Genomic DNA, 55,748 nt, shown 5'->3' with positions numbered 1-55,748 from the left:
GTCCGGCGGGGCCGTGACCCTGCTCGTGAACCCCGCGTACACGACATGGGCCCGGGAGCGGCTCGGCGGCGGTGCCACGCTCGTGGCCGACCAGCTGGTCGTCCTCGACGAGGACGCCGACGCGGCCCGCGCTGCCGCGCGGGAGCCGCTGCGCTTCCTCACCACCGTGCCCGGCTACGCGGCGGCCTTCTCCCGGATGGGCTTCGCCGACGCCGAGATCCGCGACCTCTCCGACGGTCTCGTCGACGCGGCGGTCGCGTGGGGCGGCGTCGACCGGGTGGTCGCGCGGCTGCGCGAGCAGGAGGCGGCGGGCGCCGACCACGTGGTGATCGCCCCCCTCGGCGGCCCGGGCGAGCAGAAGACGCTGGAACGCCTGGCCGCGCCCCTGATGTCGTGAGCCCCGGATGTCAGCAAAGCCACTTTCCTGACGCGTGGTGTCGTGGAAGTGGCTTTGCTGACACGAGCACTCAGCCCGCCGCGGCGGTGAGCGAGACCGTGCGGAAGTCCGGGCGGGCGTTCACCGGCAGCTCGAAGCCCTTCACGCGGGAGCGCACGGCGTAGTTGTTGCGCAGGTCGGCGGGGAAGATGCCGACGGCGTCGTCCCAGATCAGCTGTGCCGCCCGGGCGTACAGGCGTTCGCGCTCACCCTGGTCGAGCGAGGAGCGGGCGCCGAGCAGCAGCCGGTCGAGCTCGGGGTTGCAGTAGCCGGTGCGGCCGGCCGCGCACGTGTAGAGCCGGCCGAGGGTGAAGTCGGCGTCGCCGGTTCCGGTGGTGTTGGTCTGCAGGTTCAGGTCGAAGTTCTTCGCGTTGAGGTCCTGCAGCCACTGCGGGCGCTCCTTCTCCAGCGGCTCCACCCTCACGCCCACCGCGGCCCACGCCGACACCATCGCCTGGGCGAGCGCGCGGATGTTGGGCCCGCCCTCGCGCGGCCACTGCATCGACACCTTCAGGCCGTCCGGGTGCCCGGCCTCGGCGAGCAGCGACTTCGCCAGCGCCGGGTCGTAGGGGTAGGGCGGCAGTTCCGGGGCCCCGAAGACGTCCTGGGTGATCGGGGCCTTCGCCACGCTCGCGCTGTCGCCGAACAGGTCGCCGACGATCGCGTCCAGGTCGAGGGCGTGCCACAGCGCCTGCCGGACCCGCACGTCGTCGAACGGCGGGCGGGAGGAGTTGAACCAGGTGAAGTAGTACTGGAAGCTCGGCCCGCTGCCGTAGGTGATGTCCGGCTGCCCGTCCACCTCGGGCACCTGGTCCGGTGGGATGGACTGCAGCACGTCGACCTCGCCGGTGCGCAGCGCGGTGATCCGCCCGGCGGTCTCCGGGATGTTCACGATCTCGACGCGGTCCAGCGTGGCCTTCTCGCCCCGGTAGGCGTCGTTGCGCGTCAGCACCACCTTGTCGTCCGGCGTGAAGCTGTCGAACACGAACGGCCCCGTCCCGACCGGCTTCTGCCAGTACGCCGGGTCGTTCACGCGGTCGGCCGGGCCGATGAACACCAGCGACAGCGAGCTGGGCAGGGTGCCGAGCGGTTCGGACGTGCGGAAGGTGACCGTGTGGTCGTCGGTGGCCTCGACGGACCGGACGGCTGCGAACAGCGGCGCGAGCGACCACTTCAGCGCCTGGCCCCGTTCCACCGACGCCTTCACGTCCCGCGCGGTGAACGGCGTGCCGTCGCTGAAGGTCACGCCCTGGCGCAGGTGGAACACCCAGGTGTGGTCGTCGGCCGGCTCGAACGACTCGGCCAGCACGCCGATCGGCTTCCCGTCCTCCATCGCGACGAGGGTCTCGAGGACCTGCTGCACCGCGGTCTGCGTGGGCTCCTCCGCCGGGTACTGGTGGGCGTCGAGCGACACCGGGAAGAGCGCGGGGGAGTAGCGCAGCACCTGCTCCTCGTCCGCGCCACCGCCGCCTCCCGACATCGTCGTGCAGGCCGAGAGCGCCATGACGCCGGCGACGACCGCCGCGGTCAGTAGCCTTCGCATGCTCACGGTTGGACCCCTTCGTCCAGGGTGAACGTCGCGACCACGGGCTTGTGGTCGGACGGGGCGGAGCCGTCGTGGAAGTACTCGACGGCCTCACCGGTGCGGGCGCGCACCGGCCCGCGGGAGAAGATCCAGTCGATGGCCTTGGCCGGCGACTGCACCGGCGAGAGCCGCGTGCCCCGGCCGCTGGTGAACGGCATCGGGACGACGGGGTGGGTGGGCGGCGCCGGGGAGCCGAGCGCGGTGAACGAGTCGAGGAACCCGGCGTTGCCGAGCTCCCACAGCGGCCCGCCGATGTCGTTGACGTCGGAGGTGAACAGGCACGCCCCGGCGCCCGCCAGCTCGTCGAGCGCGGCGACGATCGCGCGGGCCTGCGGCACGCGCTGGTTCACCCCGGTGCTGCGTTCCTCGGCGTGCCCGGGCCACGTCAGGTGCGCGGTGGCGAACACGAGCTCGCCGCCGCCTGCCGTCCGCAGGCGGACCCAGAACAGGCCCGCGGTGGGATCGAGGATCCCCACGTCCCGGACGCCGTACGCGACCGGCTCGAACAGCTCGCGCCGCCACCAGAGGTTGCTCTGCCGCGCCCAGCCCGGGTGGTCGTCGACGACGCGGGCGTGGCCGGGGAGCTCCTCGTCGATCAGGCCGCGCGAGCCGGGCCGCAGCTCCTGGGTGGCGAGCAGGTCCGGTGGCCGGGTGCGGAAGAACGCCCGGAGCGCGGGCTCCCGCTCGGCGAGGTGGGCGTCGCCCCAGAGGTTGTAGGTCATCGCGACGAAGGTCGTCATGCGGCCTCCTCGGGCAGCGCCGGGGCGGGGGTGTTGTAGGCGACGAGGCGGGCCGTCCGGCTCCCGGCGCCGGACAGGACGAACTCCAGCTCGGTTGCGGAGCAGTTGGTGGGCGCGTCGAGACCCCGGTGCCCGCCGGCGGGGAGCCCCATCGCCTCGGCCGTCGCGACCCGGATCGGGCCGCCGTGGGTGAACACGACCACGAGGTGGCGGCTGCCGACCGGCGCGTCCGCGAAGGGTGCGAGCACGTCGTCCAGGGCCGCGACCACCCGCGCCCGCAGCTCGGCGAACGTCTCGCCGCCACCGCGGCGGACGTCCTCGCCGCGGCGCAGCGCGTGGACGGCGTCCGGGAACTCCGCCGCGATCTCGGCGAAGCTGCGCCCGCTCCACGTCCCGACGGCCGCCTCCCGCCAGCGGGCGTCGATGCGGGCCGGGAGCCCGGTGCGCGCGAGGACGGGCGCCGCGGTCTCCGAGACGCGGACCAGGTCGCTGGCCACCACGAGGTCGGGGGCGCCGTGGCGGTCCAGCCCGGCGGCTATCGCGCGGGCCTGGGCGTGCCCGCGCGGGGTGAGGCCCGGCCCGGTCTGCCCCTCGAACCGTGCCGCCGCGTTGCCCTGCGACTCGCCGTGGCGCACGAGCACCACGCGCACGGCCCGCCAGTCGGCGAGGTCGGGGTCGTTGAGGATGCCGTGCTCGTTCACCGGGCCGCCCCGGCGGGCAGCGGCTCGGCGAAGTGGCAGGCGCTCGGGTGCCCGTGCCGCTCCACCAGCTCGGGTGTCCGGTCCGCGCAGAGCTCGGCCGCCTTGGGGCAGCGCGTGCGGAACCGGCACCCCGATGGTGGGGAGGCAGGGGAGGGCAGGTCGCCCTGCAGCAGGATCCGCTCCCGTTCCGGCTGGTCCCACGGCCGCGGCACCGGGGCCGCGGAGAGCAGGGCCTGCGTGTACGGGTGGGTCGGCCGCTCGAACAGCTCGCGGCGCGGGGCGTGCTCGACCACCGTGCCCAGGTACATCACGGCGATCTCGTCGCTGATGTGCCGGACGACGGACAGGTCGTGGGCGATGAACAGGTACGTCAGGCCCAGGTCGCGCTGCAGGTCCTGCAGCAGGTTGAGCACCTGCGCCTGCACCGAGACGTCGAGTGCCGACACCGCCTCGTCGCAGATCACGAGCTTCGGGCGCAGGGCGAGTGCCCGGGCGATGCCGATGCGCTGGCGCTGGCCGCCGGAGAACTGGTGCGGGTAGCGGTCGGCGTGGGTGGGGTCGAGGCCGACGCGTTCGAGCAGCTCGCGGACCTCGGCGGCCCAGCGCTGCCGCGGCACGACGCCGGAGTGGATCTCCCACGCCTCGCCGACGATCTGTTCGACGGTTCGGCGCGGGTTCAGCGAGGCGTACGGGTCCTGGAAGATCATCTGGATGTCGCGCCGCAGCCGGCGCATCTCCGCGGCCGGCACCGTCGTGAGGTCGCGGCCCTGGAACAGCACCTGGCCCGAGGTGGGTCGCTCGAGGCCGATCACCGTGCGGGCGAGCGTCGACTTGCCGGAGCCCGACTCACCGACCAGGCCGAGCGTGCGGCCCGGCGCGAGGTCGAACGACACCCCGGCCACCGCCTGCACCGCACCGACCGGGCGGCGGAGCAGCGCGGAGCGGATGGGGAAGGTGGTGTGCAGGTCCCGCACCGAGAGCAGCGGCTCACGCTCCATCGAGCACCTCCTGGGCACGGTGGCACGCGGCGGCGCGGCCGGCGCCGGGAAGCGCGTGCAGGAGCGGTCGCTCGTCCCGGCAGCGGTCGATCGCGTATGGGCACCGCGGGTGGAACGCGCAGCCCGGGGGCAGCGCCGCGAGGTTCGGCGGTGCGCCGGGGATCGGCGTGAGGCGCTCCTGGTCGCCGGGCAGCGAGGCCATCAGCCCGGCGGTGTACGGGTGCGCCGGGCGGTCGTAGACCTCCCTGATCCGGCCGGTCTCGGCCGCCCGCCCCGCGTACACGAGCAGCATGCGGTCGGCGACGTCGGCGACCACGCCGAGGTCGTGGGTGATCAGCACCATCGCCATCCCGTACTCCCGCTGCAGGCCCGCCAGCAGGGCCATGACCTGTGCCTGCACCGTGACGTCGAGAGCGGTGGTCGGTTCGTCGGCGATGAGGAGGCGGGGGTTGAGCGCGATCGCCATCGCGATCATCACGCGCTGCCGCATGCCGCCGGAGAACTGGTGCGGGTAGTCGTCCACGCGCGTCGCGGCGTCGGGGATGCCGACGCGCTTCATGAGGTCGATCGCGGCCGCCCTGGCCTCCCGCCGGGACGCCCCGCGGTGCCGCCGGAACATCTCCCCGATCTGGGCACCCACCCGGAACACGGGGTTGAGCGAGCTGAGCGGATCCTGGAAGACCATCGCCATCTCCGGGCCGCGGAGCCTGCGCACCTCGGCCGGGGGCAGACCGAGCAGGTCGACGCCGTCGTAGCAGATCCGCCCGCCGGTGACCCGGCCCGCGGGGCGGGGGAGCAGCCCCATCAGGGCCTGCGCGGTGACGCTCTTGCCGCTGCCGGACTCGCCGAGCACGGCGAGGGTCTCGCCGGGCGCGACGGTGAAGCCGAGCCCGTCGACCGGGGTGATCACCCCGGTGGGGGTGCGGAACTGCACGCGGAGGTCCTGAACCTCGAGCAGTGGAGGAGGCATCGGCTACAGGCTCTTCAGTCGGGGGTCGAAGCGGTCGCGCAGCGCGTCGCCGAGGACGCCGAAGGCCACCACGAGGACGGCGAGCGCCAGGCCGGGGATCGTCGCGATCCACCAGGCCTCCGCGAGGTAGTTGCGGCCGCCCGCGATCGTGACGCCCCAGCTCGGCGTGCTGGTCGGGGTGCCGAGGCCGAGGAAGGAGAGCGACGCCTCGGCGAGGATCACGTGCCCGAGCTCGACCGTGGCCACCACCAGCACCGGGGCCACGCAGGCCGGCAGGACGCAGCGGCGGATCACGTGCCAGGTGCCCGCACCGAGCGTGCGGGTGGCGTCGACGTACTCGCGGCCGCGGACGGTGAGCACCTGGCTGCGCACGACGCGGGCGAACGTGACCCAGTTGGAGACGGCCAGGACGATCACGACGTTCACCACGCTCGGGCCGAGCAGGGCGGCGATGAAGATCGCCAGGAGGATCGAGGGGAACGTCAGCTGCACGTCGGCCAGGCGCATGAGCACGCCGTCGAGCCATCCTCCGAAGTAGCCGGCGACGACGCCTGCGGTCACCCCGATCAGGCCGGCGAGGAGCAGCGTCGCCAACCCGACCGCGACCGAGACGCGGGCGCCTTGCAGCATCTGGGCGAGCAGGTCCTGCCCGACCTGGTCGGTGCCGAACACGGCGAGGCCGCCGTCGCTGGTGTGCGAGCCGGGCGGGAGCAGCCGGTCGGCGGTGTGCGTGACGACCGGGTCGTACGCGAGGAGCACGGGGCCGACGATCGCGGCCACCACGTACACCGCGACGACGGTGAGGGCGAACCGGATGCGGGTGCCGCCGGGGCGCCGGGTCGTCGGCGCGGGGGGCGCGGTCGGGTCGGCGGGCGCCGGGCGGGCCGTCATGGTCATGCTCGACCCGCCAGGCGCACTCGGGGGTCGATGTAGCCGTAGAGGACGTCGACGACCAGGTTGATCAGCACGAAGCCGGTGGCGATCATGAGCACCGCCGCCTGCACGACGCCGTAGTCGCGGTGCGAGATCGAGTCGACGAGCAGCCGCCCGATGCCCGGCCACGCGAAGACGGTCTCCACGATCACGGCGGTGCCGAGCAGCTGGCCGAAGTGGATGCCGACGACCGTGACGATCGGGATGAGCGCGTTGCGGATGGCGTGCGGGAAGATCACGACCCGCTCGGTGAGGCCCTTGGCCCGCGCCGTCTGCACGTAGCCCTCGTGGATCACCTCCAGGAGGCCGCTGCGGGTGAGCCGCACGAGGATCGCGAGGAACGGCAGGGCCAGCGTGACGGCCGGCAGCACCATGTGCGCCGGGGAGCCGGTGCCGGCGCTGGGCAGCAGCCCGAAGGTGCGCGAGAGCACGAGGATCAGCACGATGCCCAGCCAGAACGACGGCGTCGACTGGCCGACCAGCGAGAACACCGAGACGATCCGGTCGGTGGGGGTGTTCACCCGCAGCGCGGCCACGATGCCGAGCGGGATCCCGACCAGCAGCGAGAGCGACAGCGCCACCACCGCGAGCTCCGTCGTGGCGGGCAGGCGCTCGACCACGAGACCCAGCGCGTCGCCGGAGAGCCGGTACGACGGGCCGAAGTCGAGCCGGGCGACGTCGGCGAGGTAGGTGCCGTACTGCACGAGGAGCGGCCGGTCGAGGCCGAGCTGGGCGCGCAGCGCGGCGACCTGGTCCGGGGTGGCGTCGGAGCCGAGGATGAGCAGCGCCGGATCACCGGGGACCAGCCGCAGCACCAGGAAGATGATCGTGACGGCGCCCCACAGGACGAACACCGAGAAGGCGAGCCGCCGGGCGAGGTAGGCCGCCATCAGCGGCTCCGACAGGGACGCATCAGCGCATCTCTCCATTAACGTTAATGGCGGCGGACCGGGGCAGGCTAGGAGGTACGCTTCCAGCGTGTCAAGACGGCCCGGGAAAGTCGGCGGCACGCTTGACCGGCATCTTCCATTAACGTTAATGTCCGCGACCGCCCCGATCCCCGTCGCCTGGAGTTCGCATGTCCGAAGCCCGCTCCGCACCGCCCGCGGAGTCCGCGTTCCGGTCGGCCCTGCTGTCGGTCGACCCGCGCCTGTCGAAGTTCCAGCCGCTCTCCCGGATCCTCGCGTTCGACGCGTTCGACTCGGGCACCCACGGCTGGACCGAGCTGCTCGGCAACTACGACGGGCGCGGCGACCTCGACACCGTCGACGACCACATGCGCGACTTCCGGCCGCCGCAGCTCTCGTCGTGCACGTTCTTCGACATCGGCACGCACGGGGCGATGACCGGCACGTACGCGCTGAAGCTCGCGACGCGCCCGATCCCGGGCCACACGGCCACCGCCATCCGGCGGCTCACGATGAGCGGCCGCGGGCTACTGCAGATCGAGGCGTACTTCACCTACAAGGCCGAGGCCACGCTCGGCGGCGGCCCGGAGAACGACCGGTTCGGCGACGTCGTGTGGGACGGCAACCTGCACCCGTCGGAGGCGCAGTTCGGCGCGTTCACCGTGGCCACCGACCTCTGCGGCGACGGCGGCCTGCGCTACCACACGGTGGCGCGCTACCTGAACACCGACCTCGAGAACCGGATGGCCCGGCAATGGGTCTACCCGACGGTGCCCGAGCCGACCCCGCGCGAGCACCTCGAGGGCAAGGTCAAGCTCGGCTACGCCGCCGACTTCACGGCCCCGGACCCGGAGGACTGGGAGCCGTTCGGCGAGCCCCAGGAGCTCTGCTACAACGAGGTGCCCACCAAGGTCAACTGGCACTACCTGCGGTGGCGGATCGACACCGAGGCGCGGCGCAACGTGGAGCTGCAGGTGGGCGACCGCGTCTTCGACATGCGCGACGTGCCGGTGCCGCCGTACGCCGACCGCTACGACTCGCTGGAGAACCTGCTGAACTTCTACTTCTCCGTCCGCACGCACTCCGCGACGAGGAACTTCCTGTTCCTCGACTCGGTCGTCATCTCCGTCGATTGGTGAGCCCTGAAATGAGAACGAGGTGAGTCCCCTGATGAGGCAGTCCCAGACCGCGGTCCTGGAGCGCAACACGACGCTCACCGGCGAGTTCGCCACCGAGCCGTACGAGGCGGCGTGGGCGGGGGAGGCGCGGTGGTTCGTCCAGGTGCTCGATCGGTCCACCGAGGACGCCGAGCTGACCCTCACCACGCAGGTCTCGCCGGACGGCCTGACCTGGTGCGACCACGACGGTGGCGTGCATCGCACCGAGGGCGAGCTGACCACGTGGGCCGTGCGCGAGTTCGGGCAGTGGCTGCGCGTCCGCGGCGAGGTCACCCCGGCCGGTGCGCAGGTCAAGGTCCGCCTCTACCTCGCCGTCAAGAGCTGATCCGATGACCGCCCGCCGGCCGACGCTGCGCGACATCGCCGAGGCACTCGGCCTGTCGGTCAACACCGTGTCGCGGGCGCTGGCCGGCAAGTCCGACATCAGCGCCCGGACCCGGCGGCTGGTGGAGGCCGAGGCGCAGCGGATCGGCTACGTGCCGAACACGCTCGCGCGCTCGCTCGTGCTGGGGTCCGCGATGACGCTCGGCCTGGTGATCACCACCCCGTCCAACCCGTTCTACGCCCAGCTCATCCACGGGGTGGAGGTGCAGGGCCGCAAGCACGGCTACTCGATGCTGCTCCTCGTCACGGACGAGTCGGAGGACATCGAGAAGGGGGCGGTCGAGTCGTTGCTGCGGGCCGCGGTGGACGGCGTGCTCGCGGTGCCGGTGCAGGGTGGCGCCGACCCCTGGCAGCGGCTCGGCACGGCGGGCATCCCGCTCGTCCTCGTCAACCGCGACCTCCCCGCGGGCCGGCACGACTTCGTCGGCATCGACTACGAGCAGGGCGCCTACGACGCCACCGTGCACGCGATCGGGGCGGGTGCCCGGCGGATCTGGATGCTCGAGGAGGACCTGCCGATCACCACGATCGCCGGCCGGATCGCGGGCTTCCGCCGCGCCATGACCGAGGCGGGGCTCCCCGTGCCGGACGAGGCCGTGCGCTCCGTGCCGACGCGGCGGCACGAGTCGGCGGCGCTGCCCTGGCAGCCGGAGGAGTCCTACGTGGTGGCGCAGGAGATCGTCGACCGCGCCGACCGCCCCGACGCCGTGCTGGTGGGCAACGACTACTTCGCGCTCGGCCTCTACCGCGCGCTGGCCGAGCGCGGGCTGCGGGTGCCCGACGACGTGCTGGTGCTCGGCTACGGCGACTTCCCGTTCTCCGGTTTCCTCACCCCGCCGCTCACCAGCGTGCGGCTGCCCGCCTACGAGGTGGGCGCCTCGGCCGTGGACCTGCTCGTCGAGCGGGTGCGCAACCGCTCCTCGGCGCCCGCGCAGAAACGCCTGCTCCGCCCGGACCTGGTGGTGCGCCCGTCGTCGACGCTCGTCACCTCGTAGCGCGGGTCACTTCCGGTAGCGGTCCAGGATCTCGTCCACCTCGTCGAGGCCGCGCCACTTCTCGAGGAGGAACTCGCAGGTCTGCGCCTCGGTCATCTCGGGGAACTCCTCGACCATGGCCGCCAGGAGGCGGTCCGCCTCGTCCCGGGACAGGCCTCGGGTCAGCGCCTCGCTCAGGTACCGCTGACGGACGGCGGTCGGGCGGCCGCCGCCGGCACCGCGACCGGGGAGGGTCTCACGCCACTGCACGATCTCGTCCAATCTCGCCGCGAGCCAGCCCGGGGCCCCGTCGACCTCGACGTCGGGCTCGGGGAACGGGTGGGCGGAGTCGCCCGGGTATCGGGAGCGCCACTTGTGCACGGCGTGCCGGCTCACCCCGAGCGCCTCGGCGACGCCGAGGACGCCGAGGTACCGCTCCGTCATCCCGGAAACCTTGTCTCTTGTGTGGACAGAGTATCTGCGTGCGTCGATCGCGTCAACGCGGGAGACGAGGTTACCGGCCGGTCAGCCGCGCATCAGCTCCACCACCGGCTCGAACGCCTCGTAGTACGGCTCGTGCACCGTGATGTAGGAGAAGCCGTAGCGCTCGCGGGAAGCGCGCAGCTGCTCGGCCATCTGGGCGGGGGTACCGATCAGGAGGAACGGCGTGTCCAACGCCTCCTCGACGGTCATCTCTCCCCCGAAGCGGCTGACCAGATCCGCCGCGGCCGCCCGCCGGTCGTCGGAGGGCACGACCGCCTGCACGAGCAGGTGCCACTCGACGTCGTCGGCGCGGGCGCCCAGCTGCTCCCGCGTGAACCGCACGCGCTCGTCGGCCTCGCCCGCCGTGCCGAGGCGGAACGTGCCCGGCGGCTTGCCGGGGACCTGGTAGACACCCGCTACGCCGACGACGTCGGCGTAGCGCGCCGCGATCGACAGCACCCGGTCGCCGGTGCCGCCGACGATCAGCGGCGGGCCGGAGCCGTCGAACCCCGTCTTCTGCACCGGAGCGGGGGAGTGCCCGCCGGGGAGCGCCGCCAGGTCGGTGGTGAAGAACCGGCGCAGCTCGGTGATCGTCTCCTCGAGGCGGCCGGCCCGCGCGCCGAACGGCTCCCACGGGATGCCGGCCGCGTCGAACTCGTGCTTCATGTGCCCCGCGCCCAGCCCCAGCTCCAGCCGGCCCCCGGAGAGGACGTCGAGCGACGCGGCCTCCCTGGCGAGCAGTGCGGGGTTCCAGAACGGCGCGCACAGCACGAGCGAGCCGACCCGCAGGTGCTCGGTGGCGTCGGCCGCTGCCTGCATCACCGGGAACGGGGCCGGGGCACCGAGGTGGTCGGGAGCGAAGACGGTGTGGAACCCCGCGCTCTCGGCACGGCGGCAGCGCTCCTGGAGGGCCTCCCGGGACGGGATGCCGAAGACGTTGAAGGAGAACCGGAAGTCGCGCACGCGATCAGCGTGCCGAGGGGCCGGTGGCCGCACAACCGCGGTTCACCCGGGGCGGACGGCCCGCCCCCGGTCGACTCCGCACACCCGGCGAGGACCTCGCACCGGGCCGGCCCTGTGCGAAGTGGGCATGCGGCGTGCGGAGTCGGATCGGGGCCGGCGATCACACCTCGCCGCGCGGGCCGGCGCCCAGCGTCACCACGTCCGGGGCCCCGCGCTCGACCGGCACCTCGCGGGTCGCGACATCGGTGAAGAGACCGCCCATCCGTGCGACCAGCGCGGGGGAGGGGGCGGCGCTCCAGACGGCGAGGACCCCGCCGGGGGAGAGCGCGCGGGCGGCGGCGGACAGCCCGGAGTCGGTGTAGAGCCGCGCGTTGGCCGGGCTGACGAGCCAGTCGGGGCCGTTGTCGGTGTCGAGGCAGATCGCGTCGAACGACCCGGGCTCGGCGGCCGCGATCAGGTCGGCGACGTCCGCCTCGTGCACGGTGACGCGCGGGTCGGCGAGCGCGTCGCCGTGCAGCGGCGCGAGGTGGCCGTGGTTCCAGCGGATCACGGCGCCCTCGCGCTCGACCACGTCGACCGCCGTGACCGCGGGGTGTGCGAGCGCGGCGGCCAGTGAGAAGCCGACGCCGAGCCCGCCGATGAGCATCCGCCCGGGCGGCGGCATCCGGTCGGCGGCGGCGGAGACGAGCAGCCGCTCGGAGCGCCCGCCGCGGGTGTCCATGAGGAAGACGCCGTTCGCGACGATCTCGTGGTGGTCCCCCACCCGGCGCAGCACCAGCTCGCCGGCATGGCCGGTGGTGCGCTCGACGACCTGTGCCTCGGTGTTCACGATGCCTCCGTCCGGCAGACGTACATGCAGTTCTGGGGGCGCGGGGTGTCGAGCACCCGGACGTCGGTGAACCCGGCGTCGGTGAGCATCTCGCGGGCCAGCTCCTGCCCCCACACGGCGCCGAGCGCGCTGCCGCCGGTCGCGATCGAGGTGGGCACGCAGAACAGCAGGCTGATGCCGTAGGACAGCGGGGCGTACGGGTTGGCGATGTTGTCCTCGAGCCGTGTCGCGAAGTTCGTGTCGATCATCACGAACACACCGCCGGGGGCCAGGGCGTCCCGGATCCTGCGCAGCACGACCTCGGGTGCGGCCTGGTCGTGGACGGCGTCGAACGCCGTGATCACGTCGTAGGGGCGGTCCGGGGCGAGCTCGGCGGCGTCGCCCACCGCGAACGCGGCGTTGGGCAGCGCCATCGCCGCGCGCTCCGCCTCCGCGTCGTCGATCGCGGCGGTGGCGATGTCGAGGCCGTCGAACGTCGAGTCCGGGAACTCCCGTGCCATGACGTTGACGGCGTGGCCGGTGCCGCAGCCGAGGTCGAGGACGCGGGCGCCGGCGCGCAGCCGGTCGTGCAGGCCGGGCACGCGGCCGAGGAAGCCGTCGACGAGGTGCTCGTCGTAGACGTGGCGCCACGTCTCGCCGAGACCGCCCACCGACACCGCCGCGAACTCCGCGATCGGCACGCCGCCGCCCTCGGCGAAGCACCGCTCGACCTGCGGAAGGACGGTGCCCAGGGTGCGCAGGCTGTTGGCGACGGGGCCGATGTTGCGCGAGGTGGCCCCGGTCAGGAGGGCTGCGTGTGCGGCGGGCAGGCGGTGCCTGCCGTCGGCCGGGTCGTACTCCATGATCCCGCCGGTCACCATCGCGCCCAGCCACTCGCGCACGTACCGCTCGTGCAGCCCGGCCCGCTCGGCCAGCTCCACGCTCGTGGCGGGCCCGCGGGCCGCCGCCTCGAACAGTCCGGTGCGGTGGCCGATGCCGATCAGCATGCTGAGCATGCCGCCGGTGAGCATGCCCAGCAGCTGCTCGCCGAAGTCGCGGGTGCGGTCCGGGTCGGGGTGGTCGGGCTCCATCCGGGCGAGTCTTCCAGTTGCCGTCGGCAGAGCAGATGCAGGAAGAGCGACCGGCGGGTCGCCGGCGACCCGATCACCCGGGTGGCGACCGGATCCGCCTGGGTCGCGCTCCGCGGAACGCCCAGGAGGTCGCGGGCCGATGTCGATCCAGCAGCGGGTACCGCCGTCCGACCACCACGCACATGGCTGACGATCAGGAACGGGTCATGAGCTGCGTCCGATCTGACCTGCGGACCGCATAGGTGATCAAGGGCCGACCGATCGATCAGCACATCGCGGTGGTGGCGACAGCGCTGGTGTGCTGCTCGCGGTGGCGAGAGGCGCGGCAACACCTGCCGGTCGGGATGGCAGCGTGCGGCACCGAGCCGGTGGCGGCCGACACCGCCTGCGGACACTCGCGCTGCCGCGCGGAGTCAGCGGGTGAGCGCGAGCCGGGCGGACAGCCCGATGAAGACCGATCCGGTGGCGATGTGCAGCCGGCGCAGCGCCCGGCGGTGCCCGGCCAGCAGGGCGCCGAGCCGGCCCGCGAGCAGGCCGATGGGACCGTCGATGAACAGGTCGACCAGCACGAACGCGGCGCCGAGCACGAGCAGCTGCGCCGTGACGCTCCCCCGCGACGGATCGACGAACTGCGGGAGGAACGCGGCGTTGAACAGCACGACCTTGGGGTTCAGCAGGTTGCTGTAGACGCCGCGCCGGAACGCTCGCGCGCGCCCTCCCGGGACGGTGTCGGCGCGCCCGAGGCCCTCGTCGCGCCTGCGCAGCGTGGTGATGCCGAGGTACAGCAGGTAGGCGGCCCCGCAGAGCTTGACGACGACGTAGAGGGTGGGCACCGCCGAGAACAGCGCCGCCAGCCCGAAGGCGGTGGCCACCGCGTGCACGGCCAACCCGAGTGCGACGCCCAGCGCGGCGCACAGGCCGACGGCCGGCCCACCGATGGCGCCCACACCCATGATGAAGAGCATGTCCGGCCCCGGCGTCAGGACGAGCACGGTGGCAGCGACGACGAACGCGGCGAACAGGGCGGGATCCGGCACGGGTCGAGCGTGGCACACCCCTCCGACAGGTTTGACAGAGTTCAGATATCTAACCTATTTTCCCGCTCGGACTCGGACAAGGAGGTCGGACATGCGGGCAGTCCTCAGAGCCGGCGTGGTGATGGCCGCCGCCGTCCTCGCGGCGGCGGGGTGCGCTGGTGGCGGGGAGAGCGGAGGCGCGGCGACGGAGCCGCTGTCGGTCTGGCAGTTCTACGGCGACGAGTCGATGCCGACCGGCAAGCCGTTCTACGACCTCGTGGCGCGCTACGAGCAGCAGAGCGGCACCGACGTCGACATCCGCTTCATCCCCTACGACGACTTCAACCGCACGCTGACCCAGGCCGCGGCCGCGGGTGACGGCCCCGACATCGCGCTGATCAGCGCGTTCGACACGGCGGCGATGGCCGACGCCGGGGTGATCCAGGACCTCAGCCCCCAGGTGGAGGCCTGGGGGCAGCAGGGCGCCTACTTCCCGACCGGCTGGGAGTCCACGCAGGCCGACGGGAAGACCTACGGGATCCCGCACCTCGCCGACGCCTACGCCGTCTACTACAACACCGCGATGCTGCAGGAGAAGGGCCTCGCCGTCCCGACGACGTGGGCCGAGATGGAGTCCACCGCGGCGGCGCTCTCCGGCGCGGGCCGCTCCGGGCTCGCGGTGAGCGGGATCGAGGGCGCAGAAGGGGCCACCGGCCTCGAGATCCGGATGCTCGCGGCAGGCGCGCAGCCCACCGAGATCGACAGCCCCGGTGGGCACGCCGCGCTCGAGTCCTTCCAGCGGATGGTGGGCAGCGGCGCGCTGTCGGAGGGCTTCCTCACCTGGAACGAGGAGGACGCGAAGAACCAGTTCGCCACCGGCCAGGCCGCGATGATGATCAACTCGGCGACGTACGTGAGCATCCTGCGCGAGGAGAATCCCGACCTGCAGTGGAGCGTCGCCGTGCTGCCGTCGGAGGCCACCGGTCAGACGGTGCTGTCGGCGGAGAACCTGACGATCGGCGCCACCAGCGACGACGTCGACCGCGCCTGGGACCTCATCACGTTCATGCAGCGGCCCGACGAGCTGCAGACCTACCTGCCGGAGCGGAACAAGCTGCCGGCGCGCAGCGACGTGCCGGGCACGGCGGAGGACCCGGTCCGCGCGGTCTTCGCCCAGCAGCTCCAGCAGGCGTGGGCTCCCGACGCCGCGCTCGCGCCGCACAACACGGAGGTGCTGACGGCGCTGCAGGCCGCGCTCCAGCAGGTGATCAGCGGTACCCCGGTGCCGGACGCCGCGCGCAGCGCCCAGGCCACGATCGACGAGGCACTCGGGACCTCATGACCGCCGTTCTCGAGCGCACCCGCACGCCGGCGCCCGCCCACCGGCGGCGCCGCCGTGCGGGCGCCCGCGCCGACCAGCTGTTCCTGGTGCCCGCGGTGCTGTTCGTGGCCGTCACGGTGGTGTACCCGCTGGCCTACAGCGTGCTGCAGGCGTTCCAGGACGTCGGGCTCAAGGAGGTCATCCGGGGCGGGGCGGAGTGGGTGGGGTTCGCCAACTTCGCCGACCAGTTCGGCCGGCCCGAGTTCTGGCAGGCCCTGTGGCTGTCGCTGGTCTACGCCGTCGGCACGGTGGCGCTGACCTACGCCGGCGGCCTCGCGCTCGCGCTGCTGTTCCTCCGCCGGTTCGCAGGCCGCAACGTGATGCGGGCGCTGCTGATGCTGGCCTGGATCCTGCCGACGGTGGTGGGCGCGAACGTGTGGCGCTGGCTGCTCGACGGCTCGTACGGCCTGCTCAACGCGGCGCTGCGCGGCCTGGGCCTGATCGAGGGCGACTTCTTCTGGCTGGGCCGGCCCGGCCCCGCGCTCGTGTCGGTGATCGCGGCCACGGCGTGGAGTTTCGCGCCGTTCGCGATGATCCTCATCGTCGCGGGCCTGCAGGGCGTGCCGGCGGTGCTCTACGAGGCGGCCCGCATCGACGGTGCCTCGGCGTGGCAGCAGTTCCGGCACGTCACGCTGCCTGCGCTGCGCCCGGTCAGCATCACGGTGATGCTGCTGATCTTCATCTTCGCCTTCAAGACGTTCGACACCGTCTACCTCATGACCCGGGGCGGCCCGGGGGGCGCCACGCTCACCCTGCCGCTCTACGCCTTCCAGGAGGCGTTCGAGTTCCGCCGCTACGACACGGCGGCCGTGGCCACCACCGTCATGCTGATGGTGCCGCTGGTGCTGTCGGTCTTCTACTTCCGGTCGCTCCGCAAGGAGGAGGCGGCATGACGCGCGAGCGGACCAGGCTCGTGATCGCGGTCGTCGTGACGGCGGTCTACCTGCTGCCCGTCTACTGGATGCTCAACACCTCGCTCAAGGCGCAGGCCGAGGTCTTCGCGCGGCCGCCCGCGCTCGTACCGGTGCCCCCGACGCTCGCGGCGTACCAGACCGCCGTGTTCGGCGACCCGGACATCGCCCGCGGCCTGCTCAACACGGTCGTCATCGCGACCGGGACCACGCTGCTCACGCTCGTCGTGGCCGTGCCGGCCGCCTACGGGCTCGCGCGCCTGCGCATCCGGTGGGTCACGCCCGCGCTGCTGCTGTTCCTCGCCGTGCAGATGATCCCGGCGGTCAACCTCGCGCTGCCGATGTTCGTGCTGTTCGGGCGGGTGGGCCTGGTCAACACCTACGCCGGGCTGATCATCGCGAACTGCTCGCTGTCGATCCCGCTCGCCATCACGATCATGCGGCCGTACTTCCTGTCGGTGCCCGGCGAGGTCCTCGAGGCGGCGCGCGTGGACGGCTGCACGACGTTCGGCGCGTTCGTCCGCGTGGCCCTGCCGGTCAGCGTCCCCGGCGTGATCACGATGGCGGTCGTCAGCTTCCTCGGCGCGTGGGGCGAGTTCGTGTTCGGGCTGGCGCTCGCGACCGGCGATGAGCTGCAGCCGGTCAGCGTGGTGATCGCGAAGCTCACCAACGCGTTCGGCACCCGGTGGAACGAGCTGATGGCCGTCTCGGCCGTCGTGGCCGTGCCGGTGATCGTGCTGTTCGTGCTGCTCCAGCGTTACATCGTCGCCGGCCTGACCGACGGCGCCACGAAGGGTTGAGTGACCCGGACCGGGAGCCCACCACATGTCTCGACGGCCCAGCTTCCCGCTGGGCGCCCCGGCAAAGCGGCCGAGTACGGCCCGGTACGAGGCCGGCCTGCCGGCACACCCAACGGAAACCTGGATCCGCCGATACACGCACCGGACTCCCGGTCCGGGCCACTAGAAGGGACTCGCTTGATGCTCGAGATCTGGGCCGCCGCACCGACGCCGTTCACCCAGGACGGCAAGCTGGCCCTCGACGTCGTCGCGGCGCAGGCCGCCCACCTGCACGCCGCGGGGGTGGCGGGCGCGTTCGTCGGCGGCACCACGGGCGAGTTCGCGGCCATGGACGCGGGCGAGCGGCAGTCGCTGGTGGAGGCGTGGCAGGACGCCCGTCCCGCGGGCATGGGCCTGGGCGTGCACGTCGGGCACACCGACCTCGCGCAGGCGCAGCAGCTGGCGGCGCACGCGGAGTCGTGCGGGGCCGACCTCGTGGCGGCCGTCGGCCCGTACTACGGCGACGCGCCGAGCGTCGACGCCCTCGTGGGGCACCTGGCCGGGATCGCCGCGGCCGCGCCGCAGACGCCGTTCGGCTTCTACCACATCCCGAGCATGACCGGCTCCCGCCACCGGCCGTCCGATGTGGTCGCGGCGCTCGCCGCGGCGGCCCCGACGACCGCCGCCGTGAAGTTCACCGACGGCGACCTGCTCGAGTTCGACCGCACCCGTGCGGCCGCGCCCGGCCTGCACGCCTACTTCGGGCGCGACGAGCTGCTGCCCGCGGCGCTTGCCTGCGGCGCCGACCGCGTGATCGGCACGCTCTACAACGGGATGGCCCCGCTGGCGCACGCCGTGGCGGCGGCCTTCGACCGTGGAGACACCGCCGAGGCCTACCGGTTGCACGCGCCGTTCCGCGAGGTCGCCGCTGCGGCGAACGCTCACGGGGGGATCGGGTTCCTCAAGGCGCTGATGAACGAGCTCGGGCCGGACGCGGGGCCGGCCCGCTCGCCGTACGGTCGTCCGGACGGCGCCGCCCGCGCCGCGGTGGACGACCTCGCCGCCGCGGTGCGCACCGCCCAGGAGGACGCCGATGGCTAGGTCGCCGATCTACCTCGAGGCCCAGGCCCGGCTGCGGGACTTCATCACCGAGGCCGGGCTCGGCCCGGGCGACCGGCTGCCGCCCGAGGCCGCGCTCGCCGAGCGGCTCGGCGTGAGCAGGCTGTCGCTGCGCGAGGCGACCCGCAGCCTGCAGACCCTCGGCGTCATCGAGGCCCGGCACGGCAACGGCCTCTTCGTCTCGGCGTTCTCCTTCCGCCCGCTGATCGACCAGCTGCCCTACGGCCTCGCGGCCGCCGGCACCGCGCTGGAGGAGATCCTCACCGCGCGGGAGGCGATGGAGGTCGGGCTGATGCCGGCCGTCGCGCGGCTGAACCCGCAGGTCGAGCTCGCCGAGTGCGCCCGGCTCGCCGACGAGATGACCGCGCTCGAGGGCCGGGGGAAGCCGATCACCGAGGTGGACAAGCGGTTCCACCTGCTGCTCTACCGGGCGCTGGGCAACCCGCTCGTCGACAACCTCATCGAGGTGTTCTGGGAGCTGTTCACGCGCCTCGGCGACTCGATCCCCGTCCCCGAGGGCGGGCGCGGCGCCGTGCACCTGCAGATCATCCGCGCCCTGCAGGCCGGCGACGCCGCCGAGAGCATCGCGGCGATGCAGCAGCACTTCGACGACATCCGGGTGCGCGCCGCGTTGCTGCGCCACCCCGAGTCGGACGCGGGCTGACGTGGAACCGCTGACGGCTGCCGCGCTGCGCGGCGTCTGGGCCACCGCGCTGCTGCCGATCCGCCCCGACGAGAGCATCGACGTCGACCGGCTGGCTGCCGCGCTCGACCACGTGCTGGCCTCCGGCGTGCACGGCGTCTACACCAACGGCACGGCGGGCGAGTTCCACACGCTCACCGAGACCGAGTACGACCGGCTGCACGCGCTCGTGGCGGAGCGCTGCACAGCTGCCGGGATCCCGTTCCAGCTCGGGGCGAGCCATCCCAGCGGGCAGCTGTCCCTGGACCGGATCGCCCGCGCCGCGGCGCTGCGTCCCGGCGCGATCCAGGTGGTGCTGCCCGACTGGCTGCCGCTCGGGCCCGACGAGGTGCTCGCCGCCGTCGAGCGGATGGCGACGGTCGCCGACGGGTGCCGCTCGTGCTCTACAACCCGCCGTACGCGAAGACGCAGGTCCCGCCGGAGCTGTTCGGGAAGCTGGCCGCCGAGGTCCCCGCGCTGGTCGGGGTGAAGGTGCCCGGCGGCGACGACGCCTGGTACGCGCGCATGGCCGACGCGGTGGGCGGGCGGCTCGCCGTGTTCGTGGCCGGCCACACCCTGGCGTCGGGCTACGCGCGCGGCGCGGCGGGCGCCTACTCGAACGTGGCCTGCCTGAACCCGGGCGGTGCGGCCCGCTGGTACGCGCAGGTCACGAGCGACCTGCCGGCAGCACTGGCGTTCGAGGAGCGGCTGCGCGGTTTCCTGGACACCCACATCGCCCCGCTCGCCCGCGCGGGCTACTGCGACCCGGCCCTCGACAAGACGCTCGCCGCGATCGGCGGCTGGGCCCGCACCGGCACCCGGGTGCGCTGGCCCCACCGCTCGGTGCCCGAGGAGTCGGTCCCGGCTCTGCGGGCGGCAGCCGAGGCCGCCGTCCCGGAGCTGCTGCGCGCCGGTTGACCACCTCACGCCGGCCGAGCGCGGGGTGCGGTACGACCGGGGGGTGAGGCAGCGACGCGCCGTGCAGAGCGTCATCCACTGGCCGGGCATGCGCTCCGAGTACGCCTGGCTGCCGCCCCACGACGAGCCGACGGTCACGCGACAGCACCAGGTCGGCGTCTCGTTCTCCCGGCACCACGGCCAGGAGTACGAGTCGGGCGGCCGGGCGGTGCGCGCGGACATCCCCGCGGGCGCGGTGTTCGTCACCGGTGCGGAGGGCATCACGTGGGGCGGGGTGGCGGGCACCACCGAGGCCCTGGAGATCTACCCGGATCCGGAGCTCGTCCGCCGGACCGCTCCGGGTGTCGAGCCCGCGCTCGGCGTGCGCGACGCCGTCGTGTTCGGGACGGCCGTGCTGCTCAGGCGGACGCACCTCCCCGGCGGCGGTCTCACCGACATCGCGGCGAGCACGCTCGCCCACCGGCTGGTCGCCCACCTCGCCCGGTCGTACGGCGCCGCCCGGGCGTGCGGGGCCCCGCGGGTGGACCGGGCCCCGGTCCGCGGCCTGGACCGGCGGACCGTCGAGCGGGTCGCGGACCTCGTCGACGCCGACCTCGCCGGCACGATCACGCTCGACCGGATGGCCGGCGTCGCGGCGCTGAGCCCGTTCCACTTCGCCCGGGCCTTCACGGCGACCACCGGCCTCGCGCCCCACCGGTTCGTCATCGCCCGCAGGCTGGAGGCGGCGAAGGCGGCGCTGCTCACGTCGGACGCGAGCGTGGTGCGGGTCGCGCACTCGGTCGGGTTCTCGAACGTGAGCCATTTCCGGAGGCTGTTCCGGCGGGAGTTCGGCGTGCCCCCGGGCGAGCTGCGCCGGTGACGGGAACGCATGCGCAAGATCGGACCCTCCCGGCCGGCCGCTGCGGTGCCAGGATCCGTCCGTGCCTGCATCCGACGATCCCGCCGCCGTGCTCACCCGCCTGCTCCAGGCCGTCGACGACCTCGACTGGCCCGCCGTCCGCGACTGCCTCGCCGACGAGGTGCGCACCGACTACACGGAGCTGTTCGGCGGGGCGGCGGAGACGGTGTCCGGTGACGAGCTCGTGCGGCGCTGGCAGGGGCTGCTGCCCGGCTTCGACGCCACGCAGCACCTCATCGGGACGGGCCGTCTCGAGGAGGGCGTCGGGGCGGGCGGGGACGGGCCCACGGTGCGCACCCACGTGCGCGGCTACCACCACATCGCGGGCGCCGACGGCGGCGCGACCTGGGGTGTGCACGGGCACTACGTGGTGCCGCTCGTCCGCTCACCCGGCGGCTGGAGGATCGCCGGGATCACGCTGCGGGTGTTCTACCAGGAGGGCAACACCGGGCTCCCGGCGCTCGCCACCGAGCGGGCCGCCATCTCGCCGCGGGCGGCTCGCGCCGGCCGGTGATCGCTCACAGCCGCGCGGCAGCGGTGCCGGTCTCCCCGTCACGCTGCGGGCAGTCGGGGTCGGGGACAACCTGCTGTCCAACGCGGTCCGGGTGTCGCCGCCGGGGGGAGGAGATCGTGCTCGCCACGGGCCGGCACGGCGGCTGGGCGTGGCTGGCCGTGCGCGACCGCGGCCCGGGGATCGCCGCGGAGCACCAGGAGCGGGTCTTCGACCGGTTCTGGCGGGGCCCCGACGTCGGCAGCGGGCGGGACCGCGGTACCGGCCTGGGTCTCGCGATCGTCCGACAGGTGGTGGAGAGCCACGGCGGCGGCGTCAGGGTCCACAGCGAACCCGACGCCGGGGCCACGTTCGTCCTGTGGCTCCCGCTGCGCGCGGCAGGAGCCGTGGAACGGACGCCCAAGCCCCCGGCGCTGGACCCGCTGGCCGCCCCCACGCCCACCTGACCGTCGAACGAACGGCACGTCCGTACTGCTGTGCCCTATCGGACGAAGGCGTCGCTCGTACGCCCGGGGACCGGTCCGGCGGCGCGGCGGCGGGCGCGGTGGGCCGCGACGTTGACCCGGTTGCCGCAGACCTCCGGCACGCAGTAGCGGCGCCGGCCCGCCCTGCTGGTGTCGACGAACATGCCGTCGCAGGTCGGTGCGGCGCAGTGGCGGAACCGGTCGGGCCCGAGTGCGCGGAGCGCGGACAGCAGGGCGGTGCCGGTCAGGAGCGCGAGCTCCTCCGCGAGCGACGCGCCGGGCCGGGCGCGGACCCGCCATTCCCAGCGGCCCGCGCGGCCCCCGATCAGCTCCAGGCCGCCGGTGGCGGTGGTGAGCGCGGCGATCCGTTCGGGGTCGGGTTTCTCGAGCAGAGCGCGTAGCGTCCGCCGCAGGGCGCGAACGGCGTCCACGTCGGCCGCCGTGGGTGCGGCGGCGGGGAGCAGGTCGCGGTCGGCGAGGAAGCGGGTGAGGGCGGCGGCGTCGGGGAGCAGGTCGCCGGTGCGCACCATCACCTCGGGCGCGCTGTTGACGAGGTCCGTGGCCACCGCCGCCCCGACCCGGTAATCGTCTAATAGGAGTTGCACCTCTTACAAGCCTCCCCTACCGTGTAATGCGTGAACGTAGCCTACACCTCTGTACGGGTTCGGCCGGGAGTGGTGCTCGTCGGGCTGCTGGCACTGGCGTCGAACCTGCGCACCGCACTGGCCGGATACCCGCCGCTCATCGAGGCCGTCCGCGCCGACCTCGGCTTCTCGGCGGGCGCCGCGGGGTTCGTCCAGACCGGGGCGGTGTTGATGATGGCGGCGGGCTCGCTCGGCGGCCCGGCCGCCGCCCGTCGCGGGGGGCCGGAGCGCGCGCTCGTCGGGGCGGTCGGGCTGGTCGCGCTCGGCAGCCTCGTGCGGGGCGTCCCGGCGGCCGTGCCGCTGGTCGCCGGCAGCCTGGTCGCGGGGTTCGGCATCGGCGTGGCAGGCGTGCTGCTCACCGGGGTGGTCAAGCAGCACCTGCCCGACCGGGCCGGCGCGGTCACCGGGGCGTACGTCGTGGCGATGACGATCCCCGCCACGGTGGCGAGCGCGGTGGCGGTGCCGCTGGCCGTCGGCGTCGGCGGGTGGTCGCTGGCGCTGGCCGTGTGGGCGGTGCCGGCGGTGCTCGCGCTCGGGGCGTGGGTCCCGGTGGCGCGCCGGGTCGAGCGTCCCGTCCCGAAGGCGCGCGCCGGGTTGCCGTGGCGCGACCGCTTCGCCCGGCTGGCGGCGGCCCACCAGTCCGCCGCCTCGCTGCTCGTGTACGGCTGGATGACGTGGCTAGCGCCCTACCTCACGAGCCGGGGGTGGAGCCCGCGCGATGCGGGGATCGTGCTCGCGGTCTGGGCCGCGGCGCAGGTGCCGGGCGCCCTCGTGATCCCGGCCCTGGCCGAGCGCACCGGCCGCTGGCGGTTCTGGTCCGGCGTGGCGCTCGCCAGCACCGCGGTCGGCACGGCCGGCCTGCTGCTCGCGCCCCTGCCGCCGCTCGTCGGGCCGTGGGTGTGGGCCGTGCTCGTCGGCATCGGCTCCGGCGCCGGGTTCCCGCTGGGGCTCTCCGTGGTCGCCTGGCGCACCCCCGACGCCGCGGCGAGCGCCGCCACCAGCGGGATGGCGCTCGGCGTCGGCTACACGGTGGCCGGCAGCGGCCCGTTCGTGATGGGCCTGCTGATCGACCTGACCGCCGGGTACGCCGCCGCGATCGGCGTGCTGGTCGTCGCGGCGGCGGTGCAGGCCACCGCGATCATCCGGATCGGCGACGCGGCCCGCAGGACCTGACGTCGGGGCCGCCGGCCGAAGGGGCCGCCGCTACGGGGGCGGTCACGCACCAACGTCGGTGCTCGCACATGAACTGCAGTCGGTGTGTGGGCGCCACGGTTGGTCTGTCGCCGCCGGGCCGCGGCCTCGCACACCGACGTTCGCGTTGGTGTGGCGACCCACCGGTTGGTGTGCGGTCGCACCACGCCCTTCGGCGCGCCGGGCGGGGTCAGCGGCCGGCCGCTGCGCCCAGGAGCTGGGTGAGGTCGGCCCAGCTGCGCCCGGCCTTGTCCTTCTCGCTCATCACCGAGACCGGCATCGGCCAGTCGATCGCGAGGTCCGGGTCGTCGTAGCGGACGGTCACGTCCTCCGTGGGATCGTGCGGGGCGTCGATCCGGTAGCAGGTGTCGGCCTCGGCGAGCGCCTGGAAGCCGTGCAGGCACCCGCGCGGGATGTAGATGCTCGTCATGTTCTCGTCGTCGAGGCGGAACGTCTCGACGCGTCCCATGGTCGGCGAGCCGGGCCGCGCGTCCACCACGACGTCGAAGATGGCGCCCCGCGCGCAGCGCACCAACTTCGCCTCGCCGCGCCCGACCCGGCCGTGGAGCCCGCGCAGCCCGGCGCGTACCGTGCGCGACTGGGAGTCCTGCAGGAACGCGTGCGGGTCCACGCCAGCGCCCCGCGCCACGTCGGCGTCGAAGGTGCGGCTGAACCATCCGCGTTCGTCGCGGTGCGGCGACGGCTCGAACACCAGGAGGCCGGCGATCCCGGTCTCTCGGACGTGCATGGTGCCTCCACCGACGGTGCTCGTGTCACGGTTCGATGTGCCTGGGTGACGTCCCGGGCCTTCGGGCCGACCTTACCGCTGAGCAGTTCGACAGCACTGTGCCGCCGGACCGATCCGGGAGACCGATGGTGATCGCCAGCCCCGCCTGCCGTTCCTGTCACCGCACCGACGGAGACATCGTCCTGGACCTCGGTGCCCAGCCGTCGTCCGAGCTGTTCCCGAAGATCGACGATCCCGGCCCCGACGAGCTGTTCCCGTTGCGGATGTGGCTGTGCGCGAGCTGCGGGCTCGCCCAGCTCGCCGACGACGCCGACGTGCCGGAGGAGGTCGTGGGCGCCGAGCCCGCGGCGCTCACCACCCAGCGGGCCGACGCGGTGCGCGAGCTCGTGGCGGCCGGCGCCCTCCCGTCCGCCGGCACCGCCGCGGAGTTCCCCAGCCCGCACGGCGGCACGTGGCTGGACCTGCTCGCCGGGCACGGCTTCACCCCGGCGCCCCGCGAGGAGGGCGCCGACCTGGTGATCGATGGCTGCTTCGGCGTGATGCACGAGCGCGACCAGGACGCGGCGCTGCGGGAGCGCGCCGCGGCCGTGCGGCCCGGAGGCCGCCTCGTCGTGCAGTTCCACTCGCTGCACGCCATCGTGGCCGGCACCCAGTGGAACGCGCTGCGGCTGGGGCACTACGCCTACTACTCGACGCCCGCCATGATCGGCATGCTCGGGCGGGCCGGGTTCACCGTCACCACCGCCCGCCGGTTCCCCCTGTACGGGGGCACGGTGGCGCTCGTCGCGGGCCGCACGTCCGAGTCGCCCGCCGTCGACACGGCAGCGGTCGACGCCGTGGTGGCGCCCGAGCTCGCCGCGGGCATGCTGCGACCGGGCAAGGTCGGTGCCCTGCAGCACTCCGTGCAGCGCACGGCCGGGTCGCTGCGCGAGATGCTCGTGGCGCAGCGGGCCGCGGGCCGCCGGGTGTACGGCTACGCGGCGGCCTCGCGCGCGGTGTCGCTGCTGCGCCTCGCCGACCTCGATTCCGGCCTGCTGCGCGGGGTCGCCGACGCCTCCCCGGGCAAGCAGGACCGGCGCATGCCCGGCACCGACATCCCCATCATCACGCCCGAGGGCCTCGTGGCGGCGGAGCCGGACGTCGTCCTCGTGTTCGTCTCGGAGCTCGTCGCCGAGGCCCGGGCGGCGCTGCCGGAGATCGAGCGGCGCGGCGGCACCTGGGTGGACGCGGGCGCGGGCCGGTAGCTCTACGGCCGCCGGAGGCGGCTCCGCCCCGGGGCGGGGGCGAACGCGGCAGTCAGGCCTTCGGCGAGCCGGTCGGGCAGCGGGCTGTCCTTGTGGCGCAGCACCGGCCGTTCCACCAGGTACCAGGACGCGGCGGCGGGCAGCAGCGCGAGCGTGATCGAGACGGCCACGAACACCGCGATCGGGGCCGTGCCGAGCGCCGTCAGCACGAGGAGTTGCTGCAGGGGCCAGTGGTAGATGTAGAAGCCGTACGAGAGGTCCGTGCGGGTCCGCCACGCGAAGCTCGTGCCGGCCCACAGGCAGAGGTAGGCGAACGGCACGGCGCCGAGCACCCGGTAGTCGTCGAAGAGCGCCAGGCTCGCGAGGAACAGCCCCGCCGCGGCCGCCACGAGTCCGCCGCGCAGCGGCACCCGGTCCGCGTACAGGTATGCGGTGGCGCCCAGCAGGAACACGAGCGTGAGCCGGATGATCCGGTCGTTCAGCAGGACCGGCAGGCCGGCCACCTGCATCGCGGTGAGCGCGAGGAGCACGGCGGCGGCCGCCGGGACGAGCGCCGCGCGCCTGCACAGCACGCCGAGAGCGCCGAGCACGCCGACGATCGCGTAGCAGAGCGCCTCGAACGCGAGCGACCACACGGCCCCGTTGAAGCTGTCCTCCTTCGGCAGGTCGGCGAGGATGCCGGCGATGTCGAAGTGGACGATCAGGAGCCCCGCGTTCTGGAACACGTAGTCCCAGGCCGACGGGGTGCCGGTGAACGCCTGCAGCGGCGACATGCCCTGCAGCGCGGCCGCGACCGGCGCCACGACGAAGGCGACCACCACGAGGCACACCCAGAACCCGGGCATGATCCTCAGGAAGCGGTGCCAGGCGAAGCGCGGGAACGACTCCAGCCGGAACCAGCTGCGCGTGACCAGGTACCCGCTGAGGACGAAGAACCCGTCGAGCGCGAAGTCGCCGATCCCGGTCCGGCCGATCCCCAGCTGCCCGCCCGAGTGGGCGGACACACCGTGGTCGACGGCCACGAGCAGCGCGAACAGCAGCCGCAGCGCGTCGAAGCCGTTGCGGCGCGGGTCGAAGCGGTCCTGCAGGCTCGGCATGGGGCCTTCCGGTCGCAGTGCGGGCGAGAGACCCACACTGCGACCGGGTCGCTGAACGGATGCTGAGTGATCGATGCTGAGTGATCGATGCTGAATGATCGGCTCGGCTAGATGATGCCGGTCACCCACATCAGGCCGACGATGACGATCCACAGCGTCAACGCGACGACGACCCGCAGCCAGAGCTGCTTCACCACGGTGGCTACCCCAAGAATCCGAGTTCGTCGAGAACGAGCATCACGGACAGGAAGCCGAAGAAGAGGAACGACACGGCCAGTACCGCCAGCCGTACCCCGCCGATCTGCAGCTCCTTCGGCAGGGCCTTGCGGTTGAGCAGGATCAGCAGGCCGGAGTAGATGAACATCTGCACACCGGCGATGCAGGATGCGATCAGGACGAGCAGGAACGGCTGGTCGACGCCGGCGATGAGGATCAGCGAGCCCACGATGATCATGAGCCAGACGGACGCGGCGTAGATCCTGCTCTCGGTCCAGGTCTCGCTGTCCTTCAGTGCGTGGATCTTGAACTGGTCGGCGATCAGGCGGCTGGTGTAGTCGAGGATCCCGAGGTTGGTCGTGAAGAGCGCGATGACCGCGGCGATCCAGAAGGCGATGCCGAACCACGGCGCGACGGCCTCCTGCAGGACCTGCCCCTCCAGCAGCAGGAACGCGAGGTTCTGCTCCTGCACCTGGCCGACTCCGAGCGTCGAGTAGGCCAGCACCGACATGATGACGAGCGTCAGGATCCCGATGAGGAAGAAGGTGATGAACTGCTCCCAGTTCGCCACCTTCCACCAGCCACGCCACCGTCTCATGTTCTCGGCGTCGGTCGGGAACACGTACCCCAGTGACGGCTTCGCCTCCTCGTGCCCGGTGATGGGAGAGACGATCTTGGGCATGTGCATGCCCATACCCATGCCCTTGTCCCGGATGTAGTTGCTCTGCACGAGGTTGTTGGCGCCGCCGGCTCCGGCGAATGCCAGCGCGCCCAGCAGCAGCGCGATGCCCAGGCCCTCCTGCCCGACCGGGAAGCCGACGCCGTCGGTGAAGAGCGCGGCCCACGCCTCGCCGGTCGTGGCGGCCGGGATGGCGATCACGACGAAGATCATGATCAGCACCACCAGGACGCCCTGGATCTTCTCGACGGTCTGGTAGACGACGGGCGAGAGGGTGAGCGTGATGCCGATGGCGAGCAGCGCCGCGATCGTGATCGGGACGACCGGTGCGTCCTCGCCCATGCCGAACACGTACGTCGCCGCCGTCGCGGCGCCGGTCGCCCAGCCGGGCCAGAAGTTCTGGCAGAGGGCGAAGACGACGAACAGCCACCACCACGGCTTCCAGAACCGGGTGAAGCCGGTGATCGCGGTCTCCCCGGTGGCGAGCGTGTAGCGCTCGATCTCCATGTTGAGGAAGAACTGGATCGCGAATCCCACGACCGCCGCCCACATGAAGGTGAACCCGACCTGGGTGGTGATGTAGGGCCAGAGGATCACCTCCCCGGACCCGATGGCGGTGGCCAGGAGGATGACGCTCGCCCCGGTCACCTTCCGCAGCGGCACCGGCTCCGGGAGGTCGCGGAAATCGACGGGCGGGAGGTACTTGCTCGGAAGGGTGGTCCGGTTCCGCTCTGGACTGCTCGATGCCGTCATTCGGTTCCTCGTCTCACCGCGGGCGCTTGGAACTGTGCCGGTCGTTGACGCCGTGCCGGTCGTGCTTCCGCGCTGCCTGGAACCGGGTGGGCCGACGGGGCCGGCGTTCCGCGGCCGGTCGCATCGAGCCGGTGGAGCTGCTTCGCTCCGCGCCCACCGCGCCTCCTTGCGCGTCGGGGTGGCGCCTGCCGCCACGTGAACCACCTCACCCACAAAGGTGAGGAATCGGATGATCGCAGCAGTAACGGTAAGCGCTGTCAAGCGCCGGCGGTGCCTCCGCCTCCTCGGGCGTGGGCGTGGTGCGCCCCGGTGCCGGCCCGGCTGTGGGCCACCAGCCGGGGGTAGTCCACGGCGATCCCGGACAGGAGGGCCTCGACCGCCTGCTCGACCTCGTGGTCGGTGGTGGGGGCGTGCCCGAACAGCGCGCGGTAGTGCACCACCGAGGACAGCATGTCCAGCACGAGGCCGCGGTCGATGTCGGCACGCAGGTCGCCGCGGGCCACCGCGCGTTCCAGCATCCGGCCGACGGCGGCGCGGGGTGGGTCGAACAGCGTGGTGAGGAACGCGTCGCGCAGCTCGGGGACGGCGGCGCAGTCGGCGAACAGCGCGGCGAGCACGCCCGGCCGGATGCGGCGGAAGGCGGCCAGGAAGACCCCGATCCCCTCGCCGAGGTCGCAGAGCGTGCAGTCGGTGTCCGGAACCGGGGACTCGCCGAGGCGCGCGGCCAGCGCGGCGAGGGCGAGGTGCTGGCGGGTGGGCCAGCGCCGGTAGATGGCCGGCTTCGTCGCCTCGGCGCGCCGCGCCACCTCCTCGATGGTGAGGCGCCCGTACCCGGACTCGTCGAGCACGGCGAGCGTCGCCTCGAGGACGGTGGCGTCGATCTGCGGGTCCCGGGGACGGCCGGTCGGCATGGTCACCAGCCTATCCTTCTGTTACGTTCCGGCATGTAACGAAAAGGGGACCGATGACCGCAACCGACCCGGTGCGTGCCGGGCGCCGCGAGTGGGCGGCGCTCGGCGCGCTCGTGCTGCCCACGCTGATCGTCTCGATGGACCTCGTGGTCCTCGTCCTCGCCACGCCCGCCTTGAGCGAGGCGCTGCAACCGAGCGGGACGCAGCTGCTGTGGATCACCGACGTCTACGGCTTCCTCATCGCGGGCTCCCTGGTCACGATGGGCACCCTCGGCGACCGGATCGGCCGCAGGCGGCTGTTGCTGTCCGGTGCGGCCGCCTTCGGGGTCGCGAGCCTGCTCGCCGCGTTCGCGCCGACCGCGGAGCTGCTGATCCTGGCCAGGGCGCTGCTCGGCATCGCGGGAGCCACGCTCATGCCGTCCACGCTGTCGCTGCTGCGGAGCCTGTTCACCGACCCGGCCCAGCGCACGGTCGCGATCGGGCTGTGGGTCACCACGTTCTCGGTGGGCACCGTGCTCGGCCCGCTCGTCGCGGGCCTGCTGCTGCAGCACTTCTGGTGGGGTTCGGTGTTCCTGCTGAACCTGCCGGTGATGGCCGCCCTGCTGGTCGTGGGGCCGCGGTTGCTGCCCGAGGTGCGTGACCCGGCGCCCGGCCGGTTCGACGTCCCGGGCGCGGCCCTGTCGGTGGTCGCGGTGCTCGCCGTGATCTACGGGGTGAAGCGGTCCGCCGAGAGCGGCGCCGACCCCGGCGCGCTGCTCGTGATCGCGGCAGGCGTCGGCGCCGGCGCGCTGTTCGCCCGCCGGCAGCTGCGCATCGCCGACCCGCTCATCGACCTGCGCCTGTTCCGCTCCGTCGCGTTCAGCACGTCGGTGGCGGTGAACGTCCTGATCGGCGTGATGATGGCCGGGATCTTCCTGTTCGTCGCGCAGTACCTGCAGATCGTGATCGGCATGAGCCCGCTCGCCGCGGGCCTGTGGCTGATCCCGCCGTCCGGGGCGATCATCGCCACGTCGATGCTGTCCACCGTGGCGGTACGCCGGATCCCGGCCGCATACCTGGTGGGCGGCGGGCTCGCCGTCGCGGCGGTGGGGCTCGCCCTGCTCGCCCAGGTCGGGACCGAGCCGGACCTCGCGATCGTCATCAGCGGCACGGTGGTGCTCGGGATCGGGGCGGCGCCCGCGTCGACCCTCAGCGTGGACCTCATCATCGGGGCCGCACCCGCCGAGCGGGCCGGTGCCGCGTCGGCGATCTCCGAGACCGGCAACGAGCTGGGCAACGCGCTCGGCATCGCCCTGCTGGGCAGCATCGGCGTGGCGGTCTACCGCGGGGCGGTGGTCGACGGCCTGCCGGCCGGGCTCGCGCCCCACGATGCGGCCGCGGCCGCCGACACGCTCGCAGGTGCCCACGGCGCCGCCGCCGGGCTCCCGCCTGCCGCCGGGGCCGAGCTGGTCGCCGTGGCCACCGACGCGTTCGTCGCGGGGATGCGGCTGTCCGCGTGGGCGGCCGCCGTGCTGGCGCTGTCCGCCGCGCTCACGGCTCCCGCTCTCCTGCGTCGGGCGGCGCGCTGACGGCCCGCCCGCACAGCAACCGTGGTGCTCGCACACCAACTGCAGTTCGTGTGTGGGCACCGATGTTGGTGTGCGAGCGGGTGCCGGCTTGCCCGTGCCTCGCGTCTCCGGCGGCGGCGCCCGCCGTGGGCACAGCAACTTCGGTGGCGGCACACCAACTGAAGTTCGTGTGCGAGCACCGAACTTGGTGTGCGAGCGAGCTGCGCTCGGCGGGACATTAGGCTGGAGGCCTCATGTCAGAGGTCCTTGCAGAGCCGGCCCGGGTGCCGGACGAGGCGCGCAGGCGCCGCACGTTCGCCGTGATCAGCCACCCGGACGCCGGCAAGTCCACCCTCACCGAGGCGCTCGCGCTGTACGCCGAGGTGATCGACACGGCGGGCGCGGTGCACGGCAAGGCGGGCCGGCGCGGCGTCACGTCGGACTGGATGGAGATGGAGCGCAAGCGCGGCATCTCCATCACGTCCGCCGTGCTGCAGTTCGGCTACCGCGACTGCGTGGTCAACCTGCTCGACACCCCGGGCCACGGCGACTTCTCCGAGGACACCTACCGGGTGCTCGCCGCCGTCGACGCCGCGGTGATGCTGCTCGACGCCGCGAAGGGCCTCGAGCCGCAGACGCTCAAGCTGTTCGACGTCTGCCGCGCCCGCGGCATCCCGGTGCTCACGTTCGTCAACAAGTGGGACCGGCCCGGCCGCGAGGCCCTGGAGCTGCTCGACGAGGTGGAGCAGACGATCGGGCTGCGCCCGATGCCGCTCACGTGGCCGGTGGGGATCGCGGGTGAGCTGCGCGGGCTGGTCGAAGTGGCGACGGGGGAGTTCACCCGGTACTCGCGTACTGCCGGCGGGGCCACCCGGGCCGAGGCCGAGGTGGTGCCCGAGGCGGAGATCGCCGCGGCGGAGCCGGCGTTCTGGTCGGCGGCGCAGGACGAGCTGGCGCTGCTCGCGGAGATCGGTGCCGGGTTCGACGACAAGGACTTCCTCGCCGGCACCGCCACGCCCGTGCTGTTCGGCGCGGCGCTCACCGGCGTCGGCGTCCGGCGGCTGCTCGACGCGCTGGTCGACCTCGCCCCGGCCCCGGAGCCGCGCGACGACGCGGACGGCAACCCGCGCCCGCTCGAGGCCCCGACCTCGGGCCTGGTGTTCAAGGTGCAGGCGGGCATGGACCGGGCGCACCGCGACCGGATGGCGTTCGTGCGGATCTGCTCGGGCCGGTTCGAGCGGGGGATGGTGCTCACCCACGCCGCCACCGGCCGCCCGTTCGCCACGAAGTACGCGCAGGCGGTGTTCGGCCAGCAGCGCACCACAGTGGAGGAGGCGTTCCCCGGCGACATCGTCGGCCTGGTCAACGCGGGCGCCCTGCGTCCCGGCGACACCCTCTACGCGGCCGACCCGGTCCACTTCCCGGCGATCCCGAGCTTCGCGCCCGAGCACTTCGCGGTGGTGCGCGGCGCCGACTCGGGCGCCTTCAAGCAGTTCCGGCGCGGCATCGAGCAGCTCGACAGCGAGGGCGTCATCCAGGTGCTGGTCTCGGACCTGCGCGGGGAACAGGCCCCGGTGCTCGCCGCGGTCGGGCCGCTGCAGTTCGAGGTGGTGACCTCGCGGCTGGAGTCGGAGTTCCGCGCCCCCGTCACCCTCGAACACCTGGGCTACACGATCGCGCGCCGCACCGACGAGGCGGGCGCGGAGATGCTGGCGGGCCAGAGCGAGGTGGAGGTCCTCACCCGCCGCGCCGACGGCGTCCTGCTCGCGGTGTTCAGCAACAAGTGGCGGATGGAGACGGTCCGGCGCAAGTTCGACGACCTGGTGCTGGAGCCGTTGCCGGCGGGCAGCGGCCGCTGAATCAGCCGCCGAGCTGGGTGAGGACGGTGCTGAGTTCGCGCACGAGCGGGTGGTCCGGGCCGTGCGTGCTCCGGTAGCCCTCGATCGCGTCGCTCAGGAGCGGCACCGCCTCCGTGTTGCGGCCCTGGTTGGCGCGCATCGCCGCCAGGTCGACCTGCACGTCGAGGGTCGCGGCGTGCCGCGGTCCGTGCACCCGCCGGTAGTCGTCGAGCACCCGGGCGAGCAGCGTCTCGGCCTCCGTGACGTGGCCGAGTGAGTTGAGCACGACCGCGTAGTTGTGGCGGGACACCAACGTGTCCGGGTGATCGTCGCCCAGTCGTCGGGAGCGGGCCTCGACGAGCACGCGGTTCATCTCCAGCGCCTCGGGGTGCTTGCCCTGGTGGGTGAGCACCGCGGCGAGGTTGTGCCGCACGACCATTGCGAGGTCGGCCGTGTCGTCCCCGGGCGGTTCGATGTCGTCCAGGAGCGCCATGTACATGCGTTCGGCCTCGGCGAGCCGCGCAGGCGAGCCGCGCAACGCTCCCGCCAGCACGTTCCGGCTGCCCAACGTGTCGGGATGGGTGGGACCCAGTGCGCGCGTGGAGCGGTCGACCGTGTCGCGCATCAGCGGCTCCGCCTCGTCCCTGCGGTCGAGGTCGAGCAGGACCTTGGACAGGTTCGACGCCATCCGCAGCGTCTGGGCGTCGTCCCTGCCGCGCAACTGTTCCCAGCCGGACAGCCCCTCCCGCAGCCGCTGCTCGGCGAGCGCGAGTTCGCCCCCGTCCTGCAGGAGCCTGGTCAGGTCGTTCAACGCCAGCAGCCGGTTCTGCTGGTCGTCGGCCCGGGCGTCGACCAGCCAGCCGAGCAGCTCGACGGCCTCGTCCCGCCGGCCGGGGTGGTCCCCGAGGGCGACCGCGTACCGATGCAGCGCATGCAGCGTCTCGGGGTGGTGCAGGCCGAGCTCGTCCCGTTTGTGCTGGAACTCGAGCCCGTGGGCGTACTCGGGCGTCAGCGACGGCGTGATGTCGATGAACGGTAGCTCGCCGCGCCGCTCCGTCACGTCGATCTCGGCTCTGCCGGACTCGCCGACTACATGATCGGTGCTCTTCGACTTCTTCCTCCAGAACGGCACGGCACCAGTCCTATCGACACCCACCGGCACAGCGGATACCTCAGCTGATCAACGACCCGAATGGCCTAACGCGCCCCGGGGGCCACGCGGGCTGGTGGGATCGCACAAACGCGGGTGGCGGGCGCTGTCCCGGCTTCGTAAGTTCCGCGGGTGTCCGGGACACCTCCCGGGCAGCGATCGTGAATCGTTCCCGCATCCGCACACCGAGGTGCCCCATGCCGCGACGCCCGCCCCACCGTGTCCACCCCGTCGATCAAGTCCTGCCCGCCGGCAAGCTCGCCGTGTACGGGTTCCAGCACGTGCTCGCGTTCTACGCGGGCGCGGTGATCGTCCCGATCCTCCTTGCGGGCGCGATCGGCCTGTCCGAGCGCGAGCTCATCCACCTGATCAACGCCGACCTGTTCACGTGCGGGATCGCCTCGATCATCCAGGCCGGCGGGTTCTGGAAGATCGGCGTGCGCCTCCCGTTGCTGCAGGGCGTCACGTTCACCGCGGTCTCGCCCATGATCGCCATCGGGTTGGCGGCCGGCGGCGGCACCGACGGACTGCTGGTGATCTACGGCGCCGTGATCGTGGCCGGGCTCGCCACGTTCCTGATCGCGCCGTTCTTCGGTCGCCTGATCCGGTTCTTCCCGCCGGTCGTCACCGGCTCGGTCATCCTGATCATCGGTCTGGCGCTGCTGCCGGTCGCCGGTCTGGACGCCGTCGGCGGCGGGTCCGCCCCGCAGCCGGACAACCCCCGCTACCTCGCCTACGCGCTCGGGACGCTCGCCGTGATCGTGGCGATCCAGCGCTTCTTCCGCGGGTTCCTCGCGACGGTCGCCGTGCTGATCGGGCTGGTGCTCGGGACGTTCGTCGCGTGGCTCCTGGGCGACGCGCACTTCGACTCCGTCGGCGAGTCGGCCTGGGTCGGGGTGACCACGCCGTTCTACTTCGGGTGGCCGCAGTTCAGCTTCGCGGCGATCGTGTCCATGATCGTGGTCATGCTCATCACCGCGGTGGAGACCACCGGGGACGTGTTCGCCACGGGTGAGATCGTCGACAAGCGAGTCGGGCGCGAGGACATCACCCGCGCGCTGCGCGCCGACGGCCTCGCCACGACGATCGGTGGCGTCCTCAACTCCTTCCCCTACACCTGTTTCGCCGAGAACGTCGGCCTGGTCCGGCTCACCCAGATCAAGAGCCGCTGGGTCGTGGTCGCCGCGGGCGGGTTCATGATCGTGCTCGGGCTGCTGCCGAAGGCCGGTGCGGTGGTCGCCGCCATCCCGCACCCCGTGCTGGGCGGCGCGGCGCTGGCGATGTTCGCGGCGGTGGCCGTGGTCGGCATCCAGACGCTCTCCCGCGTCGACTTCCACGACCACCGCAACGTCGTGATCGTCGGCACGAGCGTCGGGCTCGCCATGTTCGTCACGGCCCAGCCCAACGTGGCGACCGCGGTGCCGGGCTGGGCTCAGATCGTCTTCGGCTCCGGCATCACGCTCGGCAGCATCACCGCGATCGTGCTCAACATCGCGTTCCACCACATCGGGCGCGGCCGCGGGCCGGCGGTCGCGGGCGCACCCGGCGCGGGCACCGTGCGGCTGGAGAAGGTCAACCGGATGAGCCGTGAGGAGTTCGTGACGACCTTCGGCCGGCTCTTCCAGGGCGGCGCCGCGGCCCGTGCCGCCATCGTGGCCCGGGCGTACGACCGGAGGCCGTTCGCCGACACCGGGAACCTGCGCGCCGCGTTCCAGGAGGCGCTCTTCTCCGCGCCGCCCGAGGAGCAGCAGGCGCTGATGGCCGCCTACCCCGACCTCGGGGCCGACCGGGTCGCCGAGGGCGAGGAGGGCGAGGACTCCGAGCGCGACCAGGCGAGCGCGGGCCTCACGCGGCTCGCCGACGAGGACCACGAGGAGCTCGCGGAGCTGACCGCCGCGTACCGGGAGCGGTTCGGGTTCCCGTTGATCGTCTGCGTGCGCGACTCGGGGTCGCGGGAGCGGGTGTTCACCGAGGGGCAGCAGCGGCTGGCGAACTCGCCGGCCCAGGAGCACGCCGCGGCGCTGATCGAGATCGCCAAGGTGGCGAACAACCGCTTCGCCGACCTCGTCGCCGACGCCAACCCCATCGCCACCGCGCGGACGAGGGCGTTCGGCCGATGAAGCTCGACGAGTGGAACGCCCTCGACGCGGCCGACGCCGAGCGGGAGCTGCTCCAGGTGTGCGCTTCGCGCCGGTGGGCGCGGGAGGTGGCGTCGTCGCGGCCGCACCCCGACGTGGCCTCGCTGCAGGCCACCGCGGAAGTCGCGCTCACCGACGCCGACCTCGACGAGGCGATGGCAGGCCATCCCCGGATCGGGGACCGCGCGGCCGCAGGCGCGTCCCGGCGGGAGCAGAGCGGCGTGGCCGGGGCGGACGCGGACGTGCTCACCGCGCTCGCCGACGGCAACCGCGCCTACGAGGAGCGCTTCGGGCACGTCTACCTGGTGTGCGCTACCGGCCGCAGCGCCCAGGAGCTGCTCGAGATCCTGCGCGTCCGGCTGGGCAACGACCCGGCCACCGAGCGGGCCGTGGCGCTGGCCGAGCTGGCGGCGATCAACCGGCTGCGCCTCGCTCGCCTGGTGGAGCGGAATTCATGAGCCTCTCCACGCACGTCCTCGACGCATCGCGGGGCACACCGGCCGCCGGCGTCGCCGTCCGGCTCACGACCACGGGCGGGCACGAGCTCGCCGCCGCCGTCACCGACGCCGACGGCCGGGTCCGCGAGCTCGCCGCCGAGCTCGGCGCGGGCGACTACCGGCTGACGTTCGCCACGGGGGAGTACTTCGCGGCGAACGGGCAGCAGGGGTTCTACCCCGAGGTGGTCGTCACCTTCACCGTCACCGACCCCGGACAGCACCACCACGTGCCGCTGCTGCTGTCCCCCTACGCCTACTCGACCTACCGCGGGAGCTGACAGATGGGAATCGTGCTCGGAGCCAACCAGTACGGGAAGGCGGAGAACCGCCTCGTCCGGATCTACCGGGAGACCGCGCGGCACGAGATCCGCGACGTCACCGTGTCCACGGCGCTGCGCGGCGACTTCGGCGACGCGCACCTGCACGGCGACCAGGCCAAGGTGCTGCCCACCGACACCCAGAAGAACACCGCCTACGCGTTCGCGAAGGAGCACGGGCTGCGCGCGATCGAGGAGTACGCGCTCACGCTCGGCCGGCACTTCGTCCACGACGTCGAGCCGGTGCGCGGCGCGCGGATCTCCGTGGACGAGCACGCGTGGGAACGGGTGCCGGTGGGCGGGCAGGGCCACGACCACACCTGGGTGCGCCGTGGCCCAGAGGTGCGCACCACGGTCGTCGACGTCTCCGCCGAGGGTGCCGAGGTCGTCTCGGGCCTGCGCGACCTGGTGCTGCTGAAGTCCACCGGCTCGGAGTTCCACGGCTTTCTCAAGGACGGCTACACCACCCTGCCCGAGACCGACGACCGGATCATGTCGACCGCGCTCGTGGCGCGGTGGCGCTACACCGGGCTCGACGTCGACTGGGAGAAGACCTGGGCCGACGCCCGGCGGATCATGCTGGAGCAGTTCGCCACCGTGCACTCGCTCGCCCTGCAGCAGACCCTGTGGGAGATGGGCCGCGCGGTGCTCGAGGCGCACCCGGAGATCGCCCAGATCAGCCTGCAGGCGCCCAACAAGCACCACTTCACCGTGGACCTCTCGCCGTTCGGGCTCGAGAACCCCAACGAGGTCTTCTACGCCGCCGACCGCCCGTACGGCCTGATCGAGGCCACAGTCACGCGTGATTGACCCGCGCCAGGCGGGAAACTGTGATCGTTCCGATCTGCGGCTGAGCGTCCTCGACGGGGCTGCGGCACAGCTCGGAAGGATCGTGGGGCGTTGATCGTCGCGAGGTTCAGGTGAGCGTCCTCCGCGCGGCGCTGCCGCGCATGTCGGATTGATCATCGTGCGGCACTCAGCGCGCGAGGGTGCCGTTCGCTCCACGCACGCGGGCGGCTCTGCTAACGGACCAGGTCGGCAAGCAGGTCCTCGTGCGTCACTGTCCAGGCGGCCGGGCCGATCGGGGCGACGAACTGCACCGTCTCGCCGTCGAACCACGGCCGGGCCCAGGGCAGGACCCTGCGGGCGAGCCGCTGCATCGCCACGTTCTCCGGCAGTACCGAGCCCCGCAGCTCGGTGTAGCCGATCTCCTCGGCGAGCGCGGCGAGGGCGGTGAGCAGGCGCCTGCCGATCCCGCGCCGCTGCCAGGCGTCCATTACGGCAACGGCGATGTCGGCGGTGCCGTGGCCGTCGCCGAAGAGCTGGGCGAGCCCGATCGGGCCGAGGCCGCCGGCCTCGGCGACGACGGCGGCGTGCCGGCGCCCGTCCACGTCCACCAGTCGGGCCCGGACCGACTCCGGGAGGTGCGGCACGGGGGAGTGGAAGCGCAGGTAGCGGCTGCGCGGGGACAGGCCGGCGAAGACCGCGTCGACGGTTGCCCCCGCCCGGGCGCGGTCGAGCGGCCGGACGACCGGCGCGCTCATGCCGGTCGCCGGATGGTGCGTGCGTCGGTCACGAACCGGACGGCCCTGTCGATCACGGACGGGTCGCGGAGCAGCCTGCGGTGGCCGAGGCCTTCGGTCTGCAGCAGCCGGACTCCGGGCCAGGCGTCGGCGATCGCGCGACCGTGCTCGGGTCCGACCTCCCGGTCCTGCACGTCGTGCACGACGAGCGTCGGTGGCACGGGCGTCGAGCGGTGCAGCGACGGGACGTGGAACGCCTCCCACGGCAGCCCGAGCCGCCGTACGATCGCTCGCTCCAGGCCGCCCCGCACCCGGGCGCCCCCGCCGAGCCGGCGCACGAAGCGGTCGAGCACCCAGCGCGGATCCGCCGCCGGCGCGAGCAGCACGAGGACCCGCGGCCGCATCCCGTCGCGGACGGCGTGGGCGGCGACGGCCGCGCCCATCGAGTGGGCGATCACGGCATGCGGCGGGCCGTGCTCGGCGACGACGGCGCGCAGCGCCTCGGCGAGCTCCGGGATCATGGTCGAGCGCGGTCCCGGCGACCCGCCGTGGCCCGGCCCGTCGAACGCGATCACCCGGTACCCGGCGGCGACCAGGGGCGCGACGAACCCGCCCAGCTGCTCGGAGCGGCCGCCCCAGCCGTGCACGAGGTAGACGGGCTCCCCGGTGCCCCAGGTGACCACGTGCAGGGCCCGCCCGTGCACCTCCACCGGGGCGGACGTGCCCGGGGGGAGCGCAGGCAGCCGCTCGCGCGGGATCGGCGGCGGGACGGTGAACCAGATGCGGGTCGCGAGCCGCACCGCGAGGAACGGGGCCCATCGCTCAGCCCAGGAAATGAAACGAACGATCGTGCTATTCTGCAGCGACGCGGACATGGTCCCTCCAGCGTGTGACGGTCAGGCGGCGGCGAGGAGCGCGTCGAGGGCGCGGCGGGCCCGGTCGGCGGCGTCCGGGTCGGCGAGCAGCCGGCTCGCCATGTGGTAGGAGAGCATCACGCCCTGCACGTCCTGGGCGAACTGGCGCGGGTCGGCGTCGGGGCGGAAGTGGCCCTCGCCGATGCCGCTCGTGAAGACCGTGGCGAGGGTGTCGGCCCAGTCGCGCTGCACGCGGACGAGGCTCTCCCGCACCGGGCCGGGCTGGTCGTCGAGCTCGAAGCTCGCGGCGACGAGCGGGCAACCGCCCTCGACGGAGTCCCACGCGAGCCAGCGCTCGAAGAGGTCCCGCACCCGGGGCTCGCCCCGCGGCGCCTTGAGCGCGGGGCGGATGACCTCGTCGACGAACCGGTCCCTGCTGTGCTCCAGCACCTGCAGCTGCAGCGACTCCTTCGAGCCGAAGTGGGCGAAGAGGCCGCTCTTGCTCATGCCGGTCTGGGTGGCGAGCGAGCCGATCGTGAGCCCGCAGAGGCCGACGCGGCGCGCCAGTCTGCCCGCCTCGTCGAGGATGACCCCGCGGGTCGCCTCGCCCTTGCTCACGAGTGCATTTCTAGCACGACCGTTCGTTCTGGCCCAGCGCCCGTCGCTGCTGGGTGCCACGCGACTGCCCGGTGGTCCCGTCCCCATCCCGCCAACGCCGCGGCGATTGCCCGCAGCCTCGACATCGAAATGACGCGTCTCAGTTCGAGATCGAACACGCATGAGGTCTACGCCGTCCCGGTGGACAACGGGAGTACTGCGGATCACCGTCCCCACCGTCACCGCCCTCCGGCCGCGCACGGCAGTGCCACCGACATCGGAGGGATGGCCGCGTGTCGCGCTACAGCGAGCGCAGCGCCAGGTACACGTCCACCCGGTCGGCCAGCTCCGCCAGGTTGCGGCCCGTCAGCTCCTCGACCCGGCCGATGCGGTAGCGGACGGTGTTCACGTGCAGGTGCAGCCGCTGTGCCGCCCGGCTCCACGACCCCGAGCACTCGAGGAACGCCTCGAGGGTCTCGCGCAGGCCGGCCCCGGTGCGCGCGTCGTAGTCCAGGACGGGTTCCAGCACGCGGACCGCGAAGGCGCGGCGGACCTCGTCGGGCACGGCCGCGAGCAGCGCGACGTGCGTGGTGACCTCGGCGCCGGTGACGACGTGCACCGGGCCGGGCCGGCGGGCCGCCAGCTCGCGCGCGTGCCGGGCCTCCTGGAGCGCGCCGGACAGCGCCTCGATCGGCGCGGGCCTGCTCACGCCGACCGTGAGGCGGGCCGGCCCGAGGCCGGGCCCGAGCCGGCGCAGCGCCGCGGCGAGCTCCGCGTGGGAGGGCGCGTCCGGCGGGCCAGCGGGCAGCAGCGCCACCGCCAGCCCGTCGTGCACGCCGACCACCGGGGGGCCGACGTGCGCCACGGCGTCGACGAGCACGGAACGGGCGGTCTGCACCCGATCGGCCGTCCCGAATCCGGCCACCGCGACGACGAGCGGCGCGTCCGGGTCGAGGCCCGCCTGTCGCAGCCGCACGGTGACCTCCGGCCGGTGGGCCGAGCCCGCCGCCACGAGCCCGATCGCGTCCTCGGCGATCTCCCGGGCCAGTCGCAGGCCCTCGCCGCGGCGGGCGCGGTCGAGCGCGGTGATCGCGACCAGCTCGCCCACGATGTCGCCGACCTCGTTCTCCCAGCGGGTGCAGTCGTCGTCGGCGGCCACGAACCACGACGTCACCCGCTCCTCGGACGCGGGACCCACCGGGAACACCGACCGCCCCCCGCCGGGCACGACCGCCGGCAGCCGGTTCGCGGTGAGGAACGTGGTGACGGCGGCGTCCAGCTCGGGGCCGGCGAGCGGGATTGGGCCCGCCACGACGGCGCGCCCCGTGGCGGAGAGCACTCGGATCACCACCCCGGTGGTCATCGAGACCTTGGCAGCCAGCTCGTCGAGCCCGAGCCCGCCCGCGACGGCCGAGAGCAGCCGCCGCTGCCGGCCGAGGGTGAGCGCGAGCCGGTCGCCGCGGGCGGCCGTGAGCGCGCCGACCACCAGCTCGGTGACCGCCGCGAACGACACCTCCTCGGGCACGGCGAGCAACGCGAGGTCGTGCCGGCGGCAGGCCTCGACCAGGTCGTCCGGGATGCCGTGGAACACCGCCTCGCCCGCGGCGAGCGCCACGGCCCCCGCACCTGCCACGGCGGCGACGAACCGCTCGCTGTCGGCCGGCTCGCGGCGCCAGACCAGCCCGCTGATCACCAGCTCCCCGCCGGACAGGTAGCGGGCCGGGTCGATCAGGTCGGTGGTGTAGACCCAGCGGACCGGCCGCTCCACCGCGTCCCCCGAGCTGCCGGCGTACAGCAGCCGCAACCCCAGTGCGGGGTTCGCCAGCAGGTCGCGCAGCCGCATTGGAGGAACCTACAACCCATTCGGGGTGCCGGGTCGGGCGATTCGTCACGACGGCGACTTCTGCGCGTCGCGCGGGAGCGCTCTACTTCCTGGCATGGACTTCCTCGCCCCCACGACGTGGGCCGACGCCCTCGCGGCGAAGGCCGAGCACCCGGACGCCGTGCCGGTGGCCGGCGGCACCGACGTGATGGTCGAGATCAACTTCGACCACCGCCGCCCGCCCGCCCTGCTCGACCTCACCCGCGTGCCCGACCTGCAGGAGTGGGGCACCGAGACCGACGGGCGGGTGCGGCTCGGCGCCGGCGTCACCTACACCCGCGTCATCGACGAGCTGGGGGACCGGCTGCCCGGGCTCGCGATGGCCGCGCGGACCGTCGGCTCGCCGCAGATCCGCAACCGCGGCACGGTGGGCGGCAACCTGGGCGCGGCGTCGCCGGCCGGGGACAGCCACCCGCCGCTGCTGGCGGCCGACGCGGAGATCGAGCTCGCCTCCGTGCGCGGCGTGCGGCGCGTCCCGGCGGCGGAGTTCTACACGGGTGTGAAGCGCAACGCGCTCGCACCCGACGAGCTGATCGCGGCCGTCCTGATCGCGCCTGCGAGCGGGCCCCAGCAGTTCTGCAAGATCGGCACCCGGAACGCGATGGTGATCGCCGTGTCGGCGTTCGGGCTGGCCCTGCACCCGGGGCGGCAGGCCGTCGGCACCGGCATCGGCTCGGCGGCCCCCACTCCACGCCGGGCGGTCGCCGCCGGGGATTTCCTGGCGGGCGAGCTGGCCGCGACCGGCCTGTGGGAGTCCCGGGGCGCGCTGCCCGAGGGGCTCGCCGTGGAGTTCGGGCGGAAGGTACGCGACGCCGCCGCCCCCATCGACGACGTGCGCGGCAGCGCCGCGTACCGCCTGCATTCCCTGTCGGTGATGGCGCGGCGCGCCGCCACCTGGGCGTGGGACGACTACCGGAGGGCTGCCTGACATGCGGATCGACCTGACGATCAACGGTGAGCGGCGCGAGGCCGACGACGTGTGGGAGGGCGAGAGCCTGCTCTACGCCCTGCGCGAGCGGCTCGGCCTGCCCGGGTCGAAGAACGCCTGCGAGCAGGGCGAGTGCGGCTCCTGCACGGTCTACCTGGACGGCACGCCGGTGTGCTCGTGCCTGGTGGCCGCGGGGCAGGCGAACGGGCGCGAGGTCACCACCGTGGAGGGCCTCGGCTCCGGGGAGGACCTGCACCCGGTGCAGCAGGCGTTCGTGGAGCGCGGCGCCGTGCAGTGCGGCTTCTGCACGCCCGGCCTGATCGTCTCCACGCACGACCTGCTGCAGCGCAACCCGCACCCGTCCGACCCGGAGATCCGGGAGGCCCTCGCGGGGAACCTGTGCCGCTGCACCGGGTACGAGAAGATCATGGATGCGGTCCGGACCGCGGCGGAGCGTGCCGAATGATCGTCATCGAGGGCGCGCACGTCGTCACCGTGTCCGGCGAGGAGCACCCGGGCGGGCACGTCGTCGTGGAGGGCAACCGGATCACCGCGGTCGGCGCGGGGCCCGCGCCGCGCGCGGAGGGGGCGCGCGTCGTGGACGGGCGGGGCTGCCTGCTCACCCCGGGCTTCGTGAACACCCACAACCACCTCTACCAGTGGGTCACCCGCGGGCTCGCCGTCGACTCGACGCTGTTCGAATGGCTCACCACGCTCTACCCGGTGTGGGCCGGTATCGACGAGCGGGCCGTGCACGTGGGCGCCGCGGGGGCCCTGGCCCAGCTCGCCCGCACCGGCTGCACCACCAGCACCGACCACCACTACGTGTTCCCCCGCGAGGGCGGTGACCTGCTCGGGGCCGAGATCACCGCCGCCCGCGAGGTCGGGCTGCGCTTCCACCCCACCCGCGGCTCGATGGACCTCGGGCAGCGCGACGGCGGGCTCCCACCCGACCACGTCGTGGAGGACCGGGACGCGATCCTCGCCGCGTCCGAGGAGGCGATCGACCGCTGGCACGACCCGGCACCCGGCGCGATGCTGCGCATCGGGCTGGCGCCGTGCTCACCGTTCACCGTCACCGGCGACCTCATGCGCGAGGCCGCCGAGCTCGCCCGGCGCCGTGGCGTGCGGCTGCACACCCACCTCGCCGAGACCCTCGACGAGGAGGACTTCTGCCGCGAGCGGTTCGGCTGCACACCCCTGGAGTACGTCGAGGGCCTCGGCTGGACCGGTGAGGACGTCTGGTTCGCCCACGCCGTCCACCTCGACGACGCGGCCGTGAAGCGGATCGGCGACACCGGCACCGGCGTGGCCCACTGCCCGTCCTCGAACGCCCGGCTCGGCGCCGGCATCGCCCGCACCCGCGACCTGCGTGACGCCGGCGCCCGGATCGGCCTCGGCGTGGACGGAGCGGCCAGCAACGAGGCCGGGAGCCTCCTCGAGGAGGTGCGCCACTCGGTGCTCTTCGCCCGCGCCGTCGGCGGCCCCGCCGCGCTGTCCGTGCGCGACGGCCTGGAGCTGGCCACGCTCGGCGGCGCCGCCGTGCTCGGGCGCACCGACGAGATCGGTTCCATCGAGGTGGGCAAGCTCGCCGACCTCGCGCTCTGGCGGCTCGACGGCCCGGCCCACGCCGACGTCGCCGACCCCGTGGCCGCGCTCGTGCTGGGCGCCCCGCCGCCCCTCGAGCTGCTGCTCGTGGACGGGCGGCCGGTCGTCGAGCGCGACCGGGTGCTCACCGTCGACGCGGACGCGCTGGCCCGCGAGGCCCAGGCGGTCCACCGTGAACTCCTGGAGAAGCCATGACCAGTACGGAAACCAGGACCGCCGGCCGGATCGGGGACAGCCCGCTGCGCCCGGACGGCACGCTCAAGGTCACCGGTGAGTTCGCGTACGCCAGCGACCTGTGGCACGACCAGATGGTCTGGGGCGTCACCCTGCGCAGTCCGCACCCGCATGCCCGGATCGTCTCCATCGACATCGGACCCGCGCTCGCGCTGCCCGGCGTGTGGGCCGTGCTCACGGCGGCCGACGTGCCCGGCGAGAACTCGGTCGGGCTGGAGCACCAGGACACCCCGGTCCTGGCCGCCGAGGTCGTCCGCTACCAGGGTGAGCCCGTGGCCCTGGTCGCCGCCGACCACCCCGAGACCGCCCGGCGGGCCGCGAAGAAGATCGTGGTGACGTACGAGGAGCTGCCCGCGGTCACCGACCCGCGACGCGCCCTCGACGCGGACGCGCCGCACGTGCAGGCCGGGGGCAACCTCGTGCGGCACCTGAAGCTCCGGCGCGGTGACCAGGACCCGGCCGCACCCGTCGTCGTGGCGCTCGACTTCGAGGTCGGCATGCAGGACCAGGCCTTCCTCGGGCCGGAGTCCGGGCTCGCCGTGCCCGCCGAGGACGGCGGCGTGGACCTCTACGTCGCCACGCAGTGGCTGCACGTCGACCAGCGGCAGGTCTGCCGGGCCCTCGGGATGGGCGCGGACGAGGTGCGGCTGCACCTCGCCGGGGTCGGCGGGGCCTTCGGCGGGCGCGAGGACCTGTCGATGCACGTCCACGCCTGCCTGCTCGCGCTGCACACCGGCAAGCCGGTGAAGATGAGCTACTCGCGCGAGGAGTCGTTCTTCGGCCACGTGCACCGCCACCCCGCCTGGCTGCACTACGAGTTCGGCGCCGAGCGCGACGGCACGCTCGTCTACGCCAAGGCCGACCTGCTCTTCGACGGCGGCGCCTACGCCTCCTCGACGCCCGCGGTGGTCGGCAACGGCGGCACGCTGGGGCTGGGGCCGTACCGGATCCCGAGCGTGCGCGTCGACGCGCGCGGCGTGTACACGAACAACCCGCCGTGCGGCGCGATGCGCGGGTTCGGCTGCGTGCAGGCCGCGTTCGCGCACGAGGCGCTGATGGACGAGCTGGCCGACGCGGTCGGCGTCGACCGGGTGGAGATCCGCGCCCGCAACGGCATGCGCGAGGGCGACGTCAACACCACCGGCCAGGTGATCGACTCCGCGGCCCCGGTGGCCGAGCTGATCCGCACGGTCCGCGACCTGCCCCTGCCGCCCGAGCCCGGGACCGCGCGCGACCTGCGGGACCTGCCCGGCGGGGTTTCCAACACCACCCACGGCGAGGGCGTGGTCCGCGGTGTCGGCTACGCGGTGACGTACAAGAACGTCGGCTTCTCCGAGGGCTTCGACGACTACTCGACGGCCCGCGTGCGCCTGCAGGTGATCGGCGGTGAGCCGGTGGCCACCGTGCAGACGGCGGCGGCCGAGGTCGGCCAGGGGCTGATCACCGTCGAGCAGCAGATCGTGCGCACCGAGCTGGGCATCGACCGGGTCGTCGTGGCGCCCAAGGACACCACCGTCGGGTCCGGCGGCTCCACGTCGGCGTCGCGCCAGACCTACGTCACCGGTGGCGCGGTGAAGGCCGCGTGCGAGGCGGTGCGCGCCGCGGTGCTGGGGCGGGCGTCCACCGTGCTCGGCCGCTCGGACCTGCGGCTGGACGGCGTGAAGATCGTCGATGTCGGCGGCGAGGTGCTCGCCGACCTCGTGGAGGTCCTCGGCGAGGACACCGTGGAGGAGACGGTCGAGTGGCGGCACCGGCCGACGCACCCGATCGACCCCGAGACCGGCCAGGGCGACGCCCACGTCCAGTACGCGTTCTCCGCCCACCGGGCCGTCGTGGACGTCGACGTCGACCTCGGCCTCGTCAAGGTCGTCGCGCTGGACACCGCGCAGGACGTCGGCAGGGCGATCAACCCGGACGCGGTCGTCGGCCAGATCCAGGGCGGCAGCGCCCAGGGTATGGGCCTCGCGCTGATGGAGGAGGTGGTGGTGCGCGACGGCGTCGTGCAGAACCCGTCGTTCACCGACTACCTGATCCCCACGATCCTCGACATGCCGCCGATGAAGATCGAGGTTCTGGAGTACGCCGACCCGCACGCGCCGTACGGTGTCCGTGGTGTGGGTGAACCCCCGACGATCTCCAGCGGCCCCGCCGTCGCGGCCGCGATCCGGGCGGCGACGGGGAAGGCCCTGCGCCGCGTCCCGATCCGGCCGGAACACATCACGGGGGTTTGACCGACCATGCCACTGATGTTCCTGAACGGCACCGCCATGTCCGGCGGCGCCGACCACCACCTCGTGGGCGGTGCGCCGCTGGTCGCCCGCACGAAGACGGCGCCGCGCTACCGGTTCCACGCCGTCGGCGGGAAGTACCCGGCGCTCGAGGACGTCGGCGAGGGTGGCGCGGCCGTCGAGGGCGAGGTCTACGACCTGCCCTACGAGCAGCTGCGCGAGGTGCTGCTGCCCGGTGAGCCCGACGGCCTGGAGCTGGGGGTCGTCGAGCTGGCGGACGGCAGCGGGTCGCTGGCGATGGTCCTGCGCCGGGAGTACCCGCGGCTCCCGCCGCTCGAGGACATCTCCGAGCTCGCGAGCTGGCGTTCCTACCAGGAGAAACAGTGATCGTCATCCGGGCGCGGCGGGCCGTCGTGGACGGCGCGGAGGGCCCGGCGGCAGTCCTGGTGTCCGGGGAGCGCATCCAGGCGGTGCTGCCCTACGACACGCCCCTCGACGCCCCCGACGACACCGAGGACGTGATCCTCGCCGACGACGAGGTCCTGCTCCCCGGGCTGGTCGACACGCACGTGCACGTCAACGAGCCGGGCCGCACCGAGTGGGAGGGCTTCGCCACGGCCACCCGGGCGGCTGCCGCGGGTGGCGTCACGACGATCGTGGACATGCCGCTCAACTCGCTGCCGCCCACCGTCGACGTCGCCGCGCTGCAGACCAAGCGCGCGGCGGCCGACGGGCAGTGTGCCGTGGACGTCGGGTTCTGGGGCGGGGCGGTCCCCGGCAACGCGGGTGAGCTGGCGAAGCTGCACGCGGAGGGCGTCTTCGGCGTCAAGTGCTTCCTGCTCGACAGCGGGGTCCCGGAGTTCCCGCCGCTCGACGCGGACGGCCTGAGGGCCGCGCTCTCGGCCGTCGCCGAGTACGACGGGCTGCTGATCGCCCACGCCGAGGACGGCGAGGCGGTCCGCCCCGCATCCGGCCGCCGCTACGCCGACTTCGTCGCCTCCCGGCCGCCTGAAGCCGAGGACGGGGCGATCGCGATGCTCCTGCGGCTGGCCCGCGAGACCGGGGCGCGGGTGCACGTCGTGCACCTGTCGGCGGCGTCCGCGCTGCCGCAGCTCGCCGCGGCCCGGGCCGGGGGACTGCCGGTGAGCGTCGAGACGTGCCCGCACTACCTCGCGCTCACCGCGGAGGAGGTGCCCGACGGCGACACCCGGTTCAAGTGCTGCCCGCCGGTGCGCGAGGCGGCCAACCGGGACGCGCTGTGGCAGGGCCTCGCGGACGGCGTGATCGACATGGTGGTCTCGGACCACTCGCCGTCGCCGCCGGAGCTGAAGCACCTCGATACCGGCGACTTCGGCGCCGCGTGGGGCGGCATCGCGTCGCTGCAGGTCGGGCTGCCGGTCGTGTGGACGGAGGCCCGGCGGCGCGGGCACCGGCTCGCCGAGGTCGTCGAGTGGATGGCGCACGCGCCCGCCGCGCGCGTCGGGCTCGCCCGCAAGGGCCGCATCGCCGCGGGCGCCGACGCCGACCTCGTCGTCTTCGCACCGGACGCGCCGTACACGGTGGGGGAGCTGCACCACCGCCACCCGGTCACCCCGTACGCGGGCCGGGAGCTGACCGGCGTGGTGCGCCGGACCTGGCTGCGCGGTGCGCCGGCCGACGGGGTGCCGCGGGGGCGGCTGCTCCGACGAGGGGAGGACCGATGACGGACTTCCGGGAGCTGCCCGATCTCGCGCTGCGTTCCGCGGGCGGCGCGGTGGTGTACGCCAACGACGACGCGTTCGCCGCCAAGGAGAACCTGATCACGCCGGGCCGGCCCGCGTTCGACCCGGCCACGTTCGGCGCGCAGGGCAAGGTCTACGACGGCTGGGAGACCCGCAGGCGCCGTTCCCCCGGGCACGATGAGGCGATCGTGCGGCTCGGGGCGGCCGGGATCGTGCACGGGGTCGTGGTCGACACGGCCTGGTTCACGGGCAACTACCCGCCGGAGGTGGCCGTCGACGGGATCCGCGCCGACGGCGTCGTCGACGCGGAGGACCTGCGGGACTGGCAGCCGCTGGTGCCCCGCAGCGCGGTGAAGGGCGACTCCGACAACGCCTTCGCGGTGGACCACCCGCGCCGCGTCACCCACGTCCGGTTGCGGATCTTCCCCGACGGCGGGGTCGCCCGGCTGCGGGTGCACGGCGAGGCCCTGCCCGACCCGGACCTGCTGGACGCGCTCGGCACCGTCGACCTCGCCGCCCTCGAACACGGCGGCCGCGTGGTGGCCTGCTCCAACGCGTTCTACGGCTCGCCGAACAACCTGCTGCTGCCCGGCCCCGCCCGCACGATGGGGGAGGGCTGGGAGAACGCGCGGCGCCGCGACGACGGCAACGACTGGGTCGAGGTGGCGCTCGTCGCGGAGGCCGGGCTGGTGCTCGCCGAGCTCGACACGAGCTGGTTCCTGCACAACGCGCCCGGCTGGGCGGCGCTCACCGGCCGCACCGCCGACGGGGGCACGGTCGAGCTGCTGCCCCGCACCCCGCTGCAGCCCGACACCCGCCACCGCTTCCGCGTGCCCGCAGACCCGGTCACGCACGTCCGGATGGACGTCTTCCCCGACGGCGGAATGGCCCGCCTTCGCCTGCACGGCGCGCTCACCCCGAACGGCCGCGCGGATCTCGCGGCCCGCTGGTCCTAGCCCCGATGTCAGCCCGAACGCACTTCCGGGGAGCCGCCGCCGCTGCGAAGCAAGGCGGGGGCTCGCCGGGGACAACACCGCCACGTTCATGTCGCGTGGCGTCGTGAAAGTGGCTTTGCTGACACCTACCCGGAGGTCTCATCGGTGAGATACACCGTCAACTGCTCCATCCTCTTCACCGAGCTGCCCCTGCTCGACCGGCCCGCCGCGGCGAAGGCCGCCGGCTTCGACGCCGTCGAGTTCTGGTGGCCCTTCCCCACGGCCGCGCCTGCCGACGGCGAGGTCGACCGCTTCGTGCGCGCGATCGAGGACGCGGGCGTGCAGCTCACCGGACTCAACCTGGCCGCGGGTGACATGCCGGGAGGCGACCGCGGGCTGGCGTCGTGGCCGGGGCGGGAGTCCGAGTTCCGCGACAGCATCGACATCGCCGCCGGCATCGGCAAGCGGCTGGGCACGCGGGTGTTCAACGCGCTGTACGGCAACCGGGTCGAGGGCGCCGACCCGCGCGACCAGGACGAGCTCGCCGTGCAGAACCTCGCCCGCGCCGCCGCCCTGCTCGACGGCACAGTGGTCCTCGAACCGCTGTCCGGCGCCGACCGCTACCCGCTGCGCACCGCCGCCGACGCGCTGGCGGTGGCCGACCGCCTCAACGTGCCGAACGTCGCGCTGCTGGCCGACCTCTACCACCTGTCCGTGAACGGCGACGACGTCGCCGCCGTGATCCGCGACCACGCGGCCCGGATCGGGCACGTCCAGATTGCCGACGCCCCCGGCCGCCACGAGCCGGGCACCGGCGAGATCCCCTTCGACGCGCACCTGTCCGCCCTCACCACGGCCGGCTACACCGGCTGGATCGGGCTGGAGTACGTGCCGTCCACCGACACCGACCACGCGTTCGACTGGCTCCGGGAGGAAGAGCAGTGACCACCGCAAATCCGACCACCATCGCCTTCATCGGGCTCGGCATCATGGGTGCCCCCATGGCCGGCCACCTGATCGACGCCGGCCACGACGTGGTGGGCTACAACCGTTCCCGGCCCGCGGTGGACCGGCTCGTCGAGCGCGGCGGGCGGGCCGCCGACAGCGTGGCCGACGCCGTGCGCGACGCCGAGGTCGTGATCACGATGGTGCCGGACAGCCCGGACGTCGAGGACGTGTCGCTGGGTGACGACGGCATCTACGCCACGGCGAAGCCCGGCACCCTGCACATCGACTGCTCGACCATCCGCCCCGACGTCGCGCGCGCGGTCGCCGCGGCCGGGAACGAGCGCGGCGTCCGCGTGGTCGACGCGCCCGTGAGCGGCGGCGAGGCGGGCGCGAAGGAGGGCTCGCTCTCGATCATGGTCGGCGGCTCGGCCGAGGACGTCGAGGCGGCACGCCCGTACCTGGACGTCGTGGGCGGCACCGTCGTGCACGTCGGGCCGGCGGGCGCGGGCCAGACCGTCAAGGCGGCGAACCAGCTGATCGTCGCCGGCAACATCCAGCTGCTCGCCGAGGCGCTGGTGTTCCTCGAGGCGCACGGCGTCGACACCGCGGCCGCCACCGAGGTGCTCGGCGGCGGGCTCGCCGGCAGCACCGTGCTGCAGCGCAAGGCCGCGGGCATGCGGGCCCGGGAGTTCGCGCCCGGCTTCCGCATCGACCTGCACCACAAGGACCTCGGCATCGTCACCGCCGCCGCCCGCGAGGCCGGCGTCACCATCCCGCTCGGGGCGCACGTCGCGCAGCTGGTCGGGGCACTGCGGGCCATGGGCCACGGCGACCTCGACCACAGCGCGCTGCTGCTGCTGGTCGAGCGGATGTCGGGAAGGAGTACGTGATGGCACAGCCACGAGGCACGACGCTGCGGGCGGTCGACGCCGCCGTCGCGATCCTGCGCCGCGAGGGCGTCGCGCACCTGTTCGGCGTGCCGGGCGCCGCGATCAACCCGTTCTACGACGCGGTGCGCCGGGACGGCCACCTGCAGCACGTGCTCGCCCGCCACGTCGAGGGCGCCGCGCACATGGCCGACGGCTACAGCCGGACGGCCGCCGGGAACATCGGCGTCTGCGTCGGCACGTCCGGGCCCGCGGGCACGGACATGATCACCGGTCTCTACGCCGCCGCGGCCGACTCCGTCCCGCTGCTCGCGATCACCGGGCAGGCGCCGGTGGCGCGGCTGCACAAGGAGGACTTCCAGGCCGTCGACGTCGCCGCGATCGCCGCTCCCGTCACCAAGTGGGCGGTCACGGTGCGCGAGCCGGGGCAGGTCCCGGGCGCGTTCGCCCAGGCCTTCCACCTGATGCGCTCGGGCAGGCCCGGGCCGGTGCTGATCGACCTGCCGCTGGACGTGCAGCAGGCCGAGATCGCCTTCGACGTCGACACCTACGCCCCGCTGCCGGTGCACCGCCCTGCGGCCACCCGCGCCCAGGCGGAGAAGGTCCTCGACATGCTCGCGGCGGCGGAGCGGCCGCTGATCGTCGCGGGCGGCGGGATCATCGGGGCGGACGCCTGCGCGGAGCTGGTGGAGCTGGCCGAGCTCCTCGACGTGCCGGTGGTGCCCACGCTCATGGGCTGGGGCTCGATCCCGGACGACCACCCGCTCACGGCGGGCATGGCCGGGCTGCAGACGGCGCACCGCTACGGCAACGCCACGCTGCTCGCATCCGACCTGGTGCTGGGCATCGGCAACCGGTGGGCCAACCGGCACACGGGCGGGCTCGCCGTCTACCGCGCCGGGCGCACGTTCGTGCACGTCGACATCGAGCCGACGCAGGTCGGCCGCGTCTTCGCACCCGACTACGGCGTGGTCTCCGACGCAGGTGCGTTCCTGCGCGAGATGCTCGCCGCGGCCCGCGCCCGCGCGCTGCCGAGCCGCACGGCGTGGGTCCGCGAGTGCGCGCGGCGCAAGGGCTCGATGCAGCGGCGCACCCACTTCGACGACATGCCGATCAAGCCGCAGCGGGTGTACGAGGAGTGCAACCGGGCGTTCGGGCCCGACACGCGCTACGTCACCACGATCGGGCTCTCCCAGATCGCGGCAGCCCAGTTCCTGCACGTCCAGCGGCCGCGGCACTGGATCAACGCGGGGCAGGCGGGCCCGCTCGGCTGGACCGCCCCCGCCGCGCTCGGGGTGCGCGCCGCCGATCCGGAGGCGTTCGTCGTGGCCGTCTCCGGCGACTACGACTTCCAGTTCATGATCGAGGAGCTCGCCGTCGGGGCCCAGTTCAACCTGCCCTACCTGCACCTCGTGCTGAACAACTCCTACCTCGGCCTGATCCGGCAGGCGCAGCGGGCGTTCGACATGGACTACTGCGTGCAGCTCGGCTTCGACAACGTCAACGCGCCCGGGCTGGGCAAGTACGGCGTCGACCACGTCGCCGTCGCCGAGGGGCTGGGCTGCAAGGCCCTGCGCGTCACCGACCCGCGCGAGCTGCCCGGCGCCTTCGCGAAGGCCCGGGAGCTCATGGCCGTGCACCGGGTGCCGGTCGTCGTCGAGGTGATCTGCGAGCGCGTCACGAACATCGCCATGGGTACCGAGATCGACGCCGTGCAGGAGTTCGAGGAGCTCGCCACCACGCGCGCCCACGCCCCGACCGCGACGGTGCCGCTCGACGCCTGAGCCGTGTCAGCGGTTGCGGCGGGTCGGTCAGCCGCCAGAACGCGCGGGAGGCGTATGCGAAGGCGCCGTCGAGCACAACCCCGATGCCGTGGGAGGACGCCGCTGCGACGATCGCGTCGAGATCCGCTACGTCGCCGAGACGCTCGTCGACCACCTGGTGGGTCACCGTGTCGTAGCCGTGCGAGACGGACGCGAAGATCGGTCCGAGCAGCATCCCATCGGCGCCGAGCGAGGCCACGTGCGGCAGCCATTCGGCCAGCTCACGTACGGCCTGCGGCAGGTCCGGTCGGTGCCTCCCTGATCCCCGCCGAGAAGTCCGAGCGGGAAGGCATGCCAGAGCAGCGTCGGCTCGCCCCGGTCTGTCACCCTTGATCGTCCCGGCACATCCTCCGAGCCTAGGCGCGCCCCGCGGGGCAGGGCGGCCGCCCCGTCAGCCGGGTTCGGAGACCGGGCGGAACCAGCGGCCGGCCGCGAGCCGGGTGTCGCTCGCGCGCATCCCGCGCAGGTGGGGGGCGAGGATCGGGAGGTCGGCGAGCACGGCGGGGGTGAGCTGGGCGCCGGTGGCGGGGCGGGCGACGAAGTGGCCCTGCACCAGGTCGCAGCCCTGGCGGCGCAGCTCGTGCAGCTGCCCGGCGCGCTCGACGCCCTCCGCCACCGTGCGCAGGCCGAGGTGGCGGGACAGTTCGAGCAGGCCACGCAGGAACCAGCGTTGCTGCTCGTCGTGGTCGATGTGGGCCACGAAGGACCGGTCGATCTTCACGGTGTCCACGGGGGTGCGGGCGAGCCGCGAGAGCGTGCTGTAGCCGGTGCCGAAGTCGTCGAGCGCGATCCGGACGCCGAGCTCGCGCAGCCGGTGCATCACGTCGACGGCGTTGGCGGGCCGGTTGTTCACGGCCGTCTCGGTCATCTCCAGCGCGAGCTGGCCGGGGGAGATGCCGTAGCGGCGCAGGACCCCCGCCACGCGGTCGGGCAGCCCGCTGTCGCCGAACTCCGTGGGGTCCACGTTCACCGCGATGCGCAGCCGCCGGTGGGCGAGCCCGGCGTTCCACAGGCCGAGCTGGGCGCACCCCTGCTCCAGCATGAGCGCGGTGAGCTGGCCGGACAGGCCCGCGGCCGCGCAGGCCGGGATGAACGTGGACGGCGGGACGGCCTCGCCCTCGTGGGTCCACCGGGCGAGCACCTCCATGGCGGAGATCCGTCCGGACACCGGGTCCACCACCGGCTGGTAGATCGCCTGGACGTCGCCGCGGTGCAGGGCGTCGGCGAACGCCTCCGGCAGGGGCGGGCGGACGCGGCGCACCGAGTGCCGCCCGTTCCGGCCGGTCGGATCCCCGTCGAGCGCGGCGGTGTGGGCGGCGACGTCCCCCTTGCCGGACGCCTTCACCGCGTACATCGCGACGTCGGCGCGGTGCACGAGGGTGGCGGCGCGGGTGGCGGCGTCGGTGCCGGTGTCCTGGCCCGGCTCGACGGTGGCCACGCCGATGCTCGCCGACACCGCCACCGACCGGCCGTGCACGTGGAACGGGTCGCGCAGGGTGGCCAGGAGCCGCCGGGCGGCGGCGGTCGCGTCGTCGCCCTGTTCGACCAGCACGGCGAACTCGTCGCCGCCGAGGCGGGCCAGGGTGTCGGCGCTGCGCAGCGCCCCGCGCAGGCGGCCCGCGACGGCGACGAGCAGCGCGTCGCCCGCCGCGTGCCCGAGCGTGTCGTTCACGGCCTTGAACCCGTCCAGGTCGACGAAGGCCACGGAGACGGGCTGCCGGGTGCGCTCGGCCCGGTCGAGGGCGTGTTCGAGCCGGTCGAGGAACAGCGCCCGGTTGGCGAGGGAGGTGAGCGGGTCGTGGAAGGCGAGGTGGTGCAGCTCGACCTCGCGTTGCCGGATGGCCCGCGTGAGCTCCTGGTTCTCCCGCATCGTGACGTACTGGCGCCCGAGGACGAGCAGGACCAGCGCCGCGACGCAGGCCACCTCGACGCCGTCGAGCCCCACGCCGCCCGTGGCCTCCAGCGCGACGAGCACCGCGGCGGCCGCGAGCGGGAGGTAGGGCAGCAGCCCGGCGCGGACGGAGTCGCGGGGCGCGGGAGCGCTGTGGAACTCCGTCGGTGGACCGCCCTGCACGAGCGAGCCGGCCAACCCGAGCAGGCAGAACGCGATCCGCCATCCCCACTCGACGATCGATCCGGTGGCGTAGGCGCCCACCGCCACCTGGTAGGCGAACGCCGCGTCGGAGGCCGCCACCGCGAGCACGGCCGCGCCGAGCAGGCCCCAGCGCAGCGGCGAGTCGCGGGTCTGGGCGAGCGTGAGGACGGTGACGCTCAGCAGGACCGCGTCCGCCACGGGGTAGGCGATCGCGGCGGCGGCGTGCGCCAGGTCGCCGGAGGACCCGATCACGGGGTCGAGGACCGTGACCCAGGCGACCAGCCCCACCGCACACCCGACCAGCAGCGCGTCGAGCACGCGGCGCGGCGTGGCGAGGCCGGAGCCGGTGGGGGCGAGGAAGGCCAGTCCCACCAGGGCGGCGGCCGGGAAGCCGAGGAAGCCGGCGTCGGCCACCGACGGGTACGGGGTGGGGACGGCGAGCACTTCCTCGTAGAGGGTCCACACCGCCTGCCCGGCCGCCCACGACCAGCACGCGACGGCGAGTGCCCCCCAGCCCCGGCGGATCCGCCCGGCGCTGCGCCGGGCCGCGCCGAAGCACAGCACGCCGGCAGCGGCGAGCAGCGCGAGCACGCCGAGGTTGGCCACCAGCCGCCGCGCGTCGCCGTCGAGCACCGCGCCGAGCCCGCCGAGCGCCAGCAGGGCCACGGCAGCCGCGGCGGCCGC

At 73.7% G+C, this 55,748-nt stretch carries 56 protein-coding genes (1 of these 56 running past the window's edge); 32 read left to right on the top strand and 24 right to left on the bottom strand.

The window, feature by feature from the left end; genetic code table 11:
- Positions 1–397: the 3' portion of a TIGR03620 family F420-dependent LLM class oxidoreductase gene (locus ABEA81_RS35005; RefSeq protein WP_345611201.1), read on the top strand. Its footprint begins 401 nt before the window's first position; the window shows 397 of its 798 coding nt (coding positions 402–798); its start codon lies beyond the left edge, outside the window; the stop codon is at positions 395–397.
- A gap of 70 nt (positions 398–467) precedes the next feature.
- Here ABEA81_RS35005 and ABEA81_RS35000 read toward each other — a convergent pair whose 3' ends face one another.
- Genes ABEA81_RS35000 through nikB form a run of 7 tightly spaced genes read right to left on the bottom strand, consistent with a single transcriptional unit; the run spans position 468 to position 7,253 of the window.
- Positions 468–1,979, bottom strand: coding sequence for an ABC transporter substrate-binding protein (locus tag ABEA81_RS35000; RefSeq protein WP_345611252.1), 1,512 nt, complete (start codon positions 1,977–1,979; stop codon positions 468–470).
- Positions 1,980–1,981: 2 nt separating this feature from the next.
- On the bottom strand, positions 1,982–2,761 hold the full coding sequence (locus tag ABEA81_RS34995) for an exonuclease/endonuclease/phosphatase family protein (protein ID WP_345611200.1): 780 nt from the start codon (positions 2,759–2,761) through the stop codon (positions 1,982–1,984).
- Positions 2,758–3,462 (bottom strand): histidine phosphatase family protein, encoded by a 705-nt coding sequence (locus tag ABEA81_RS34990; protein ID WP_345611199.1) that lies wholly within the window; start codon positions 3,460–3,462, stop codon positions 2,758–2,760. Before ABEA81_RS34990 ends, ABEA81_RS34995 begins: the two co-directional genes overlap by 4 nt.
- Positions 3,459–4,460, bottom strand: a complete 1,002-nt coding sequence (locus tag ABEA81_RS34985; protein WP_345611198.1) for an ABC transporter ATP-binding protein — start codon at positions 4,458–4,460, stop codon at positions 3,459–3,461. The genes ABEA81_RS34990 and ABEA81_RS34985 overlap by 4 nt, the downstream gene beginning before the upstream one ends.
- Positions 4,450–5,430, bottom strand: a complete 981-nt coding sequence (locus ABEA81_RS34980; RefSeq protein WP_345611197.1) for an ABC transporter ATP-binding protein — start codon at positions 5,428–5,430, stop codon at positions 4,450–4,452. Before ABEA81_RS34980 ends, ABEA81_RS34985 begins: the two co-directional genes overlap by 11 nt.
- Positions 5,431–5,433: 3 nt before the next feature.
- On the bottom strand, positions 5,434–6,321 hold the full coding sequence (locus ABEA81_RS34975; protein ID WP_345611195.1) for an ABC transporter permease: 888 nt from the start codon (positions 6,319–6,321) through the stop codon (positions 5,434–5,436).
- Positions 6,322–6,323: 2 nt separating this feature from the next.
- Complete coding sequence (gene nikB / locus ABEA81_RS34970) at positions 6,324–7,253, bottom strand: nickel ABC transporter permease (protein ID WP_345611193.1); 930 nt, start codon at positions 7,251–7,253, stop codon at positions 6,324–6,326.
- A gap of 188 nt (positions 7,254–7,441) precedes the next feature.
- Here nikB and ABEA81_RS34965 point away from each other — a divergent pair, with 188 nt between their 5' ends.
- From ABEA81_RS34965 to ABEA81_RS34955, 3 genes are read left to right on the top strand one after another with little or no spacing between them, the layout of a single operon-like run.
- Entirely contained in the window at positions 7,442–8,410 is a 969-nt protein-coding gene (locus ABEA81_RS34965; protein WP_345611192.1) for a DUF6772 family protein, read from the top strand.
- 31 nt (positions 8,411–8,441) lie between these two features.
- Positions 8,442–8,774: a hypothetical protein gene (locus ABEA81_RS34960; RefSeq protein WP_345611191.1), complete on the top strand. Its 333-nt coding sequence runs from the start codon at positions 8,442–8,444 to the stop codon at positions 8,772–8,774.
- Positions 8,775–8,778: 4 nt separating this feature from the next.
- Entirely contained in the window at positions 8,779–9,828 is a 1,050-nt protein-coding gene (locus ABEA81_RS34955; protein WP_345611189.1) for a LacI family DNA-binding transcriptional regulator, read from the top strand.
- Positions 9,829–9,834: 6 nt separating this feature from the next.
- Here the strand turns inward: ABEA81_RS34955 and ABEA81_RS34950 are convergent, their stop codons facing one another.
- The 5 genes from ABEA81_RS34950 to ABEA81_RS34930 all read right to left on the bottom strand — a co-directional run bounded on the left by ABEA81_RS34950 (position 9,835) and on the right by ABEA81_RS34930 (position 14,189).
- Positions 9,835–10,251, bottom strand: a complete 417-nt coding sequence (locus ABEA81_RS34950) for a hypothetical protein (protein WP_345611188.1) — start codon at positions 10,249–10,251, stop codon at positions 9,835–9,837.
- Positions 10,252–10,332: 81 nt separating this feature from the next.
- Entirely contained in the window at positions 10,333–11,253 is a 921-nt protein-coding gene (locus tag ABEA81_RS34945; protein ID WP_345611187.1) for an LLM class F420-dependent oxidoreductase, read from the bottom strand.
- Positions 11,254–11,413: 160 nt separating this feature from the next.
- A complete protein-coding gene (locus tag ABEA81_RS34940; protein ID WP_345611186.1) occupies positions 11,414–12,082 on the bottom strand; it encodes a spermine/spermidine synthase domain-containing protein in 669 nt (222 codons plus the stop codon).
- A complete protein-coding gene (locus ABEA81_RS34935; protein WP_345611185.1) occupies positions 12,079–13,152 on the bottom strand; it encodes a class I SAM-dependent methyltransferase in 1,074 nt (357 codons plus the stop codon). The genes ABEA81_RS34940 and ABEA81_RS34935 overlap by 4 nt, the downstream gene beginning before the upstream one ends.
- A 413-nt stretch (positions 13,153–13,565) precedes the next feature.
- Positions 13,566–14,189: a LysE family translocator gene (locus ABEA81_RS34930; RefSeq protein WP_345611183.1), complete on the bottom strand. Its 624-nt coding sequence runs from the start codon at positions 14,187–14,189 to the stop codon at positions 13,566–13,568.
- A gap of 91 nt (positions 14,190–14,280) precedes the next feature.
- Here ABEA81_RS34930 and ABEA81_RS34925 point away from each other — a divergent pair, with 91 nt between their 5' ends.
- The 10 genes from ABEA81_RS34925 to ABEA81_RS34880 all read left to right on the top strand — a co-directional run bounded on the left by ABEA81_RS34925 (position 14,281) and on the right by ABEA81_RS34880 (position 21,813).
- On the top strand, positions 14,281–15,510 hold the full coding sequence (locus ABEA81_RS34925) for an ABC transporter substrate-binding protein (RefSeq protein WP_345611182.1): 1,230 nt from the start codon (positions 14,281–14,283) through the stop codon (positions 15,508–15,510).
- Positions 15,507–16,442 carry a carbohydrate ABC transporter permease gene (locus ABEA81_RS34920; RefSeq protein ID WP_345611181.1) on the top strand — a complete coding sequence of 312 codons (936 nt, stop codon included), beginning with the start codon at positions 15,507–15,509 and terminating at the stop codon, positions 16,440–16,442. The genes ABEA81_RS34925 and ABEA81_RS34920 overlap by 4 nt, the downstream gene beginning before the upstream one ends.
- On the top strand, positions 16,439–17,260 hold the full coding sequence (locus ABEA81_RS34915; protein WP_345611180.1) for a carbohydrate ABC transporter permease: 822 nt from the start codon (positions 16,439–16,441) through the stop codon (positions 17,258–17,260). The genes ABEA81_RS34920 and ABEA81_RS34915 overlap by 4 nt, the downstream gene beginning before the upstream one ends.
- A gap of 180 nt (positions 17,261–17,440) precedes the next feature.
- Positions 17,441–18,340 carry a dihydrodipicolinate synthase family protein gene (locus ABEA81_RS34910; RefSeq protein WP_345611178.1) on the top strand — a complete coding sequence of 300 codons (900 nt, stop codon included), beginning with the start codon at positions 17,441–17,443 and terminating at the stop codon, positions 18,338–18,340.
- Entirely contained in the window at positions 18,333–19,022 is a 690-nt protein-coding gene (locus ABEA81_RS34905) for a FadR/GntR family transcriptional regulator (RefSeq protein WP_345611177.1), read from the top strand. The genes ABEA81_RS34910 and ABEA81_RS34905 overlap by 8 nt, the downstream gene beginning before the upstream one ends.
- Position 19,023: 1 nt before the next feature.
- Complete coding sequence (locus ABEA81_RS34900; RefSeq protein WP_345611176.1) at positions 19,024–19,530, top strand: dihydrodipicolinate synthase family protein; 507 nt, start codon at positions 19,024–19,026, stop codon at positions 19,528–19,530.
- Positions 19,431–19,958 carry a dihydrodipicolinate synthase family protein gene (locus tag ABEA81_RS34895; RefSeq protein WP_345611175.1) on the top strand — a complete coding sequence of 176 codons (528 nt, stop codon included), beginning with the start codon at positions 19,431–19,433 and terminating at the stop codon, positions 19,956–19,958. The genes ABEA81_RS34900 and ABEA81_RS34895 overlap by 100 nt, the downstream gene beginning before the upstream one ends.
- Before the next feature lie 43 nt (positions 19,959–20,001).
- Positions 20,002–20,817 (top strand): AraC family transcriptional regulator, encoded by an 816-nt coding sequence (locus ABEA81_RS34890; RefSeq protein WP_345611173.1) that lies wholly within the window; start codon positions 20,002–20,004, stop codon positions 20,815–20,817.
- A gap of 61 nt (positions 20,818–20,878) precedes the next feature.
- Positions 20,879–21,370 carry a nuclear transport factor 2 family protein gene (locus tag ABEA81_RS34885; protein ID WP_345611172.1) on the top strand — a complete coding sequence of 164 codons (492 nt, stop codon included), beginning with the start codon at positions 20,879–20,881 and terminating at the stop codon, positions 21,368–21,370.
- 116 nt (positions 21,371–21,486) lie between these two features.
- Positions 21,487–21,813, top strand: a complete 327-nt coding sequence (locus tag ABEA81_RS34880) for a sensor histidine kinase (RefSeq protein WP_345611171.1) — start codon at positions 21,487–21,489, stop codon at positions 21,811–21,813.
- A 35-nt stretch (positions 21,814–21,848) separates the two neighbouring features.
- On the opposite strand, the gene ABEA81_RS34875 is transcribed toward ABEA81_RS34880, so the two are convergent.
- The gene (locus ABEA81_RS34875; RefSeq protein WP_345611169.1) at positions 21,849–22,397 is read right to left on the bottom strand and encodes a CGNR zinc finger domain-containing protein; all 549 of its coding nucleotides are present in this window, start codon (positions 22,395–22,397) and stop codon (positions 21,849–21,851) included.
- A gap of 111 nt (positions 22,398–22,508) precedes the next feature.
- Between ABEA81_RS34875 and ABEA81_RS34870 the strand changes: the two genes are divergently transcribed.
- Positions 22,509–23,648, top strand: coding sequence for an MFS transporter (locus ABEA81_RS34870; protein WP_345611168.1), 1,140 nt, complete (start codon positions 22,509–22,511; stop codon positions 23,646–23,648).
- A 208-nt stretch (positions 23,649–23,856) separates the two neighbouring features.
- Here ABEA81_RS34870 and ABEA81_RS34865 read toward each other — a convergent pair whose 3' ends face one another.
- A complete protein-coding gene (locus ABEA81_RS34865) occupies positions 23,857–24,414 on the bottom strand; it encodes a dTDP-4-dehydrorhamnose 3,5-epimerase family protein (protein ID WP_345611167.1) in 558 nt (185 codons plus the stop codon).
- Positions 24,415–24,539: 125 nt separating this feature from the next.
- Between ABEA81_RS34865 and ABEA81_RS34860 the strand changes: the two genes are divergently transcribed.
- Complete coding sequence (locus tag ABEA81_RS34860) at positions 24,540–25,658, top strand: class I SAM-dependent methyltransferase (protein ID WP_345611166.1); 1,119 nt, start codon at positions 24,540–24,542, stop codon at positions 25,656–25,658.
- A gap of 2 nt (positions 25,659–25,660) precedes the next feature.
- Here the strand turns inward: ABEA81_RS34860 and ABEA81_RS34855 are convergent, their stop codons facing one another.
- From ABEA81_RS34855 to ABEA81_RS34845, 3 genes are all read right to left on the bottom strand, one after another.
- Entirely contained in the window at positions 25,661–26,755 is a 1,095-nt protein-coding gene (locus tag ABEA81_RS34855; RefSeq protein ID WP_345611164.1) for an acyltransferase family protein, read from the bottom strand.
- A gap of 202 nt (positions 26,756–26,957) precedes the next feature.
- Positions 26,958–28,403: an Nramp family divalent metal transporter gene (locus ABEA81_RS34850; protein WP_345611163.1), complete on the bottom strand. Its 1,446-nt coding sequence runs from the start codon at positions 28,401–28,403 to the stop codon at positions 26,958–26,960.
- A 257-nt stretch (positions 28,404–28,660) separates the two neighbouring features.
- Positions 28,661–29,314 (bottom strand): TetR/AcrR family transcriptional regulator, encoded by a 654-nt coding sequence (locus ABEA81_RS34845; RefSeq protein WP_345611251.1) that lies wholly within the window; start codon positions 29,312–29,314, stop codon positions 28,661–28,663.
- Positions 29,315–29,367: 53 nt separating this feature from the next.
- Here ABEA81_RS34845 and ABEA81_RS34840 point away from each other — a divergent pair, with 53 nt between their 5' ends.
- Both ABEA81_RS34840 and ABEA81_RS34835 read left to right on the top strand, forming a co-directional pair.
- On the top strand, positions 29,368–30,882 hold the full coding sequence (locus ABEA81_RS34840) for an MFS transporter (RefSeq protein WP_345611162.1): 1,515 nt from the start codon (positions 29,368–29,370) through the stop codon (positions 30,880–30,882).
- Positions 30,883–31,115: 233 nt separating this feature from the next.
- On the top strand, positions 31,116–32,720 hold the full coding sequence (locus ABEA81_RS34835) for a peptide chain release factor 3 (protein ID WP_345611160.1): 1,605 nt from the start codon (positions 31,116–31,118) through the stop codon (positions 32,718–32,720).
- 1 nt (position 32,721) lies between these two features.
- Here the strand turns inward: ABEA81_RS34835 and ABEA81_RS34830 are convergent, their stop codons facing one another.
- Complete coding sequence (locus ABEA81_RS34830) at positions 32,722–33,831, bottom strand: tetratricopeptide repeat protein (RefSeq protein WP_345611159.1); 1,110 nt, start codon at positions 33,829–33,831, stop codon at positions 32,722–32,724.
- A 215-nt stretch (positions 33,832–34,046) separates the two neighbouring features.
- On the opposite strand from ABEA81_RS34830, the gene uraD (ABEA81_RS34825) reads away from it, so the two are divergent.
- From uraD (ABEA81_RS34825) to pucL, 4 genes are read left to right on the top strand one after another with little or no spacing between them, the layout of a single operon-like run.
- Positions 34,047–35,969: a 2-oxo-4-hydroxy-4-carboxy-5-ureidoimidazoline decarboxylase gene (gene uraD / locus ABEA81_RS34825; RefSeq protein WP_345611158.1), complete on the top strand. Its 1,923-nt coding sequence runs from the start codon at positions 34,047–34,049 to the stop codon at positions 35,967–35,969.
- Positions 35,966–36,445, top strand: coding sequence for a 2-oxo-4-hydroxy-4-carboxy-5-ureidoimidazoline decarboxylase (gene uraD / locus ABEA81_RS34820; protein WP_345611156.1), 480 nt, complete (start codon positions 35,966–35,968; stop codon positions 36,443–36,445). Before uraD (ABEA81_RS34825) ends, uraD (ABEA81_RS34820) begins: the two co-directional genes overlap by 4 nt.
- Positions 36,442–36,762, top strand: a complete 321-nt coding sequence (gene uraH, locus ABEA81_RS34815; protein WP_345611155.1) for a hydroxyisourate hydrolase — start codon at positions 36,442–36,444, stop codon at positions 36,760–36,762. Before uraD (ABEA81_RS34820) ends, uraH begins: the two co-directional genes overlap by 4 nt.
- Before the next feature lie 3 nt (positions 36,763–36,765).
- Positions 36,766–37,611: a factor-independent urate hydroxylase gene (gene pucL / locus ABEA81_RS34810; RefSeq protein ID WP_345611154.1), complete on the top strand. Its 846-nt coding sequence runs from the start codon at positions 36,766–36,768 to the stop codon at positions 37,609–37,611.
- Positions 37,612–37,823: 212 nt separating this feature from the next.
- On the opposite strand, the gene ABEA81_RS34805 is transcribed toward pucL, so the two are convergent.
- The 4 genes from ABEA81_RS34805 to ABEA81_RS34790 form a co-directional block, all read right to left on the bottom strand.
- Entirely contained in the window at positions 37,824–38,345 is a 522-nt protein-coding gene (locus tag ABEA81_RS34805; RefSeq protein WP_345611152.1) for a GNAT family N-acetyltransferase, read from the bottom strand.
- Positions 38,342–39,124 carry an alpha/beta fold hydrolase gene (locus ABEA81_RS34800; RefSeq protein ID WP_345611151.1) on the bottom strand — a complete coding sequence of 261 codons (783 nt, stop codon included), beginning with the start codon at positions 39,122–39,124 and terminating at the stop codon, positions 38,342–38,344. Before ABEA81_RS34800 ends, ABEA81_RS34805 begins: the two co-directional genes overlap by 4 nt.
- A 96-nt stretch (positions 39,125–39,220) precedes the next feature.
- Positions 39,221–39,796, bottom strand: coding sequence for a TetR/AcrR family transcriptional regulator (locus tag ABEA81_RS34795; protein WP_345611150.1), 576 nt, complete (start codon positions 39,794–39,796; stop codon positions 39,221–39,223).
- Between the two features lie 280 nt (positions 39,797–40,076).
- Positions 40,077–41,618 (bottom strand): PucR family transcriptional regulator, encoded by a 1,542-nt coding sequence (locus ABEA81_RS34790; protein WP_345611149.1) that lies wholly within the window; start codon positions 41,616–41,618, stop codon positions 40,077–40,079.
- 94 nt (positions 41,619–41,712) lie between these two features.
- On the opposite strand from ABEA81_RS34790, the gene ABEA81_RS34785 reads away from it, so the two are divergent.
- The 10 genes from ABEA81_RS34785 (at position 41,713) to gcl (ending at position 52,930) form a co-directional block, all read left to right on the top strand.
- On the top strand, positions 41,713–42,585 hold the full coding sequence (locus tag ABEA81_RS34785; RefSeq protein ID WP_345611147.1) for an FAD binding domain-containing protein: 873 nt from the start codon (positions 41,713–41,715) through the stop codon (positions 42,583–42,585).
- Position 42,586: 1 nt separating this feature from the next.
- Positions 42,587–43,051, top strand: coding sequence for a (2Fe-2S)-binding protein (locus tag ABEA81_RS34780; RefSeq protein WP_345611146.1), 465 nt, complete (start codon positions 42,587–42,589; stop codon positions 43,049–43,051).
- Positions 43,048–44,388, top strand: a complete 1,341-nt coding sequence (locus ABEA81_RS34775; RefSeq protein ID WP_345611144.1) for an 8-oxoguanine deaminase — start codon at positions 43,048–43,050, stop codon at positions 44,386–44,388. Before ABEA81_RS34780 ends, ABEA81_RS34775 begins: the two co-directional genes overlap by 4 nt.
- Positions 44,385–46,658 (top strand): xanthine dehydrogenase subunit D, encoded by a 2,274-nt coding sequence (gene pucD / locus ABEA81_RS34770; protein ID WP_345611142.1) that lies wholly within the window; start codon positions 44,385–44,387, stop codon positions 46,656–46,658. Before ABEA81_RS34775 ends, pucD begins: the two co-directional genes overlap by 4 nt.
- Before the next feature lie 15 nt (positions 46,659–46,673).
- Positions 46,674–47,042, top strand: coding sequence for an allophanate hydrolase-related protein (locus ABEA81_RS34765; RefSeq protein ID WP_345611140.1), 369 nt, complete (start codon positions 46,674–46,676; stop codon positions 47,040–47,042).
- Complete coding sequence (allB, locus tag ABEA81_RS34760) at positions 47,039–48,358, top strand: allantoinase AllB (RefSeq protein ID WP_345611138.1); 1,320 nt, start codon at positions 47,039–47,041, stop codon at positions 48,356–48,358. Before ABEA81_RS34765 ends, allB begins: the two co-directional genes overlap by 4 nt.
- A complete protein-coding gene (gene alc, locus ABEA81_RS34755) occupies positions 48,355–49,332 on the top strand; it encodes an allantoicase (RefSeq protein WP_345611137.1) in 978 nt (325 codons plus the stop codon). Before allB ends, alc begins: the two co-directional genes overlap by 4 nt.
- A gap of 144 nt (positions 49,333–49,476) precedes the next feature.
- Entirely contained in the window at positions 49,477–50,256 is a 780-nt protein-coding gene (locus ABEA81_RS34750) for a hydroxypyruvate isomerase family protein (protein WP_345611134.1), read from the top strand.
- Entirely contained in the window at positions 50,253–51,149 is an 897-nt protein-coding gene (locus ABEA81_RS34745) for a 2-hydroxy-3-oxopropionate reductase (protein WP_345611132.1), read from the top strand. The genes ABEA81_RS34750 and ABEA81_RS34745 overlap by 4 nt, the downstream gene beginning before the upstream one ends.
- On the top strand, positions 51,149–52,930 hold the full coding sequence (gene gcl / locus ABEA81_RS34740) for a glyoxylate carboligase (protein ID WP_345611130.1): 1,782 nt from the start codon (positions 51,149–51,151) through the stop codon (positions 52,928–52,930). Before ABEA81_RS34745 ends, gcl begins: the two co-directional genes overlap by 1 nt.
- Here the strand turns inward: gcl and ABEA81_RS42825 are convergent.
- Both ABEA81_RS42825 and ABEA81_RS34735 read right to left on the bottom strand, forming a co-directional pair.
- Positions 52,824–53,177: an alpha-amylase family glycosyl hydrolase gene (locus ABEA81_RS42825; protein WP_425570795.1), complete on the bottom strand. Its 354-nt coding sequence runs from the start codon at positions 53,175–53,177 to the stop codon at positions 52,824–52,826. The genes gcl and ABEA81_RS42825 overlap by 107 nt on opposite strands.
- A 183-nt stretch (positions 53,178–53,360) precedes the next feature.
- Positions 53,361–55,748, bottom strand: a 2,388-nt coding sequence (locus ABEA81_RS34735) for a putative bifunctional diguanylate cyclase/phosphodiesterase (RefSeq protein ID WP_345611128.1), incomplete at its 5' end; no start/stop codon positions are given.

It is taken from the genome of Pseudonocardia adelaidensis, assembly GCF_039543345.1.
Classification (GTDB): Bacteria; Actinomycetota; Actinomycetes; order Mycobacteriales; family Pseudonocardiaceae; genus Pseudonocardia; species Pseudonocardia adelaidensis.
This window is presented reverse-complemented; position numbering and strand designations above follow the sequence as displayed.

Coding starts and splice junctions, on each gene's coding strand:
- ABEA81_RS34790 (WP_345611149.1), bottom strand. CDS start 41,618: ATGCGGCTGCGCGACCTGCTGGCGAACCCCGCACTGGGGTTGCGGCTG.
- ABEA81_RS34915 (WP_345611180.1), top strand. CDS start 16,439: ATGACGCGCGAGCGGACCAGGCTCGTGATCGCGGTCGTCGTGACGGCG.
- ABEA81_RS35000 (WP_345611252.1), bottom strand. CDS start 1,979: ATGCGAAGGCTACTGACCGCGGCGGTCGTCGCCGGCGTCATGGCGCTC.
- ABEA81_RS34765 (WP_345611140.1), top strand. CDS start 46,674: ATGTTCCTGAACGGCACCGCCATGTCCGGCGGCGCCGACCACCACCTC.
- ABEA81_RS34965 (WP_345611192.1), top strand. CDS start 7,442: ATGTCCGAAGCCCGCTCCGCACCGCCCGCGGAGTCCGCGTTCCGGTCG.
- ABEA81_RS34860 (WP_345611166.1), top strand. CDS start 24,540: ATGGTGATCGCCAGCCCCGCCTGCCGTTCCTGTCACCGCACCGACGGA.
- ABEA81_RS34950 (WP_345611188.1), bottom strand. CDS start 10,251: ATGACGGAGCGGTACCTCGGCGTCCTCGGCGTCGCCGAGGCGCTCGGG.
- ABEA81_RS34865 (WP_345611167.1), bottom strand. CDS start 24,414: ATGCACGTCCGAGAGACCGGGATCGCCGGCCTCCTGGTGTTCGAGCCG.
- ABEA81_RS34995 (WP_345611200.1), bottom strand. CDS start 2,761: ATGACGACCTTCGTCGCGATGACCTACAACCTCTGGGGCGACGCCCAC.
- pucD (WP_345611142.1), top strand. CDS start 44,385: ATGACCAGTACGGAAACCAGGACCGCCGGCCGGATCGGGGACAGCCCG.
- ABEA81_RS34840 (WP_345611162.1), top strand. CDS start 29,368: ATGACCGCAACCGACCCGGTGCGTGCCGGGCGCCGCGAGTGGGCGGCG.
- nikB (WP_345611193.1), bottom strand. CDS start 7,253: ATGGCGGCCTACCTCGCCCGGCGGCTCGCCTTCTCGGTGTTCGTCCTG.
- uraD (WP_345611156.1), top strand. CDS start 35,966: ATGAAGCTCGACGAGTGGAACGCCCTCGACGCGGCCGACGCCGAGCGG.
- ABEA81_RS34985 (WP_345611198.1), bottom strand. CDS start 4,460: ATGGAGCGTGAGCCGCTGCTCTCGGTGCGGGACCTGCACACCACCTTC.
- ABEA81_RS34775 (WP_345611144.1), top strand. CDS start 43,048: ATGATCGTCATCGAGGGCGCGCACGTCGTCACCGTGTCCGGCGAGGAG.
- ABEA81_RS34910 (WP_345611178.1), top strand. CDS start 17,441: ATGCTCGAGATCTGGGCCGCCGCACCGACGCCGTTCACCCAGGACGGC.
- gcl (WP_345611130.1), top strand. CDS start 51,149: ATGGCACAGCCACGAGGCACGACGCTGCGGGCGGTCGACGCCGCCGTC.
- alc (WP_345611137.1), top strand. CDS start 48,355: ATGACGGACTTCCGGGAGCTGCCCGATCTCGCGCTGCGTTCCGCGGGC.
- ABEA81_RS34955 (WP_345611189.1), top strand. CDS start 8,779: ATGACCGCCCGCCGGCCGACGCTGCGCGACATCGCCGAGGCACTCGGC.
- uraD (WP_345611158.1), top strand. CDS start 34,047: ATGCCGCGACGCCCGCCCCACCGTGTCCACCCCGTCGATCAAGTCCTG.
- ABEA81_RS34920 (WP_345611181.1), top strand. CDS start 15,507: ATGACCGCCGTTCTCGAGCGCACCCGCACGCCGGCGCCCGCCCACCGG.
- ABEA81_RS34855 (WP_345611164.1), bottom strand. CDS start 26,755: ATGCCGAGCCTGCAGGACCGCTTCGACCCGCGCCGCAACGGCTTCGAC.
- ABEA81_RS34835 (WP_345611160.1), top strand. CDS start 31,116: ATGTCAGAGGTCCTTGCAGAGCCGGCCCGGGTGCCGGACGAGGCGCGC.
- ABEA81_RS34925 (WP_345611182.1), top strand. CDS start 14,281: ATGCGGGCAGTCCTCAGAGCCGGCGTGGTGATGGCCGCCGCCGTCCTC.
- ABEA81_RS34780 (WP_345611146.1), top strand. CDS start 42,587: ATGCGGATCGACCTGACGATCAACGGTGAGCGGCGCGAGGCCGACGAC.
- ABEA81_RS34935 (WP_345611185.1), bottom strand. CDS start 13,152: ATGGAGCCCGACCACCCCGACCCGGACCGCACCCGCGACTTCGGCGAG.
- ABEA81_RS34960 (WP_345611191.1), top strand. CDS start 8,442: ATGAGGCAGTCCCAGACCGCGGTCCTGGAGCGCAACACGACGCTCACC.
- pucL (WP_345611154.1), top strand. CDS start 36,766: ATGGGAATCGTGCTCGGAGCCAACCAGTACGGGAAGGCGGAGAACCGC.
- ABEA81_RS34975 (WP_345611195.1), bottom strand. CDS start 6,321: ATGACGGCCCGCCCGGCGCCCGCCGACCCGACCGCGCCCCCCGCGCCG.
- ABEA81_RS34805 (WP_345611152.1), bottom strand. CDS start 38,345: ATGAGCGCGCCGGTCGTCCGGCCGCTCGACCGCGCCCGGGCGGGGGCA.
- ABEA81_RS34850 (WP_345611163.1), bottom strand. CDS start 28,403: ATGACGGCATCGAGCAGTCCAGAGCGGAACCGGACCACCCTTCCGAGC.
- uraH (WP_345611155.1), top strand. CDS start 36,442: ATGAGCCTCTCCACGCACGTCCTCGACGCATCGCGGGGCACACCGGCC.
- ABEA81_RS34980 (WP_345611197.1), bottom strand. CDS start 5,430: ATGCCTCCTCCACTGCTCGAGGTTCAGGACCTCCGCGTGCAGTTCCGC.
- ABEA81_RS34905 (WP_345611177.1), top strand. CDS start 18,333: ATGGCTAGGTCGCCGATCTACCTCGAGGCCCAGGCCCGGCTGCGGGAC.
- ABEA81_RS34845 (WP_345611251.1), bottom strand. CDS start 29,314: ATGCCGACCGGCCGTCCCCGGGACCCGCAGATCGACGCCACCGTCCTC.
- ABEA81_RS34785 (WP_345611147.1), top strand. CDS start 41,713: ATGGACTTCCTCGCCCCCACGACGTGGGCCGACGCCCTCGCGGCGAAG.